The following is a 55,715-nucleotide window of genomic DNA, read 5'->3' on the forward strand; positions in this document are numbered from 1 at the left end:
GGTCATCGTGTCGACCCGCTTCAAGCCCGAAGACGAGGAGTTCGTCGGGGCCTTCAATCAGAACGCGATCGTCCGCCTGCAACTCGCGGACGAGTCCACCGAGCGGTTCCTCACCCGTGCCGCCCGCACCGCGTTGAACGCCTACCGACACTCGGAGGCCTGCCCGGTCAAGATGGAGGAGCAGCTGGAGGAGATCGCCCGCCGGCGCGGTATCACCCCCGGCGGCTACTGCTTCTTCAACGACATCCGGTTCAGCGCCGAAGAGCGCAACGCCCCGCCGCCCGAGCTCGACCCTCTGAAGCTGCCCACCCAGCTGGAAGTGGCCCTGGCCCATACCCGCCTGACCCGTCCGGACAGCGAGGGACGGCAGTCCGGCGCCAAGTTCTTCCTCTTCCTCGACGGACTGCGCGAGTCCTGCGCGCTCACTCTGTGCACCGACCCGCGTTTCCTGCCCGTCTCCGCCGGCGACTTCCTGCGGGAGCTCGAGCACTTGACGGTGCGGGCGGCCCAAGACCCCGGCGCCCCGGTGGGCGAACTCGTCGACCGGTTGCGACGCCGGCCGCAAGGAGCCCACCATGACTGAGACCACGACGCAGCCACAGGGCACGGTGCCGGGGCAGGCCCCCATGATCCGCGCGACAGGACTGCGGAAGCGCTACGAGGCGGCTCGGGGTGAAGGGTTCACCGCGGTCGCGGGCATCGACTTCGAAGTCCGTCCCGGGGAGGCCTTCGGGATCCTGGGCGCCAACGGCGCCGGGAAGTCCTCGACCATGCGCATGATCGCGTGCACCTCACCCTCCACCGGCGGAAGCCTCGAGGTACTCGGGCTCGACGCACGGACCGAGGGCGCCCGGATTCGCGCCCGGATCGGCGTCGTCCCGCAGGACGACACCGTGGACGTCGAACTGACGGTCAGGGAGAACCTGTTGATCTACGGGCGCTACTTCGGACTGCCGAAGGCCGAGATCCGTCGGCGCGCCGCAGAGCTCCTCGACTTCGCACGGCTGACCGACAAGGCGGACGAGCGGGTCGAGGCGCTCTCCGGCGGCATGCGGCGACGCCTGACGATAGCCAGGGCACTCATCAACGAGCCCGGGATCGTCCTGCTGGACGAGCCCACCACCGGCCTCGACCCGCAAGCACGCCACCTGCTCTGGGAGCGGCTGTTCCGGCTCAAGGACGACGGCGTCACGCTGATCCTCACCACCCATTACATGGACGAGGCCGAGCAGCTGTGCGACCGGCTCGTGGTGATGGACGGCGGTCTGATCGTCGCCGAGGGCTCGCCCAGCGGACTGATCGAGCGGTACTGCACCCGAGAGGTGCTCGAACTGCGCTTCGGCCCGGGCGAGCGCGAGGCCATGACCGACAAGGCGCGGGGCCTGGTGGAGCGGATCGAAGAACTGCCCGACCGCATCCTCCTCTACACCGACGAAGGGGAGGCCACCATGGCGGCCGCCCACGCGCGCGGCATCGTCCCGCTGACCGCCCTGATCCGCAGGGCGAGCCTGGAGGACGTCTTCCTCACCCTGACGGGCCGCAGCCTGGTCGACTGAAGGGTCGCCGCCCCCGCCCACCGTCAGGCGTCGCCACGGAGAGTACCGATGACCACGCATGCCTCCCGCTCCTTCGTCCCACCCTGCCGTACCCGCACAGTCCCGCCCGCCCTGCGCGAGTTCGCCTACTGGCTGCATCGCTACCGCCGCACCTGGCGCGGGACCGTGGTGCTGAACGTGGCCAACCCGCTGCTGTTCCTGACCGGCATCGGCGCGGGACTGGGCACTCTTGTCAACCACAACAACGGTGCCGCCCTGGGCGGCCTGTCGTACCTGGCTTTCCTCACTCCCGGCCTGCTTGCCGCCTCGGCCATGCAAACCGCCTATATCGATTCGGCCCACCCTGTCCACCAGTCGGTGCAGTCCAAAGGGCACTACTGGGCGGCGAGTGCCACACCGATGACTCCCGTCGACATCTACTACGGTCACGTGCTGTTCAACATCTTCAAGGTGGCGCTCTCCGCGACGGCCTTCACGGCGGTGGCGGCGGCCTTCGGCGCCGTCGACGCGCTGCGGGCCCCCCTCGTGGTGGTCGCGACACTGCTGGTCGGAGCCGCGTTCGCCGCGCCGTCCGCCGCCTGGGCAGTGACCGCGAAGCGCCAGCCCACGGTACTCGCGGTGCTCCGGTTCGGCGTGATGCCGATGTTCATGTTCTCCGGCACCTTCTTCCCTGTGACGCAACTGCCCGGCTGGCTCCAGCCGGTGGTGCAGGTGACGCCGCTCTGGCACGGGGTCGAGCTGTGCCGTACGGCAGCGCTCGGCACCGGCACCGTGGCCGGCACCGCTGTCCACGTCGGCTACTTGGCCGTGCTGGCTGCCGTCGGTCTGCTGCTCGGACGGCGCACCTATCAGCGGCACCTGCACTCCTGACCACCAGCACTCACCCCTGAAAGGCAGGGATCCCATGTCGGCCGTGCTGGGCCCGCATGTCTCCGCTCGTCCCGTTCCAGCACTGCGCTCCGGGGGCGCCCTGGCGATGGTCGAGCGAAATCTGATGATCTACCGGCATACCTGGCTGCTCCTCGTGGCCGAGATCTTCGAGCCGGTGCTCTATCTCCTCGCCTTCGGTGTCGGCATCGGCGGGCTGGTAGGCAACGTACCGGGCCTCGCCGACACCGATGTGCGCTACGCGGAGTTCGTCGCTCCCGCTCTGCTGGCGACCACGGCGATGAACGGCGCGATGAACGAGACGACGTTCAACCTGTTCAACAAGCTGAAGACGAACCACACCTACGAGTCGATCCTGACCACGCCGATGACGGTGCGCGGCGTGGCACTGGGCGAGGTCTGCTGGGCTCTGCTGCGCGGTGCTCTGGTGACGGTCGGGTTCCTTGTGGCCGTGACCGTCTTCGGTCTGGTGCACAGTCCGCTGGTGCTGCTGGTGGTACCCGGCGCGCTCCTCGTCGGGTTCACCTTCGCGGCGCTCGGCCTGGCCGTGGTGACCTACCTGCGGGACTGGCAGGACTTCCAGTACATCCAGTTGGCCATGCTGCCGATGTTCCTGTTCGCCACCACCTTCTACCCACTGGACGTCTATCCCCGTCCGGTCCAGCTGCTGGTGGAGTGCCTGCCGCTCTACCAGAGCATCGAGCTGATCCGGCAGCCCTCATTGGGAGAGTTCGGCGTCGAACTGCTGCTCCCGGCCGCCTATCTTCTGGCGCTGGGCGGCCTCGCCCTCATGCTGGCATTCCGCCGACTGGACCGGACACTGCGCAGCTGAGTCACCGACCGTTCACTCATCGGGCAGGCCCGGCATCCTGTCGGGGGCCGGGCAGATGCGGGTGCCCGCGTGGTCGAAGACGTAGAGCCGCGCCATGGACGAGGATCTCGTGCCCCTAGCGGGTCACGTAGACGGTGGTGGCGCCGAGTTCGGCGACGATGCGGGCGATCTCTGCACGCAGGTGGCCGCGGAGCTTCGCGTCGAGGCTGGAGAGCGGTTCGTCGAGCAGGAAGACCGAGGGCCTGCGGGAGATCGCACGCCCCACCGCCACGCGCCGGCGCTCCCGAGCAGCCCGGCCCGCCTTCGTCCAGCGAAGGCGGGCCGGGTTCGTCCACGGAGGTAAGGTCCTCGGCGGAGCAGTCTGCGCGGAGCGACGGATCCGGGCAGGGGGCAGGTCACCGCCCGGATGCGCGAGTCAGCCGCGGAGCCAGACCGCCGTGTCCCCCGGCAGCCGTCCGTCCGCGTCAAGTTGTTCACTGGCGAGCAATAGCTCGGTGTGTGCGGGCAGTTCGACAGCGTGGTCCCGCAGGTTCACCACACAGACCAGGCCGTCGGTGCGGGCGAAGGCGAGGACACCGTTGTCGGAGGGGAGCCAGGTCATCGGACCGTCACCGAACCCGGGGGTGCCGCGGCGGAGCCTGAGCGCCGTGCGGTACAGGGCGAGCATCGAGTCGGGGTCGCCGAGCTGGCGGTCCACCGCGTACTGCGGCCAGTACGCGGGCTGCGGCAGCCAGGGCTCCGTGGCACCGCCGAAACCACTGTGCGGTTCGCCGGCCGTCCACGGCAGTGGGACGCGGCAGCCGTCGCGGCCCGGGTCGGTGCCGCCGGAGCGGAAGTGCATCGGGTCCTGGACGCGGTCGAGGGGGATGTCCGCCTCGGGCAGGCCCAGTTCCTCGCCCTGGTAGAGGTAGACCGAGCCGGGCAGCGCCAGCGTGAGCAGTGCGGCGGCGCGGGCGCGGCGGGTGCCGAGCTCCAGGTCGGTGGGTGTGCCGAAGGTCTTCGTCTCGAAGTCGAACGCGGTGTCCTCGCGGCCGTAGCGCGTGACCGTGCGCGTCACGTCGTGGTTGCAGAGCACCCAGGTCGCGGGGGCCTTCACCGGGGCGTGTTCGGCGAGGGTGTCGTCGATGGTGCGGCGCAGGCGCTCGGGGTCCCAGGGGCAGGCGAGGAGGTTGAAGTTGAAGGCGGTGTGCAGCTCGTCGGGGCGCAGGTAGCGGGCGAAGCGTTCGGAGTCGGGGAGCCAGACCTCGCCGACGAAGACGCCGTCGTACTCGTCGGCGATCGCGCGCCAGGAGCGGTAGATGTCGTGGATCTCGTCCAGGTCGAGATAGGGGTGCGGGTCGACGCCCTCGGTGAAGTCGGGCAGGTCCGGGTGCTTGGTGAGCAGGGCGGCGGAGTCGATACGGACGCCGGCGACGCCGCGCTCGAACCAGAAGCGCAGCACGTCCTCGTGTTCGCGGCGGACGTCGGGGTGGTTCCAGTTGAGGTCGGGCTGTTCGGGGGTGAACAGGTGCAGGTACCACTCTCCGTCGGGCACCCGGGTCCAGGTGTCACCGGCGAACTGCGAGGGCCAGTTGTTCGGCGGGAGTACGCCGTTCTCGCCGCGGCCGGGGCGGAAGTGGAACAGCTTGCGCTCGGGGCTGCCGGGCCCGGCGGCGAGGGCGGCCTGGAACCAGGCGTGCTGGTCGGAGACGTGGTTGGGCACGATGTCGACGATGACCTTGATGCCGTGCTCGGCGGCCTCGGAGATCAGCTTCTCGGCGTCGTCGAGGGTGCCGAAGGCCGGGTCGATGGTGCGGTAGTCGGCCACGTCGTAACCGCCGTCGACCAGCGGCGAGAGGTACCACGGGGTGAACCACACGGCGTCCACACCCAGTTGGGCGAGGTACGGCAGGTTCGCGCGGACACCCGCGAGGTCCCCGGTGCCGTCCCCGTCGCCGTCCGCGAAGCTGCGGGGATAGACCTGGTAGATGACGGCGTCACGCCACCAGTCATGGGTGCGGGAGGGGTGCACGGCTGCCACGGGGGGTCCTTTCGGGCAGGTGGGACTCCGCCGCCGGTCGGAACGGGGCATGAAGGTGCCGACCGGCGGCGGAGTGCTTTTGGGTGGTGAAGCGAAGGGGAGGTGAGGGGGGCGGGGTGCAGGTCAGCCCTTGAGGCTGCCGGCGGTGAGGCCCGCCATGATGCTTCGCTGGAAGAAGAAGAACACGATGATCATCGGAATACTCGCCATCACCAGACCCGCCATGATCTGGTTCTGCGTCACCTGTCCCGCGGTCTGGGAAAGGCCCACGCTGATCGTCATCTTCTCGCTGTCCGGCAGCACGAGCAACGGCCAGACGAAGTCCTTGAACACCAGCACGATGGTGAAGATGGACACCACACCGAGGATGGGCCGCGAGATCGGCAGGATGATCGAGACGAGCACGCGCCACGGCGGCACCCCGTCGATCTCCGCCGCTTCGAGGATCTCGTCGGGAATCGAGTCGAAGAACCGTTTGAGCAGGAAGATGTTGAACCCGTTGGCCGCCACCGGGAACCAGATCGCCCAGGGCGTGTTGAGCAGCTGCCACCCGAAGATCGGCACGTCCGTGACGGTGATGTACGCCGGGATCATGACGACGATCGGCGGGATCATCAGGGTCGCGAGCATCGCCCCGAGGATCACGTTGCCGAACATCGGGCGCAGCTTGGACAGCGCGTACGCGGCCGTCACATCCACCGCTAGGGCGAACAGCCAGGCTCCGACCGCGTAGAAGAGGGTGTTCTTCAGGAGCAGCCCGACGTCGAAGAGCTCCCACGCGTCCGCGAACACCGAGAAGTCCGGGTCCTTCGGCCACAGCGTCGGCGGCATCTGGGCGATCTCCTCGCCCGACTTCATCGCGCCCGTGACCATCCAGTACAGCGGGAAGACGAACACGAACGTGAACACGGACAGGACGGCGGCGAGCACCGTCCAGTAGATCCGCTTTCCCCAGCGGGACTTGAGCTCGAGGGGCGAGACGATGGTGCGGGAGTGGCCGTCGGCCCAGGCGGCGCGGCGCCGCTTGCGCCGGCGGTGCGCGTCCGGCGGCCTCACCTCGCGGGTGTCCACGGCGGTTTCCGGGCGGGCTGTCATGTCAACTGTGTTGGCCACGGGACTACCTCTTCTCGTCGCGGGTCAGCCGGAGCTGGACCGCGGCGACCGCAAGGAGAACGATCATGAGCATCACGCCGAGCGCGCTGCCGGCGCCGTAGTTGCCGCCATAGACGAAGGCGTACTGGTACATCAGGAAGGCGACGGTGACCGTCGCGTTCTCCGGTCCGCCGCCGGTGAGCATGTAGGGCTCGATGAACACCTGCATGGTGGCGACGATCTGGAGCATCAGCATGAGCAGCAGGATCAGCCGGGTCTGCGGGATGGTGACGTTCCAGATCCGCTTGAAGATGCCGGCTCCGTCGAGTTCGGCCGCTTCGTAGAGGTCACCGGGGATGTTCTGCAGTGCGGCGAGATAGATCAGGACCCCGGAGCCCAGGTTCATCCAGGTGGAGACGATCACCAGGGAGATCAGCGCGGTGTCCGTGGAGTCCAGCCAGGACAGACCCGGCAGGCCGACGAAGTCGAGTATCTGGTTGAACAGGCCGGGTCCGGGATCGTAGAACCAGCGGAAGAGCAGCACCGAGACGATCGGCGGCAGCATCACCGGCAGGTATACGACGAAGCGCAGGTATCCGCGTGCGTGCCGCAGTTCGTTGAGCACGATCGCCACCGCGAACGGGATCACGTAGCCGCACAGCAGGGCGAGGAAGGTGAAGGCGAAGGTGTTCTTCCAGGCCTGGCCGAACGCCGGGTCCTCCACCACCGTACGGAAGTTGTCCAGGCCCACCCACTTGGGCTCGTCGACCAGGTTGGTTTCCTGGAAGCTGAGCACGAGCTGCCGGATGATCGGCCACCAGGCGAACAGCGCGAAGCAGAACAGGGCCGCACACAGGAATCCGTAGGCGGTGAGGTTGGTGCGAAGAGTCCTTCCACGACGTGAGGGACGTGCGGGTGGCCGGCGCCGCGGCCTCGGGGGCCGTTTCGCCTGCACGGTGGATGTGTCCATGGTGATCTCCCGTTCCGCGCCGCGGGCCGGGGTGCCGCACTCCGTCAGAACCGGATGCGGCACCCGTGGTCCGCGACGGTCAGCTCTTCGCCAGAATCGAGTTCGCCTTGCCCTCGGCATCGGCGAGCAGCTTGTCGATGTCGGCGTCCTCGCGGGTCAGGACCGCGGACATGGCCACGTCCAGCACCGCGTAGAGCTCCTGCGCGTTCGGCGGCTCCAGCTTCAGCTCGACGCTCTTCGATCCGTCGACGTAGGGCTGGTAGTACTCGACCGGCAGGACCGCGTTCTTCTCGCGGAGTTCGGCGAGCTTCTGGCCCGTCGGCGAGTCACCCATGTAGTCGTTGTTCGGAACGCCCACGGCCTCACCGTTGGCCTTGCCGCGCGCGTAGTCGTGACGGCCCTTGCCCGGGGTGTTGAACTGGAAGTCGATCCACTGCAGGCCGGCCTTGGTCTCGGCGGCGCTCGCCTTCGGGTTGATCATGTAGGCCTCGCCACCGGTGAGCGACGCCTTGCCCTCGGGGATGGGGGCGATGCCGTAGTCCTCCTTGCCGCCCTGGAACTTCTGCACCAGGTCGGTGACGACGTCCGGGGCGCCGAGCATCATGCCCGTCTTGCCGGCCGCCATCTGCTGCATCAGCGCCTCCCAGCCGATCAGCAGCTTCTTGCCGACGCTGTCGTCCTCCCAGCGCATGTCGTGCAGCGTCTGCAGAACCGCCTTGCCCTCGGCGCTGTTGAAGGCCGCCTTGCCGTCCACGACCATCTCGCCGCCGCGGCTGAAAATGGACTGCGCGAAGTGCCAGCCGCCGACGTTGCCGCCGCCGTACTCGCCGTAGCCGACGTAGCCGTCACCCAGATCCGCGATCTTCTTGGCCGCGTCGCGGACCTCGTCCCAGGTCTTCGGCGGGGAGTTGGGGTCGAGGCCGGCCTCCTCGAAGAGCTTGCGGTTGTAGACCAGCCCGACGGTGTAGCTGACGTTGGGGATGCCGTAGACCTTGCCGTCCTTGGTGAGCATGTCCCGGACGTCCTGCCGGATGTCACCGAAGTTCTTCACCAGATCCGTGGACGCGGTGATGTCCTTCGCCTGTCCCTTGGCTATGACATCGGCGTAGTTGGTGACAGGGGCCATGAAGACCGTCTCCATCTGGCCGCCGGCCAGCTTCGCGGCGAAGGTCTTCGGGTCGAAGCACGGCTGCTGGTCCGTGCTCTTGACCTTGACGCCCGGGTGTGCCTTCTCGAAGGCCTTGACGTCGTCATCCCATGCCTTGCGCTGCTCGGGTGCGGTTTTCGCCGGCTGGCACGCCACGGTGATCGTGACGTCCCCGTCGGCTCCGGCGTCCGAATCACCACCGCAAGCCGTGGCGGACAGGACAAGACCTGAAGAGATCAGAAAGATCGCGAGGTTGCGGGGCTTCATTGCGGCTCCTCCGAGGTGGCACCCAGGGCACTGCCCTGATCGGAGCGTCACATTAGGACGCAGAACAGGGCAGCGCAAGATTTTGACCCAAGATTGCAAGATTACGACTGCGTCACGAGGGTCGTGGGCTGACGAGCCCTGGGCGACTGCGCCCCAACGGGGGGCGCCGACGCGCACACAGGCGCGCCACCGTGCCCCTGCCGCAGCCTCAGTAGGTGGGCATCTCCGGGTCGATCCGCTCCGCCCAGGACAGGATGCCCCCGCCCAGGTGGACGGCGTCATGGTGACCGCTGCGCTTGACCACGGCGAGGACCTCCGCGGAGCGGATACCGGCCCGGCACAGCAGCACGGTCCTGCGGTCCGCGGGCAGCCGTGCGGCGGCGTCGCCGTGCAGGAACTCGCCCTGCGGGACGAGCACCGAGCCCGGCAGGTGGGCGAAGGCGTACTCGTCCGGCTCGCGAACGTCGACCAGGTTGACCGGCTCGTCCGCGTCGAGCAGTTCCTTCAGCTGCTCCGCGGAGATGGTGGACTCCCGCGCGGCCGCGGTCGCCTCGGGCGAGAGCAGTCCGAAGAAGGGCTCGGCGGCGACGGGCTCGGCCGGGCGCGCGGCACGTTCGTGCGGGCGCAGCGGTACGGTCGCGCACGTGCCGGCCATGGCGTCGTACTCCATCACCCGGCCGACCAGCGGCTCGCCCTGACCGGTGAGCAGCTTGACCACCTCGGTGGCCAGGGCGACCCCCAGCCAGGCGCCGACCACCTTCAGCGCGCCGGACACGCCCCGGAAGTAGGGGGCGGGAGGCTCCGGGAACAGATCCCTGAGGCCCGGGCCGTGCCGGTCCCAGAAGACCGAGACGCGCCCTCCGGTGGCTCCCATGGAGCCCCACACGAAGGGAATGCCCGCCTCGGCGCAGACGTCGTCGACGAGCCGGCAGCGGGCCGGGTCCTCCCCCGCGCACACCACGAGGTCGTAGTCCCGGACCAGTTCGCGCGCACGGGGCAGCTCGAACCAGCTCTCCGCCACGGTGCGCACGGCCGGATGGGTGCGCCCGAGCGCGCGGGCCCAGGCCGTGGCCCGGTCCGCGGGTTCCGCGTCCGGCAGCCCGAGGTAGCGGTCCCACGGGTCCGTGGGCGAGCCGTCGGCGACACCGATCACCCCCACGCCGGAGTCGGCGAGGTGAGCGATGAGCGGGGCGCCGATCTCGTCGGCGCCGACGACCAGGACCCGGCCCCCGGCGAGCCGACGCTGCCCCTCGGAGCCGTGTCCGGCGAGTATCAGCTGGTGTGCCTGGCGGCTCGTTTCTCCGGTGGGCAGGCCGGTGGCGGGTCGCGCCAAGGGGGGAAGCGACATGCGAGTCTCCTGCGAGTGTGAGGGAGCGGTCACGGCCGCTGGGCGTCTGCGTCGGCGGCCCAGTTCGGGCACGTGAGGGATCTTTGGCAGGGTGGTGTTCGTTCCGGCACTGTACGCTGAAATCGGTTCAGCTCAGCGATCCAGATGCAGTGCAACTCGTCGAAAAAGCCTGACTGTTGCCAGCGGTACAGGCGCCGTCAGCAGGTCGGCCCGGAGCCGAACCCCAGCTCCAGGGGTCCGTTGGTCTCGGCCCTGGAGACCGCTCGGGCCCGGGCGACAGCAGCGGTTCGAGCGCTGCCCGGCCCGACCGCGGTGATGTGGTACAGCCGCCGCACACGCAGCTCACGGCCGTCCTGATGACGGCGTCGGTCGGCTTGAGGATGCGAACCTGTTCGCCGACGTGGCCGTCGCCATCCTGCGCACCGAGGCGGTGTCGTCGGGATCGCGCGCTCGCCTCGGCCCGTGTCGGCGGGCCGTTACGGCCGCCGGGCGCAGGGCACCCGGCGGCCATGGCACTCACACACGGAACGCACCGTTCGGGCGGCTCCGGCCGGGGACAGGCCGCAGCCGTGGGCATCGGTGCCGCGGCGGGCGTGACGGCCGCCGTCGGCCTCCTGCTCGGCCGCAAGGCGGCGACGATCGGCAAGGTCGGCAAGGGGCACCCCCTCAAGCACCGCGCGCTGGACCTGCGGCCGGCGCGATGCAGCCGAAGTACCCGATCGACGCGATGAGCACCTACCTCAACGGCTTCCACATGTACGCCGACGACATGGGCAGGCAGGTGGAGGCCACGCACTTCTGCATACACCTCCAGCACGACCTGCACCAGTGCGTGATCTTCGACCGGAACGCGCCCGACGCCCGGCTGATAGGCATCGAGTACATCGTCAGCGAGGAGCGTTTCCGCGCCCTGCCCGAGGACGAGAAGCGGCTGTGGCACAGCCACCACTACGAGGTGAAGTCCGGCATCCTCACCTCACCCGGCATCCCCGACATGGCCGAGCACGCCTACTTCGAGGACCTCGTGACCACCTACGGGAAGACCTTCCACACCTGGCAGTACGACCGCGACGACTTCCCGTACGGCATCCCGCAGCTGATGATGGGCTTCACCGAGGACGGACAGGCCGCGGACGAGCTGGTGCGGGCGCGGGACGAGCGGCTCGGCGTCTCGACGACCCGCAAGCGGCGCGGCCGGGAGGACATCCCGATGCCGGAGGTGGCTCCCGGTGCCAACGCGTGGGAGAGCGGCCGGACGGTGCAGACACGCGTCGAGGAGACGGATCTCAAGCGCTGATCCGCTCAGCCGGACCGCACTGGCGTGTTCTGGCCGGCGTGCAGCAGCCAGGGCCCGTCGTCCTGCCTGGTCATGATGTACAGCGGCGCGCCCTCCGTGTCGCCCTCGGCCGAGTGGTAGACCTGCCGGACCTTGACGGCCGCCACGTCGGGCCGCAGGAACTGCACGTGGACGGCCTCGTAGGTGACGTCGCCGTCCCAGGTGGCGTCCGGCAGCACGGCGCGGGTGAAGTCGGCGATCGCGTCGAAGCCGAGGAGGACCTTGCCGTGGGCGGTCGTCCACAGCGCGTCCGGGTGGAAGAGGGCGAGGAAACCTTCGGCGTCCTTGGCCCGCTGGGTCCGCTCGACGGTGGCCACGACTCGCCGGACGGCCTCGATGTCCGCTGCGGTGGCGCTCTGTGCGGTGTCGGTGTTCATGCGGGCCAGCGTGCTACCTCGAGTTTGGTTGAGGTCAAGGGCCGAGAGGCAGGAGGGCGGCGGGCCGCGCGGGCCGGCCGAGGCGGACCCGGACACCCGGTGAGTACAGCACGCTGACGGGGGCGGCGGTGGGGGCGGGGACACCGGCGGCCGCCAGCAGGTTCTCGTCGCAGGTGAGGAGCTCGGCGCGGTACAGGGGCCAGCGGGGGTGGTGGTTGGGCAGGTACGCCGCGCCGCCGAGGAACGCGTTGTGCATGCCCCAGCGGGCGGTGAGGAAGTGCTCCAGGCCGGTGGGCTCGCGGATGTGCTCACCGGTGCGTACGGCGATGCGGCCGTACGCCCCGCGCGGACCGGGCCAACGGCGGGAACTGGTGTAGGTCACGGTGTCGCCGGCGGAGCGGACGCTCATGCGGGACCACAGGTAGGGCAGCCGGAAGACGAAACGGCCCATCACCACCGGGACCAGCCGCGAGGCGTCCATCGACCGGAAGACCACACCGCGCCGACCGTGGGCGTCCACCGAGTACAGGCGCACGTTGGTCTCCGGGAACGAGCCGAGGTAGGGCACCCCGGGCAGCCGGAACCAGCCGACCCGGTGCATCCGGAAGGCGACGAGCCCGACGTACGTCAGCCCGTCGTACGTGTCGGGGACGGTGCCGCGCGGCATGAGGTGCGCCACGGCGGCCGGCTCGACGGCCCAGTGGACGAAGGCCAGGTCGAGCCACTCCTGGGTGAGCAGCGGTGTCCTTATCGACTCGGGCGCGTCGGGAGTCACGGGGGTGGGCTTGTGCACGGCGCAAGAATGGCAGACGACCGGGACGGGCGTGGGGCCCTCCAGGGCCGGGATTGACCCTCGACCTGGTCAAGGGCCCAGAGTCGGGGACGTGGAGAGCGAGATGCGCAGCATTGGGGAGATGGCCCGCGACAGCGGCCTGGGCGTGAGCGCCCTGCGGTTCTACGACCGTGCCGGTGTGCTGGTCCCCGCCTGGGTGGATCCGGTCAGCGGCTACCGCTGGTACGCGCCGGGACAGCTGGACGAGGCGCGGCTGCTGGCACGGCTGCGCCGGGCCGGCATGCCCTTGGCGGACATCCGGCTGGTACTGGCCGGCTGGTCCGGTGCGGACACCGACCTGGTGCGCGGCCTCCTCCAGGCGCACCTCGGCCGGCTCGAAGGCGGGCTGGCCGCCGCCCGCACCGAGTTCTCCGCACTCCGGACCCTGCTCGACCAGAGGGAGAACCCCATGACCACCGCACCGCGCACCACCACCGCCCGCCTGTCCGTGTCCGCGCCCGAGCTGGCCGCCGCGCTGGACGCGGTCCGCTACGCGGCGAGCTCCGACCCCGGGCTGCCCATGCTCGGCGGTGTCCTGCTCGACGTGGAGGGCGACACCGTTCACCTCGTGGCCACCGACCGCTACCGGATGGCCGTGGCCCGGATCGGCGCCACCGGTCACGCGGGGCCGCGCGTGCAGGTGACCGTGCCCGTCCCGCTCGCCGACGCGATGCGCGCGCTGCTGGGCGGGGAGGAGCCCGTCGGTCTGATCGTGGACGGTGACCGTGTGGCGCTGGAGGCCGGGGACCGTCAGGCGGCCGGGCAGTGCCTCGCCCAGGACTTTCCCGACTACCGCCGGCTCGTCCACCTGCCGTCCGGACGGCGGGCCCTCGTCGAGACGGCCGCCTTCCGCGAGGAGCTGGAGACCGGTCCCGTCCGCTCGGGCGTGACGCGCGAGCAGGGTGACGCGTCCGGCGACGTCAGTGTGCTCGGAATCGCGGACGACGGCACGGTCACCGTCCGCGAGGACGGAGACGGGAGCTGTGTCGCCGTCGACCGGGGGTTCCTGCTGGACGCGATCGCCGCCGCGGGCCGGGACCGGCTGGTGCTGGAATTCGGCGCCCCCACGGCTCCCGTGGCGATCCGCCGCGTGGCCGACGAGACGACGTTCACTCTGCTCATGCCGGTCCGGCTGGACGACTGACGGCCGGGCGCCGACGGCCCGGCACCTGCCGGTGCCGTGAGTCGGTCCTCGGCCACCTCCTCCCCGATCCGTCGGCCGAGCCGGGAAAGTGACCGTAGTATCGGACGATCTCGTCGGGGGGAGGCGCGCATGGGCAGGCAGCGTCCCGGTACGCCCACGCTGGAGGAGGTGGCCGCCCTCGCCGGTGTGGGACGGGGCACCGTCTCCAGGGTCGTCAACAACGCCGCGGGCGTGAGGGACTCGACGCGCCGCGCCGTACAGCGGGCCATCGCGGAACTGGGATACGTCCCGAACCTGGCGGCCCGTTCGCTGGCCGGGCACCGGGCGGACGCCGTCGCGCTGGTCATGACGGAGCCGGACTGGCGGCTGTTCGGGGAACCGTTCTTCACCGAGATCGTGCATGCCGTCGGCGACGCCCTCACCGACACCCCGGCGCAGTTGCTGCTCACCCTGGTCCGGACGGACACCGAGCGGCAGCGCTTCGTCGAGTACGCGCGCGGCGGCCGGGTGGACGGCGTACTGCTGATGTCCGTGCGCGCCGAGGACCCGCTGCCGGACATGCTCGCCAAGGCGGGACTGCCGACGGTGATGCTGGGGCGGCGCTCCGGCGACGAGAGCGTCACGTACGTCGACGCGGACAACGCCGGCGGCGCGCGCGGCGCGGTCACCCACCTGCTGAACGGCGGCCGGGGCACGATCGGGGCCGTCACCGGCCCGCTCGACATGTATGTCGCCCAGTGCCGGCTGCGCGGTTACCGGGAAGCGCTGGAGCTGGCGGGGCGGGGGGTCACGGACTCGCTGGTCGTCGAGGGGGACGACTTCACGGAGGAGACCGGATGCCGGGCGACGACCGAGCTGGTCGCCCGGCATCCCGGCCTCGACGCGGTCTTCGCCGCCTCGGACACCCTGGCCGCGGGGGCGCTGAGGGCGCTGCGCGCGGCGGGCAGGCGGGTGCCGCAGGACGTGGCGGTGATCGGCTTCGACGACTTCCATCCCGCCCGTCCCACGGAGCCGCCCCTGACGACGGTCCGGCAGCCGCTGGAGGAGATCGGCCGGACCATGGTGCGGCTGCTGCTGGAGGAGATGGAGGACGCCCCCGTCGCCTGGCGGCACGTCATCCTCCGTACGGAGCTGGTCCTCCGGGACTCCGCCTGACGCTCGCTGCCGCGCTCACCGAGGGCCGGGAGCGCTCCCGGGCCGTTTCCCGACCGCACCGCTCTCACCTGCCCCTTCGAGATTTCTTCGACGATGCCGGTGCGCACAGTCTTGTCAGGAACATGAACGCCTCCTACAGTCCCCTGCAACCGGTAAGTGGGAGCGCTCCCATCAGTGGGGAGTTGGGAGCGCTCCCGCACCGGCCCCTCCATCCCCCACACCCTCCCGGAGAGGCCCCCCATGCGACCGTTACGCCCCCAAGTCCGCTCCCTGTGCGGTGCCGCAGGAGCACTGATCGCGACCCTCGCGCTGGTCACGTCGCTCGTGACCGCGGCGGCACCGGCACAGGCGGACACCACCCTCTGCGAGCCGTTCGGGACGACGACGGTCCAGGGACGGTACGTCGTCCAGAACAACCGCTGGGGCACCAGCGCGACCCAGTGCGTCACCGCCACCGACACGGGCTTCCGGGTCAGCCGGGCCGACGGCTCGGTGCCGACGAACGGGGCACCCAAGTCGTACCCGTCCGTCTTCAACGGCTGCCACTACACCACCTGTTCGCCGGGCACCAACCTGCCCGCCCGGCTCAGCACCGTCTCCGAGGCACCGTCGAGCATCTCCTACGGCTACGTCGGCGACGCCGTCTACAACGCCTCGTACGACATCTGGCTGGACCCGACACCCCGGACGGACGGGGTGAACCAGACCGAGATCATGATCTGGTTCAACAGGGTGGGCCCGATCCAGCCCATCGGTTCCCAGGTCGGCACGGCCACCGTGGGCGGGCGGAACTGGGAGGTGTGGACGGGCAGCAACGGGGCCAACGACGTCCTGTCCTTCGTGGCTCCTTCGGCCATCACCGACTGGAGCTTCGACGTCATGGACTTCGTCCGGGCGACCGTCGCCCGGGGACTCGCCGAGGACGACTGGTACCTGACCAGCGTTCAGGCCGGTTTCGAGCCGTGGCAGAACGGGGCCGGGCTCACCGTGAACTCCTTCTCCTCCACCGTCGAGACCGGCGGCACCCCGGGCGGCCCCGACCCCGATCCCGGAAACCCCGGCGACCCGGTGGCCTGCGAGGTGACGTACGGCACGAACGTCTGGCAGGGCGGCTTCACCGCGGACGTCACCGTCCGCAACACCGGGCCGGCCGCCGTCGACGCCTGGAGGCTCGCCTTCACGCTGCCCTCCGGCCAGCGGATCACCAACGCTTGGAACGCCTCCGTCAGCCCCGCCACGGGCACGGTCACGGCGACCGGCGTCGGCCACAACGCCCGTATCGCCTCCGGCGGCAGCGTCACGTTCGGCTTCCAGGGCACGCACGGCGGCGCCTTCGCCGAACCGGGCGGCTTCAGCCTGAACGACACCTCCTGCGCAACGGCATAGCGCCCCACCCCCCTGTACCCCCTCGCCCGTCCGGCCGACCACGCCTTCCCCGGACGGGCGGGGGTTCCAGCGCAGCTCTCGATTGTCATGCCCTGATCATTAGGAACAGGAGACCCCATGGCTCGACGCAGCAGATCCCTCACCCTCGCGGCGGTACTGGCCACCTTGCTCAGCGCGCTCGGCGTGACCTTCCTGCTCGGACAGGGCCGCGCCGAGGCGCACGGCGTGGCGATGATGCCCGGCTCGCGCACCTACCTGTGCCAACTGGACGCCAAGACCGGCACCGGCGCCCTCGACCCGACCAACCCGGCCTGTCAGGCCGCGCTCGACCAGAGCGGCGCGACGGCGCTGTACAACTGGTTCGCCGTGCTCGACTCCAACGCGGGCGGGCGCGGCGCCGGTTACGTGCCGGACGGCACCCTGTGCAGCGCCGGCGACCGTTCTCCGTACGACTTCTCCGCCTACAACGCGCCGCGCGGCGACTGGCCGCGCACGCATCTGACGTCCGGTTCGACGATCCAGGTGAACTACAGCAACTGGGCGGCCCACCCGGGCGACTTCCGGGTCTACCTGACCAAGCCCGGCTGGTCACCCACCTCCGAGCTGGGCTGGGACGACCTGGAGCTGATCCAGACGGTGACCGATCCGCCGCAGCGGGGTTCGGCCGGTGCCGACGGGGGTCACTACTACTGGGACCTGGCGCTGCCCTCGGGTCGCTCCGGTGACGCGCTGATCTTCATGCAGTGGGTGCGTTCGGACAGCCAGGAGAACTTCTTCTCCTGCTCCGACGTCGTCTTCGACGGCGGCAACGGCGAGGTGACCGGCATCCGCGGCTCGGGCGGCACGCCCGAGCCGACGCCCACTCCGACGGACCCGACGACCCCGCCGCCCACCCACTCCGGTGACTGCATGGCCGTCTACAACGTGGAGAACTCCTGGAACGGCGGATTCCAGGGCTCCGTCGAGGTGATGAACCACGGCACGGAGCCGCTGGACGGCTGGGCCGTGCGGTGGCAGCCCGGCGACGGGACCACGCTCGGCGGGGTGTGGAACGGTTCGCTCTCCGGTGGCACCGACGGCTCGGTCACGGTGCGGAACGTGGACCACAACCGCGTGATCCCGCCGGACGGCAGCGTGACCTTCGGCTTCACCGCCACGTCCTCGGGCAACGACTTCCCGGTGGGGACGATCGGCTGCGTGCTGCCGTAGGCCGGTCCCAGGGATGCGCCTCGCCCGCCGACGGGGCGCATCCCTGGGGCTTCTGGCGTGCCGCCCACCTCACGTGCCGGTTACAAATCGCTCAACCTCTGGTTGCGGCGCGGTGATCGGGCCACGATGGGGGCATGACTCTGGCCCAGCGCGCCCTCGATCGGCTGCAGGCCTGGCCCGACCTCGCCACGGGTCCGGCCAGTTGCGGAACCGGACGGGCCGTGCGCTCCGTTCGTGACGAGATCGTCCACTTCCACTCGGACCGGGACGTGGACCTCCACCTGACCCGCCGGGCCATCCAGCGTTTCCAGTACGACCTCGGTGGTTCCAGCGCCATCCGTCTGGTCCCCGGCTCGCGTTGGGTGACGGTGCACCTGGACTGCGACGCGGACGTCGACCTGCTGCTGAGCCTGGTGAGCATCGCGCTGAAGGCGCATCAGGCCCGGACCGGGGCGGAGCCGGCCTCGGAATGTAACTTCCGCCGTGTCACGGTGCTGCCCCGCGCCGTGGCCGGGGAGGCCTGAGACGGACCGGCGGCGGCGCCCCGCGTCGCGGCGGGCGCCGCCGTTCCCGGTCTCAGTGGTCCGCCGGCCGCTCCGCCCTGCGCCCGATCCCGGCCGCGGCGAGGGCCGCGCCGAGCAGGCACAGCACGCCGGTGACGACCACCGCCACGTGGACGCCGTTCATGAAGGCCTGCCCGCTGCCCTCGACCACGGCGGCCCGCAGGCCGGCCGGCATGTCGCCGGAGACGGGCGCGACGCCCATCGCCACGGCGTCCTTGGCCTCCCGCATGCCGTGGGCCACCGCCGAGGGCACCCCGGCCTCGGTCAGCTCGCCGGTGAGCGTGGCGCCGACCTTGCCGCTGATCAGGGAGACCAGCACGGACGTGCCGAGCGCACCGCCGATCTGCAGCGTGGTGGCCTGCAGGCCGCCGGCGACTCCGCCGTCCCGGACGGGGGCGTTGCCGACGATGGCGTCGGAAGAGGCGGACATCACCATGCCGACGCCGAGGCCGAGCGCGATGAAGGGCGGCCACATCGTGGCGTAGGAGGAGTCGGTCTGCCAGGTGAGCATGCCGAAGCAGGAGGCCGCCTGGAGCAGCATGCCCAGCGGCATGGTCAGCCGGGGTCCGAAGCGCTGGGTGAGGGCGGCGCCGAGCGGCGAGGCGACCAGCGAGGCGAGGCTGAGCGGGAGGGTCCGCACGCCCGCCTCGACCGGCGTGAAGCCGCGCACGTTCTGCAGGTAGAGCATGACGAAGAAGATCACGCCGAGCATGACGAAGAAGTTCAGCGCGGTGATGATCGCGCCGACGGTCAGCGCGCGGCTGCGGAACAGCCGCATCGGCAGCAGGGGGTGCGCCACGCGTGTCTCGTGCCGGCCGAAGACGAGCAGGAGGACGAGGCCGGCCGCGACGGAGCCGAGGGTGCCGGCGGAGGTCCAGCCCCAGGTCTCGCCCTTGACCACGCCGAAGACGACGGCGAGCAGGCCGAGGGCGAGCAGGACCAGGCCGGGGATGTCGAAGCGCTCCTTTCCGGTGGCGCTGCGGCTCTCCGGCAGGACGAGGAGGCCGAAGGCGATGGCGGCGACGCCGATGGGGGCGTTGATGTAGAAGACGGACTCCCAGTCGACGTGCTCCACGAGGAGTCCGCCGACGATGGGGCCGAGGGCGGTCGCGACGGCGGAGACCATGGCCCAGATGCCCACGGCCATGCCGAACTTCTTCGGCGGGAACACGGAGCGGAGCAGACCGAGGGTGTTGGGCATGAGCAGCCCGCCGAAGGCGCCCTGGAGGGCGCGGAAGGCGACGACGCCCTCGATGGAACCCGACAGGCCGATGGCTATCGACGCGAGGGTGAAGCCGGCGACGCCCACCAGGTAGTAGGTGCGGCGGCCGAACCGGTCGCCGAGCTTGCCGCCGAGGATCAGGGTGGCGGCCAGCGCGAGCAGGTAGGAGTTGGTCACCCACTGCAGTTCGGCGGTCGACGCGTGCAGGTCGCTGCCGATCTCGGGGTTGGCGATGGCGACGACGGAGCCGTCGAGCTGGACCATGAACAGTCCGAAGGCGACGGCGAGCAGGGTCAGCCAGGGGTTGGACCGCAGGCGGCCGGGGACCGGTGGGGCGGTCTCGGCCGCGGGCGTGGTGGGGCGATCCACGGACGTGGACGACATGGGTGAGCCTTCTCTTCCAGGGAGTTCAGGAGGTGTTGGGGTTCAGGGGGTGTTCGGGAGACGCGCGGGGCGGCACCCGGGAGCGCGGCGGCCGGCCGCGGGCACGACGGTGTGCCCGCGGCCGGCGGAAATGCCTGGACCGGGTCCGCTCAGCGGGCGGTGGGGTGGAGGTGCCGCGTCAGCGCGTCGAGGGCGTCCAGGGCGGAGCCGAGCGCGCCCTGCTGGCCCTCGGTGAGGGAGGTCAGGGCCTGGCGGACGAACGCGGTCTCCAGTGCCCGCACCTCGGTCACGCGCTCTCGGGCGGTGGCCGTGAGGTGAAGGTGGGCGACCCGCTTGTCGGCGCTGTCCTGCCGGCGCTCCAGGTCGCCCTGCTCGGTGAGCTGGGAGACCAGGGCGCTGACGTTGTTCGGCTTCATCAGCAGGGCCTCGGCGGCTTCGCGCACCGTAGCGCCCTCACGATGGGCGACGAACCGCAGCAGGGCGAGCTGCCCCTCCGGGGGCTTGGGGTGCGGGTACCGGGCGGTGACCTGTCGGTCCAGCGCCCGGTGCAGCGCGGGAAGGCATGCCGCGAGGCCGGAGGCCACACGGTCGATGTCCCGGCGGGGGGTGCTGGAGTCGGTCACCCGGACACATTAGATATGTGCAGATAGGTATGTCAAAAGAGGTAAAGAGGGTCGGCCCGCATCCGCCGGGGAGGCGTGCAACCCTGTCGCAACCCTCCCTGTGCTGGCATGCGGGGCATGCGCGACACATACGAGGAGACTCCCCGCGTCGAGCTCACCCCTGAGGCGGTCGCACTGCTGCGCCGCCTCCGGGAGGCGCACGGCCCGCTGATGTTCCACCAGTCCGGCGGGTGCTGCGACGGCAGCGCCCCCATGTGCTACCCGGCCGGCGAGTTCCGCACCGGCGCGGCGGACGTCCTGCTGGCCGAGCTGGATGTCGAGGGCGTCGGGGAACCGGTGGGGTTCTGGATGTCACGGAGTCAGTACGAGGTGTGGAGCCACACCAGGCTGATCGTGGACGTCGTCGCGGGCCGGGGCAGCGGCTTCTCGCTGGAGGCGCCCGAGGGGGTGCGTTTCCTCATCCGGTCGCGCCTCGTCGATGCTTAGCCGTCCCCGGTCCGCCCGTCACGGTCTGAGGCTGCCCACGATGTCGGCGGTGGCGGTCAGACCGCTGCTGATGGTCGGGGCGATGCTGGTGCCGGCCAGGTAGAAGCCGAGCAACAGGCACACCAGGGCGTGCGAGACCTTCAGCCCGCCGTTGCGCAGGAAGATCACCGCCAGGACGGACAGCAACAGCACCACAGAGATGGAAACGGCCATCGTCAACCTCCTCCGCCACGTCCACTTCGCGGCGTTCGGCCGCAAGTGTGGCGTAGCGGAGGGTTCGTCCGGGCGGCTGACCTGTCCTCCGAACGAGTGGTGTCAGAGGGCCTCGGCGTCGCGGTGGGCGTCGAGGAACGCTTCGAGACCCGCGAGGTCGTCGGTGTTGAGGTGGTCGACGCCCGCGGCGAGGAGTTCGCTCCACACGGCGTCCCGCGCGGGGCCCGCCAGGTCGGGTGTGGCCCAGAACCGTACCCGCTGCCCGCGAGAGTGCGCCGCGCCGACGATGTCCCGCAGCTTGCGCCGCTCGGCCGCCGGGAAGGCGCCGACGCCCCGCCAGGTGAAGTTGAGCGTCCAGTTGTCGCTGATCAGCGGTACGAAGGAGGCCGGTGCCGAGGTGCCGAGGTCGGTGAGCCGGCCGTCGTAGAAGGCACGGCGGGTGCGCTGGGCCGCCATGGGGGCGCGGGCCGCCCGGTCGCCGGAGATCACCGCGGTGACGGCGCCCGGGAACACCCTTCCGTGGGCGTAGGTGGTGAACAGGTGCCGGTGGCGGCGCAGGTGGCGGTCGAGTTCGAGGTAGGCGGACGCCCCCTCGGTCTTGATGTCGATCAGCAGTTGCAGGGCGCGGCGGTCCCGTCGGTAGACCCGGCCGTGGTTCGCGCGGACGCGGGCGGCGAGCGGGTCGAGGTAGAGGGACTCCAGAGTGCGGGACGGGTCGAGGTCCTCGGGGTCGTGGGCGACGAGGAGTTGGTCGCCGACCAGGTAGACGTCGGCTTCGACGCTGCCGAATCGGTGGTCGAGGGCGTCGAGGAGGGGCCGGGGGTGCTCGTAGTCGTTGTGGGCGTGGGCGCGCCACAACGGGCGCGGTCCGTGCCTGCCTTCGCTCGCCAGCGCGGCGCCGGCGGGCAGGGCGACCGCGCCCGCGAGGGCGGCGCCGAGGGTGGTGAGGGCTCTGCGTCGGGTGGTGAGGGCCATGCTCTGCCTCCCTGGAGATGCCGTACGGGACGCCAGTGAGTATGGGGTCTCGATGCCGGTGAGGAGCAGAGCCGTGCGGGGAGTTGGCCGGACCGCCGCCGGTCGTTCACCCGGCCCGCCAGGGTGGGCACGGAAATGCCCGCCCCGGGCGGGACGGGCAAGACCTGAGGAGAGCGGCGGGACGTCAGGGGGCTCGCAGGTCCACCGACTCGGCCAGCGCCTCCCGGTGGGTGCCCGCGGTGCCGTAGGCGATCGAGTCGGCCTTGGCCCGCTTCAGGTGGAGGTGGACCGGGTGTTCCCACGTCATGCCGAGGCCGCCGTGCAGTTGCAGCGCCTCCTCGGCGGTGTGGACGGCGACCTGGGCCGCGTACGCCTGGGCCACGGCCACCGCCACGTCGGTGTCCGCGCCGGTCGCCAGGGCGTCGGCGGCGTTCCGGGCGGCGGCGCGCAGGCCCGCGACCTCCAGCCACAGCCGGGCGAGCCGGTGCTTGAGGGCCTGGAATCCACCGACCTGCCGGTTGAACTGCTTGCGTTCCTTGAGGTAGCGGACCGTCTCGGTCAGCAGCCAGTCGGCCAGGCCCAGTTGCTCCGAGGCGAGCAGGCCGGCACCGGCCCGCAGGGCGCGGCGCACGGCCGCTCCGGTCTCGCCCAGCCGCTGCCCGGTCGCCCCGTCGAGGGACACGGCGGCCACGGGCCGGGTCAGGTCCAGGGAGACCTGCGGGGTGACGGTCACCCCTGCGTCGGCCGTACGAACCGCGTACAGGGCCCCGTCGTCGGCGGGCACCAGCAGCACGTCGGCGACGGCCGCGCCGGCGATGCCGGTCAACTCGCCGTGCAGGGCTCCGTCTTCGAGCCGCGCATGCGGGACGGCGCCACCAGGGCCGACGTGCAGCCCGACGGCCAGTGCGGCGACGGTCGTGGCGGAGGCGAGTTCGGTGAGCAGGTCGTCGGCCCCGCAGGCCAGCAGCGCCTCGGTGGCGACGACCGCGCTGGTCAGGTACGGCACCGGAGCGACCGCCCGGCCCAGCTCCTCCAGCACCACGGCCGCTTCCCGGTGCGTGGCACCCTGGCCACCCAGCGCCTCGGGGACCAGCAGGCCCGCGAGGCCCATCGAGTCGGCGAGCGTCTTCCACAGCGGCAGGTCGTGGGGGGTGTCCGACTCGGTGCGGGCGACGACGTCCGCCGGGGCGCAGTGGTCGGTGAGCAGGTCCCGGACGGCGGCGCGCAGCGCCTCTTCCTCCTCCGAGTAGAGCAGATCCGGCTGTGCGCTCATCGGGCGAGGTCCTTCCATGCGACGTCCTTGTCGGTGCGCGGCTCGGCGGGCAGGCCCAGCACGCGCTCGGCGACGATGTTCAGCAGGACCTCGCTGGTCCCGCCCTCGATGCTGTTGCCCTTGGAGCGGAGGTAGCGGTAGCCCGCGTCGCGGCCGGTGAAGTCCACCAGTTCGGGGCGGCGCATGGTCCAGTCGTCGTACAGCAGGCCCTCCTCACCGAGGAGTTCGACCTCCAGGCCGCTGATCTCCTGGTTGAGGCGGGCGAAGTTCAGCTTCATGCCGGCACCCTCGGGGCCCGGCTGCCCCGCCACCAGCTGCTGGCGCAGCCGCACTCCGGTGAGCCGGGCGACCTCGGCCTCGACCCACAGGCCGAGCAGGCGCTGGTGCAGGTCGTGGGTGCGCAGTCCGGGGCGTTCGCGCCAGGTCGCGGCGACCTTGCCGATCATGCCGCCCTCGCGGGGGATCGCGGAGCCGCCGATGGCGACGCGCTCGTTGTTGAGCGTGGTCTGCGCGACCCGCCAGCCATCGCCCCGCTCGCCGAGGCGCATGGCGTCGGGGACGCGTACGTCGGTGAGGAAGACCTCGTTGAACTCGGCCTCGCCGGTGATCTGGCGCAGCGGCCGGACCTCGACGCCGGGGTCGGTCATGTCGCACAGGAAGTAGGTGATGCCCTTGTGCTTGGGCAGCTCCGGCTCGGTGCGGGCGATGAGGATGGCCCAGCGGGCGAGGTGGGCGCTGGACGTCCACACCTTCTGGCCGTTGACGACCCAGTCCTCGCCGTCGGGCACGGCCCGCGTGCCGAGCGCCGCGAGGTCGGACCCGGCGCCCGGCTCGCTGAACAGCTGGCACCAGACCTCCTCGCCGGTCCACAGCGGGCGCAGCAGGCGGCGCTTCTGCTCCTCGGTGCCGTACTGGAGGATGGTCGGGGCGGCCATGCCGAGGCCGATGCCGATACGCCGGGGGTCGTTGTCGGGGGCGCCCGCGGCCGCCAGCTCGGCGTCGACGACGGCCTGGAGGGAGCGGGGGGCGCAGAGTCCGCCGAGGCCCTCCGGGTAGTGCACCCAGGCGAGTCCCGCGTCGAAGCGGGCCCGCAGGAATTCCAGGCGCTCGGTGGTCGCCGGCGGGTGAGCGGCCAGCAACTCCTGGGTACGGCGGCGCAGTTCCGCTGCGTCGGTCATGCGGCGGCTCCCTTCTCCTGCTGCTCCGGTACGACGGCCACGCGGCCGGTCGTCCTGCCGTCGGCGACGCGCTGCACGGCGTCCGCCGCGCCGGCGAGCGGCACCCGCTCGCTGACCAGCGGCTTGATCGCGCCCCGCGCGGCGAGTTCGGTGAGCTGCTCGTGGCAGTGCCGGACCAGCTCCGGGTTCTTGGTGTTGTACAGGCCCCAGTGCAGGCCGAGAATGGCGTAGTTCTTCACCAGGGCGTGGTTCAGCGCGGGGCTGGGGATCGTGCCGCTCGCGAAGCCGACGACGACGATCCGGCCCTCGAAGGCGACGGTCTTGGCGGACTGGGCGTAGGCCTGCCCGCCCACCGGGTCGTAGATCACGTCGGCACCCCGGCCGCCGGTGGCCTCCTTGACGGCCCCGACGACGTCCTCGGCGCGCCGGTCGACAACCACGTCGCAGCCCAGCTCGCGGGCGACGGCCGCCTTCTCGGGGCCGCCGACGACACCGATGACGGTGGCGCCGGCGGCCTTGCCGAGCTGCACGGCCGCGCTGCCGACCCCTCCGGCGGCGGCGTGGACGAGCAGCGTCTCGCCGGCCTCCAGCCGGGCCCTGCGGTGCAGGCCGAACCAGCCGGTCTGGTAGCCGATGTGCAGGGCGGCGGCCTCGGCGTCGTCCAGGGCGTCCGGCGCGGGCAGCAGGGCGCGGGCGTCGGCGAGGGCGTACTCGGCGAAGCCGCCGTGCGGCAGCGCCGGGTTGGCGAGGACGCGGCGCCCGTCCTCGGTCTCGCCGCAGATCTCCACGCCGGGCGTGAAGGGCAGGGGCGGCTTGACCTGGTACTGGCCCCGGCACATCAGCGCGTCCGGGAAGTTGATGTTCGCGGCGCGGACCCTCAGCAGGACCTGGCCCTCGCCGGGGGTCGGTGGCGTCACGTCCGCGAGGCGCATCACCTCGCCCGGCTCGCCGTTCTCGTGCACCTGCCATGCCTGCATGCGGGGCCTCCACCGACTGCGTCGTCCGACCGGTCTCCCGCATACTAAGCGGTCGCTTGCCGATCAGGGAACAGGTCGCGGACAGCCGTGCGTCACGACCCCGCCCTCACCCCCGCGCCGGGCGCGCACGTACGTGCATCCGCTCCCCCTGCGGGCCGAACAGGCTCAGGAACTCGACCGGCCCCTCCCCCGTCGACCCGAACCAGTGCGGGACCCGGGTGTCGAACTCGGCGGCCTCCCCCGCCGACAGCACCACGTCGTGGTCGCCCAGCACGAGCCGCAGCCGGCCGGAGAGGACGTACAGCCACTCGTAGCCCTCGTGGGTCCGCGGGTCCGGCTCCTCCTTGCGCTGGGGCTCCAGCACCTTGAACGCCTGGAGCCCGCCCGGCTGGCGGGTGAGGGGCCAGTGGGTGCGGCCGTGCCGCACGATCGGCTTGGCGCGCACCCTCGGGTCACCGACCGGTGGGGCACCGACCAACTCGTCCAGCGGCACCTGGTGGGCCTGGGCGATCGGCAGCAGCAGCTCGAGGCTCGGCTTGCGCAGTCCCGACTCCAGCCGCGACAGGGTGCTCACCGAGATGCCGGTGGTCTCGGACAGCGCCGCCAGGGTCACCTCCCGCTCCTTGCGCACCTGCCGGAGCCTGGGGCCGACACCGGCGAGAACGTCGTCTGCAGTCATGCACTTATTGCAGAACCGGCAAGTTCATTTGTCAATCCCGCGCTGTCGAGCGACCTTGTCCGTGGAGGTGGTCACCGTGACCCGCAACAAGAACCTGAACGACAGCCCGGACAACAACGACCGGTACGACGTCGTCGTCGTGGGCGGCGGCGCGGCCGGACTGTCCGCCGCCCTGGTCCTCGGCCGCTCGCGACTGCGCACCCTGGTCGTCGACGCCGGTGAGCCGCGCAACGCGCCCTCGGCGCACATGCAGGGCTTCCTGACCCGGGACGGGATGGCGCCGGCGGAGTTCCTGGAGCTCGGCAGGGAGGAGATCGCGCGCTACGGCGTGGAGCTCGTCCGCGACCGGGCGGTGGACGTGACGCGGGGCGACGGCTTCGCGGTGTCGCTGGCCGGCGGGCGGACCGTGCGGGCGCGCCGGCTGATCGTCACCACCGGGCTCCAGGACGAGCTGCCCGAGGTGCCCGGCGTCGCCGAGCGGTTCGGCCGGGACGTGCTGCACTGCCCGTTCTGCCACGGCTGGGAGGTGCGCGACGAGCACTTCGGCGTGCTGGCCACGAGCCCGATGAGCGTGCACCAGGCGCTGATGGTGTCCGGCTGGTCCGACGACGTGACGCTCTTCCTGCACACGGTCGCCGAGGCGGACCTGTCCGACGACGACCTGCGCCGGCTCGCCGCGGCCGGGGTCAAGGTGGTGCCCGGCGAGGTCGCCGGCCTGCGGATCGAGGACGACCGGCTCACCGGCGTACGGCTGGCGGACGGCACGGTGCACGACCGCTCGGTGGTGTTCGTCGCCCCGAGGGCCGTGCCGCAGACCGGCCTGATGGAGCGGCTCGGCGCCGAGCTGCAGGAGACCCCGGTCGGGGCGTATCCCGTGGTGGACCCGACGGGCCGGACCTCGGTGCCCGGCGTGTGGACCGCGGGCAACGCGATGGGCTTCGCCGAGCAGGTCGTCCACGCGGCGAGCGGCGGCTACCGGGCGGCGACGGCGATCGTCGGCGACCTGATCATGTCGGACCTGGACGCGGCGATCGCGGGGTGAGGCGTGGGCGGGCGGCCCGGGCCGCCCGGGGTCTTCGCGGAGGGGCCGCCGGGGCCGTCTGCGGAGCAGGAAGCCCGGTCTTACGGGCCTGACCGCACGAATCCCGTCTGCACGGACCTCGTCTGCACGGGCCGGACCGCACGGACCCCCTCCGCACGGACCTCGTCTGCACGGACCGGACCGCACGGACCCCCTCCGCACGGACCCGGTCTTCACGAGCCGGACCGCACGGACCCCCTCCGCACGGACCCGGGCCCGCACGGAGAGATCGCCCGAGGTCCCGTCCCGGACACGGCGTCCCGCATGTACGGCGCACCCGCGCATGCGGGCAGCGGCGCGGGGCGGGTTGGGGTGGGGCGGACCCGGGGGTCCGGGGCAGGGCCGGGAGCGCCCCGCGTAGGTGTGGTCCCGTGCTTTCCGGTGCACCATGGCTGCATGCTGCTCGCCCGGCTGGCCCGAGTGTCCCGGGAGGTCGCCGCCACCTCGGCGCGGTCCCGGAAGACCGCCCTGCTCGCGGAGCTGTTCCGGGAGGCCGAGGCGGAGGACGTGCCCGTCGTGATCCCCTACCTCGCGGGACGGCTCCCGCAGGGCCGGATCGGCGTGGGCTGGAAGGTGCTGAGCCGCCCGGTCGCCCCGGCCGCCGAACCGTCCCTGACCGTGCGCGACGTGGACGCCCGGCTCACCCGGCTCGGCGCGGTGTCCGGCGCCGGCTCGCAGGCCGAGCGGTCGCGGCTGGTCGGCGAGCTGATGGGCGCGGCCACCGAGGACGAGCAGCGCTTCCTGATCGGCCTGCTCACCGGCGAGGTCCGGCAGGGCGCCTTGGACGCGGCGGCCGTCGAGGGCCTGGCGGCGGCGACCGACACGCCCCCCGCGGACGTACGGCGGGCCGTGATGCTCGCGGGTTCGCTCCAGACGGTCGCCGAGGCCCTGCTCGCCGACGGCCCCGGCGCCCTGGGCCGGTTCTCCCTCACCGTGGGCCGCCCGGTGCTGCCGATGCTGGCGCACAGCGCCTCCTCGGTCGCCGAGGCCGTCGGCAAGCTGGGCGCCTGCGCGGTCGAGGAGAAGCTGGACGGCATCCGCGTCCAGGTGCACCGCGACGGCGGCTCGGTGCGGCTGTACACCCGCACCCTCGACGACATCACCGACCGGCTCCCCGAGGTGAGGGCGGCGGCCCTCGAACTGCCCGGCGAGCGGTTCATCCTCGACGGCGAGGTGATCTCCTTCGACGCGGACGGACGCCCCAGGTCCTTCCAGGAGACCGCCGGACGGGTCGGTTCCCGCACGGACGTCGCCACGGCGGCGCGGGCGGTGCCCGTCTCCGTCGTGTTCTTCGACGCGCTCCTGGCCGACGGCCGCGACCTGCTCGACCTGCCGCTGACCGAGCGGCACGCGGAACTGGCCCGGCTGGTGCCCGAGCCGGCACGGGTGCGGCACACGGTGGTGGAGGGGCCGCAGGGAGTGCCGGCCGCCGAGGAGTTCCTCGCCCAGACGCTGGAGCGCGGCCACGAGGGCGTCGTGGTCAAAGGACTCGACGCCGCCTACAGCGCGGGCCGGCGCGGCGCGTCCTGGCTGAAGGTGAAGCCCGTCCACACGCTCGACCTGGTGGTCCTGGCCGCCGAGTGGGGCCACGGCCGCCGCACCGGCAAGCTCTCCAACCTGCACCTGGGCGCCCGCACCGCCGACGGCACCTTCGCCATGCTCGGCAAGACCTTCAAGGGCATGACCGACGCGCTGCTGGCCTGGCAGACCGGACGGCTCCAGGAACTGGCCGTCCGGGAGCACCCCTGGGGCGTGACCGTACGCCCCGAACTCGTCGTCGAGATCGCCTACGACGGCCTCCAGCGCTCCACCCGCTACCCGGCCGGCGTCACCCTCCGCTTCGCCCGCGTGGTCCGCTACCGCGAGGACAAGCGCCCCGAGGACGCGGCCACGGTGGACGCCCTGCTCGCCGCCCACCCCGGGGTGGCCCCGTGAGGCGCAGCGCGGGCCTGCTGCTGCACCGGCCCGGCGCCGGCGGCACGGAAGTGCTGCTCGGTCACATGGGCGGCCCCTTCTACGCCCGCCGCGACGCCGGGGCGTGGACGATCCCGAAGGGCGAGTACGACCCTGCCGAGCCCGCCTGGGACGCGGCCCGGCGCGAGTTCGAGGAGGAGCTGGGGCTGCCGCCGCCGGAGGGCGGGGCCGTTCCGCTCGGCGAGGTGCGGCAGGCGGGCGGGAAGGTCGTCACGGCGTGGGCCGTCGAGGCCGACCTCGACCCGGCGACGATCGTTCCCGGCACCTTCCGCATGGAGTGGCCGCCGCGGTCGGGGCGGACCGAGGAGTTCCCGGAGCTGGACCGGGTGGCGTGGTTCGCGGTGGACCGTGCGCGCGAGGTGATCGTCAAGGCGCAGGCCGCGTTTCTCGACCGGCTGGCTGAGCACTCGCACTGAGGAGAGTCGACCGGCGCCGGGCCCCGTCCGCGTTGCGGCACGCCCCGCCGCGCGCCAAGGTCGAGGCACGAACGCGCACCCCAGGAGGTCGGCCATGCCCATCGCGACGGTGAATCCGGCGAACGGCGAGACGCTCAGGACGTACGAGGCCATGGGCGAGGAGGAGATCGAGCGTCGGCTCCAGCTCGCGGAGGCCACCTTCCGCACGTACCGGACGACGGGCTTCGACGAGCGGGCCCGGCTGATGCACCGCGCCGCCGATCTGCTGGAGGCGGACCAGGACGAGATCGGCAAGGTGATCACCACCGAGATGGGCAAGCCGGTCAAGCAGGCCCGCGCGGAGGCCGCCAAGTGCGCCAAGGCGATGCGCTGGTACGCCGACCACGCGGCGGAGCTGCTCGCCGACGAGGAGCCCGCCGAGTCCGACGTCAAGGACTCCGGCGCCTCCCGGGCCCTGGTCCGCTACCGGCCGCTCGGCCCGGTGCTCGCGGTGATGCCGTGGAACTTCCCGCTCTGGCAGGTGGTCCGGTTCGCCGCCCCCGCGCTGATGGCGGGCAACGTCGGCCTGCTCAAGCACGCCTCGAACGTGCCGCAGACGGCCCTGTACCTGGAGGACCTGTTCCACCGCGCGGGCTTCCCCGAGGGCTGCTTCCAGACCCTGCTGATCGGCTCGGCGGCCGTGGACGACGTCCTGCGCGACGAGCGCGTGCGGGCCGCGACCCTGACCGGCAGCGAGCCGGCCGGCCGCGCGGTCGCCTCCACCGCCGGGGAGATGATCAAGAAGACGGTGCTGGAGCTGGGCGGCAGCGACCCGTTCGTGGTGATGCCGTCCGCCGACGTCGACCGGGCCGCCGAGGTCGCGGTGACCGCGCGCACCCAGAACGCCGGTCAGTCCTGCATCGCCGCCAAGCGGTTCATCGTGCACACGGACGTGTACGACGCCTTCGTCGCCCGCTTCACCGAGGGCATGAAGGCGCTGCGGGTGGGCGACCCCATGGACGAGGGGACCGAGGTGGGCCCGCTCTCCAGCGAGCGGGGCGTCGAGGACCTCGTGGAGTTGGTGGACGACGCGGTGCGCGGCGGCGCCGAGGTGCTGTGCGGAGGCGAACGCCCGGGCGGACCCGGCTGGTACTACCCGCCGACCGTACTGGCCGGCGTGACCCGCGAGATGCGCATCCACCGCGAGGAGGCCTTCGGCCCGGTCGCCACGCTGTACCGCGCGGCCGACCTGGACGAGGCGGTGCTGATCGCCAACGACACCGACTTCGGCCTCAGTTCCAACGTCTGGACCCGCGACGACGCCGACGTCGACCGCTTCGTACGGGACCTGGAGGCGGGCGGCGTGTACGTCAACGGGATGACGGCGTCCCATCCGGCGTTCCCGTTCGGCGGGGTCAAGCGGTCGGGCTACGGGCGTGAGCTGTCCGGGCACGGAATCCGGGAGTTCTGCAACATCACCACCGTATGGCACGGAGCGTGAGCCTTCCGCGACTACGATCCCCTTTGTGAACCGCGAAGTGACCCTGCCTCTGATCGTCGACGACCGCGGCACGCTCCAGGTCGCCGCGTCCGACGTGAGCAAGCTGCTGCGCACGGTGGGCGGGCGCTGGCTGCACCTGGTGGAGGCCGGCGAGGAGAGTCTGGACGAGGACACGGTCGCGGCCCTGACCATCGAGCTCGCCAAGCTGGCCGACCGGATCGACGTGGCTTGCATCGCCCACAGCAGCGGCCAGTCCACCTGACGCCACGCCCGCCCGTCCCCGCCCGTCCCCGCCCGTTCCCCGAGACGGAGTAGCCCGGCGAGAGATCGCCGCTCCCGTGAGTGATCGTGGGTGAGCGCCCCGAAAAGGGCGCGGCACTTCCCGGCCGGGGGGCGCGAGCCTTCCGCGAGGCGAAAGCAGGCACGGTACATGGCGACTTTGTGCAGACCCTCGGTGTCCGTTCCGGAGCACGTGATCACGATGGAGGAGACGCTGCAGCTGGCGCGCGAGCGCCACGCCGACCATCCCCAACTGCCGCTGGCCCTCCGGTTGATAGAGAACACCGGGGTGCGCACCCGGCACATCGTGCAGCCCATCGAGGAGACCCTGAAGCACCCCGGTTTCGAGGACCGCAACCGGCTCTACGAGCGGGAGGCGAAGGCCCGGGTCCCGGCGGTGGTCCAGCGGGCCCTGGACGACGCGGAACTGCTCACCACCGACATCGACGTGATCATCTACGTGTCGTGCACGGGCTTCATGATGCCGTCGCTGACGGCGTGGCTGATCAACGAGATGGGCTTCGAGAGCACCACGCGGCAGATACCCATCGCCCAGCTCGGCTGCGCGGCCGGCGGTGCCGCCATCAACCGGGCGCACGACTTCTGCACGGCCTACCCCGAGGCCAACGCGCTGATCGTGGCCTGCGAGTTCTGCTCGCTGTGCTACCAGCCCACCGACATCGGCGTGGGCTCCCTGCTCTCCAACGGCCTGTTCGGCGACGGCATCGCCGCCGCGGTGGTCCGCGGCCGGGGCGGCACCGGCGTCCGGCTGGAGCGCAACGGTTCGTACCTGATCCCCAAGACCGAAGAGTGGATCATGTACGACGTGAAGGCGACCGGCTTCCACTTCCTGCTGGACAAGCGGGTGCCGGCCACCATGGAGCCGCTCGCGCCGGCCCTGACGGATCTCGCGGGCACCCACGGGTGGGACGCCTCCGACCTGGACTTCTACGTGGTGCACGCGGGCGGGCCGCGGATCCTGGACGACCTCAGCAAGTTCCTCAAGGTCGATCCGCACGCGTTCCGGTTCAGCCGGGCCACGCTCACCGAGTACGGGAACATCGCCAGCGCCGTCGTCCTGGACGCGCTGCGCAGGCTCTTCGACGAAGGCGGCGTCCACGACCGGGCGCGCGGGCTGCTGGCCGGTTTCGGTCCGGGCATCACCGCGGAGATGTCCCTGGGTCGCTGGCAGACCTCCGACGAGCAGACCTCCGACGAGTTGCGAGGCGTGAGGCAAGCGTGACTGAAGAAGCGATCGACCGGGCCGCTCCGCCGGTCCGGGACTGGCCGACCGTCGACCTGCCGGGCACCGACTTCGACCCCGTCCTGACCGAGCTGATGCGCGAGGGGCCCGTCACCCGGATCTCGCTGCCCAACGGCGAGGGCTGGGCGTGGCTGGTGACCCGGCACGACGACGTCCGCCTGGTCACCAACGACCCCCGGTTCGGCCGCGAGGCGGTCATGGACCGGCAGGTCACCCGGCTCGCCCCGCACTTCATCCCGGCGCGCGGCGCGGTCGGTTTCCTGGACCCGCCGGACCACACCCGGCTGCGCCGCTCGGTCGCCGCCGCGTTCACGGCGCGGGGCGTCGAGCGGGTGCGCTCCCGGTCCCGTTCCATGCTCGACGAACTCGTCGACGCCATGCTGAAGGCCGGCCCGCCGGCCGACCTGACCGAGGCGGTCCTCAGCCCCTTCCCCATCGCGGTGATCTGCGAGCTGATGGGCGTCCCGGCCGCCGACCGGCACAGCATGCACACCTGGACCCAGCTGATCCTGTCCTCGTCGCACGGCGCGGAGGTCAGCGAGCGGGCCAAGCAGGAGATGAACGACTACTTCGCCGACCTCATCGGAGTGCGGTCCGACGGCACCGGCGAGGACGTCACCTCACTCCTCGGTGCCGCCGTCGCCCGGGACGAGGTCACGTTGGCGGAGGCGGTCGGGCTCGCGGTCCTGCTCCAGATCGGCGGCGAGGCGGTCACCAACAACAGCGGGCAGATGTTCTACCTGCTGCTGACCCGCCGGGAACTGGCCGAACGCCTGCGTTCCGAGCCGGAGATCCGTCCACGGGCCATCGACGAGCTGCTGCGCTGGATTCCCCATCGCAACGCGGTCGGGCTGTCCCGGATCGCCCTGGAGGACGTGGAGCTGCGAGGGGTGCGGATCCGGGCGGGCGACGCGGTCTACGTGTCGTACCTGGCCGCCAACCGGGACCCGGAGGTCTTCCCGGACCCGGACGCGATCGACTTCTCCCGCAACCCCAACCCGCACGTGTCCTTCGGCTTCGGCCCGCACTACTGCCCCGGCGGCATGCTGGCCCGGCTGGAGTCGGAGCTGCTGGTCGACACCCTGCTGGACCGCGTGCCCGGCATGAAGCTCGCGGTGCCGCCCGAGGACGTGCCCTTCAAGAAGGGGGCGTTGATCCGCGGGCCCGAGGCCCTGCCGGTGACCTGGTGAGCGCGCTCGCGGCGGCGACCGAGGGGCTGCTGGTGCCGCCGGGTCACGGGCGGGTCGTCCAGGCGCCGGCCCAGCACGTCACCTTCAAGGTGACCGGTTCGCACTCGCGCATGGCCTCGACCTTCGAGGTGATCGTGCCGCCGGGCTTCGACGTCGGCGCCCACGTGCACACCCGCAGCGAGGAGCTGTTCTACGTGCTGGAGGGCGAGCTGGACGTGCTCGCCTTCGAGCCGCGCGTCCGTACGCCGGACAACTGGCAGAGGTGGGAGTCCAGTTCCGGCAACCGGGTGGTCCGTGCCACGCCGGGCACGGTCATCGTCGTACCGCCCGGTTGCCCGCACGCCTTCGCGAACCCGACGGGCGAGCCGGCCAAGATGTTCTTCCAGGCCAGCCCACCCCCGGACCACGAGCGCTACTTCGAGGAACTGCTGGAGATCCTCGGCGACGGGGGTCCCCCGGACCATGAGGCAATCGAGGCACTCAGGGCCAAGTACGACATCCAGCAACTAACGCCACTCAGGCACAGGTGAGACACCCAGGGGCGCGGGGCAGTATCGATGTGCGGCTCCGCCGCGTGGGCGCGACCAGCCACAACGAACCCGCACCCCGCACCACACAGAACCCCCAACGGCGCTCAACGAATCGGTATCCCGGCGAGCGTCCGCGCGATCACCAGCCGCTGGATCTCACTCGTCCCCTCGAAGATCGTGTAGATCGCCGAGTCCCGGTGCATCCGCTCCACCGGGTACTCCCGCGTGTAGCCGTTGCCGCCCAGGATCTGCACCGCCTGGGCGGTGACCTTCTTCGCCGTCTCGCTCGCGAAGAGCTTGGACATCGAGCCCTCGGCCGCCGTGAACTGCTTGCCGTTGATCGCCATCCAGGAGGCCCGCCACACCAGCAGCCGCGCCGCGTCGATCGACGTGCGCATGTCGGCGAGCTGGAAGGCGACGCCCTGGTTGTCGATGATCGGGCGGCCGAACTGCTCGCGCGTCTGGGCGTACTCCAGCGCCACCTCGTACGCGGCACGCGCCGTGCCCACCGCCATCGCGCCGACCGCCGGACGGGATGCCTCGAAGGTGGCCATCGCGGCGTTCTTCACGCGCTCCCCACCCTTCTTGGCCTTCTCCCGGGCGCGGGCCAGGCGCGCGTCCAGCTTCTCCTTGCCGCCGAGCAGGCAGGACCCGGGCACGCGCACGTTGTCGAGGACGACCTCGGCGGTGTGCGAGGCGCGGATGCCGTGCTTCTTGAACTTCTGGCCCTGGGACAGTCCCGGGGTGTTCGGCGGGACGATGAAGGACGCGTGGCCCTTGGAGCCCAGCTCGGCGTCGACCACCGCGACGACGACGTGGACGTTGGCGATGCCGCCGTTTGTCGCCCAGGTCTTCGTTCCGTTGAGCACCCACTCGTCCTTGGCCTCGTCGTACACCGCGCGGGTGCGCATCGAGGCGACGTCGGAGCCGGCGTCGGGCTCGGAGGAGCAGAAGGCGGCGACCTTCACGTCGTTCGCGTCGCCGTACATCTGGGGGATCCAGGTGCCGATCTGCTCCTCGGTACCGTTGGCGAGGACGCCGACGGCGGCGAGGCCGGTGCCGACGATGGACAGGGCGATGCCGGCGTCACCCCAGAACAGCTCCTCCATCGCCATGGGGATGCCGAGGCCGGTGGGGTCGAAGTACTGCTGGGCGTAGAAGTCGAGGGAGTAGATGCCGACCTTGGCGGCCTCCTGGATGACCGGCCAGGGAGTCTCCTCACGCTCGTCCCATTCGGCGGCCGCGGGACGGATGACGTCGGCCGCGAAGCCGTGCAGCCAGTCCCGGACCTCCTTCTGTTCGTCGTTGAGCTCCATGGTGAACTCGGCCATGTCCCCTCCAGTGACGCACGTGCATGTTACTTGCGGTAACCCGAGTCTGTTACCGACGGGTAAGAAAAGTCAACCTCCGAGAACCCGTCGCCCTCCCGTTCGATGTCCCACGTCCTGTGGGTGTTAGTTTGCGCAGGCGTCACCGAACGAGCACGGGTGGGGAGAGCACATGGACACCACACAGCGGACCGATCAGCAGCGGTCCGCCGACCGCAGACGGCGCGAACTTCTGGAGGCCGCCGACCGGGTGGTGCTGCGCGACGGCCCGCAGGCCTCGATGAACGCCATCGCCGCCGAGGCCGGCATCACCAAGCCCATCCTCTACCGCCACTTCGGCGACAAGAGCGGACTCTACGCCGCCCTCGCGCAGCGGCACACCGACGCGCTCCTCTCCTCGCTGCGGGCCGCCCTGGACGCCCCGGCGGAGCGGCGCAGGCGCGTCGAGGCCACCCTGGACACCTATCTGGCGGCCATCGAGGCACGCCCGCAGGTGTACCGCTTCCTGATGCATCCGGCCGAGGGCAGCACCGCGCCGGGCGACCAGGCCGAGTCCGGCTTCGACGTCGGCAAGCACTCGGCACCGCTGCTGCGCCGCATGGGCGAGGAGCTGGCGCAGGTCATCGAGGAGCGCCTGGACGTCGGGCCGGGCACCCAGCAGTTGGCCCGGGTCTGGGGCCACGGGATCGTCGGCATGATGCACGCCGCCGGGGACTGGTGGCTGGGCGAACGCCCGTGCTCCCGGGCGGAACTGGTGCGCAGCCTGGCCGACCTGCTGTGGGGCCGGCTCGCCGAGGCCGGGGACAAGGCGGGCGGCCCCGGGTTCTAGACCGGGCCCCTGGCCTCGTCGCCCGCCCGCTCCGGCGCCCCCGCACGCCCCCACGACGCCCTGGCCGCCCGCCGCAGCACACGGCGCCTGCGCCATCCCGTGAGGCGGTCGACGTAGATGCCGCCCTCCAGGTGGTCGCACTCGTGCTGGAGGCACCGCGCGAAGAACCCCGTGCCGCGCACGGTGACCGGCTCCCCGGTCACCGTGAAACCCGCCACCACCGCCTCGTCGTGCCGCTCGGTCCCCGCCTCCAGCCCCGGCAGCGACAGGCAGCCCTCCGGCCCGCGCACCACCATCCCGCCGGTCTCCACCAGCCGCGGGTTCACCACGTGGCCGAGGTGGCGCTCGTCCTCGTCGTCCGGGCAGTCGTAGACGAAGACCCGGGCCGCCTCCCCGATCTGGTTGGCCGCGAGACCCACACCGCGGGCGGCGTACATCGTGGCGAACAAGTCCTCCACGAGCGCCGCGAGTTCCGGACCGAAGTCCCTCACCTCCGCGCAGGGAGCGTGCAGGACGGGGTCGCCGAGGAGACTGAGGGGCCGGACGCGCCCGTGGGCGCCCGGGATGGAGCCGTGTCGCATGGCGGCAAGAGTAAGGTCCTTGTGTCCCCCGGCGGCGCGCGCCCACCGCCGGAGCCCCGTGGCCGGTGCCGCGATTCGGGAGTGCGAATGGATCTCGATAGGCTGAGGTCCCACCACGTGGCCGTCAGGCTTCACAGGCTTCAGGCGCGGCGCGTACGCAAGGAGGATCGAGAACTGATGGCAGGCACCTCGGACCCGCTCACGCCGCGGGCCAAGATCGCCGTGACCGCGGGCAAGGCGGTCGCGGCGGCATCTCGCGCCGCCGGGCGCGGCAGCGGTTCGGTGATCGGCGGCCGGGTCGCGCTGAAACTCGACCCCGACCTCCTTCACCGGCTCGCCCAGCACCTGGACGTGACCCTGGTCTCGGCGACCAACGGCAAGACCACCACGACCCGGCTCATCGCCGAGGCGCTCAAGGCGGCCGGCCCGGTCGTCTCCAACGCGCTCGGCGCCAACATGCCGGCCGGCATCACCTCGGCCCTCGCGGCCGGTTCGGAGGCGCGGTTCGGCGTCATCGAGGTCGACGAGAAGTACCTCGTCGGCGTCGCCCAGGCCACCGAGCCGAAGTGCATCGCCCTGCTCAACCTCTCCCGCGACCAGCTCGACCGCGCCGCCGAGACCCGGATGCTCGCCGAGAACTGGCGCGAGGGCCTGGCCGGTTCCAAGGCCGTGATCGTCGCCAACGCCGACGACCCGCTGGTGGTGTGGGCCGCGTCCTCCTCCCCCAACGTGATCTGGGTCGCCGCCGGGCAGATGTGGAAGGACGACGCCTGGTCCTGCCCGTCCTGCGGCGGTGTGATGCAGCGTCCGGGCGACGACTGGTTCTGCGGCGAGTGCGGCTTCCGCCGCCCGACGCCGAGCTGGGCGCTCTCCGGCGACCACGTCCTGGACCCGCACGGTTCCGCCTGGCCGATCCACCTCCAGCTGCCGGGCCGCGCCAACAAGGCCAACGCCGCCTCCTCGGCCGCCGTCGCCGCCGTCTTCGGGGTGCCGCCGCAGGTCGCGCTGGAGCGCATGTACCAGGTGCAGGCGGTCGCCGGACGCTATGACGTCGTCCAGTTCCAGGGCCGCGACCTGCGGCTGCTGCTCGCCAAGAACCCGGCGGGCTGGCTGGAGACCTTCTCCCTGATCGACCCGCCGCCCGCCCCGGTGATCCTCTCGGTGAACGCGCGCGGCGCCGACGGCACCGACACCTCCTGGCTGTGGGACGTCGACTACACCCGGCTGTCCGGCCACCCGATCTGCGTGGTCGGCGACCGCAAGCTGGACCTCGCGGTGCGCCTGGAGGTCGCGAACCAGCAGTTCCAGGTGTGCGAGGACCTCGACCAGGCGGTGTCGCTGTGCCCGCCCGGCCGGATCGAGGTCATCGCGAACTACACCGCCTTCCAGGACCTGCGCCGCCGCGTCGGCAACTGACCGCGTAACTTCAGGGGACTCTCGTGAGCGACAACCAACTGCGGATCGTCTGGATCTACCCGGACCTGCTCAGCACGTACGGCGACCAGGGCAACGCCCTCGTCGTGGAGCGCCGGGCGCGGCAGCGCGGCCTCGACGTGGCCCGGCTCGACGTGCGCAGCGACCAGCCGATCCCGACCTCCGGCGACATCTACCTCATCGGCGGCGGCGAGGACCGCCCGCAGCGGCTCGCGGCCGAGCGGCTGCGCCGCGACGGCGGTCTGCACCGGGCGGTGGAGAACGGCGCGATCGTCTTCTCCGTCTGCGCCGGCTACCAGATCCTCGGCCACGAGTTCATCAACGACCTGGGCCAGCGCGAGCCGGGCCTCGGCCTGCTCGACGTGGTCTCCACGCGCGGCGAGGGCGCCCGGTGCGTCGGCGACGTCCTCGGCGACATCGACCCGCGCCTGGGCCTGCCCCCGCTGACCGGCTTCGAGAACCACCAGGGCGTCACCCACCTCGGCCCCAGCGCCCGCCCGCTCGCCCAGGTCCGCTTCGGCAACGGCAACGGCACCGGGGACGGCACGGAGGGCGCGTACAACGACACGGTCTTCGGCACGTACATGCACGGCCCGGTGCTGGCGCGCAACCCGCAGATCGCGGACCTGCTGCTGAAGCTGGCCCTCGACGTGAACGCGCTGCCGCCGACCGACGACCGGTGGTACGAGGCGCTGCGGGGCGAGCGGATCGCGGCGGCGCAGCAGCCCGCCTGACGGCTGCCGGAAGCCTGCCGGGACGGCCCGTCTGATGACTCATCCGCACAGGTGAGCGGGCACGTCCAGTAGGCGGACGCACGGTTCGGTCCCGCCCCCCGATGCCGCTAGGGTGGCGGGGATCGAGCCGGACAGCGCGGTCCGGACCCGTGCCACTTGAGAAGGTATTTCGGGCTATGCGCATTGGTGTCCTCACGTCCGGCGGCGACTGCCCCGGCCTGAACGCCGTCATCCGGTCCGTCGTGCACCGTGCCGTCGTCGACCACGGCGACGAGGTCATCGGTTTCCGGGACGGCTGGAAGGGCCTCCTGGAGTGCGACTACCTCAAGCTCGACCTTGACGCCGTGGGCGGCATACTCGCCCGCGGCGGCACCATCCTCGGCTCCTCCCGGGTCCGTCCCGAGCACCTGCGGGACGGCGTGGAGCGCGCCCGCGGCCACGTCGAGGAACTCGGCCTGGACGCGATCATCCCGATCGGCGGCGAGGGCACGCTCAAGGCGGCCCGACTGCTGTCCGACAACGGCCTGCCGATCGTGGGCGTGCCGAAGACCATCGACAACGACATAGCGGTCACCGACGTGACCTTCGGCTTCGACACGGCGGTCACCGTCGCCACCGAGGCCCTGGACCGGCTGAAGACCACCGCCGAGTCCCACCAGCGGGTGCTGATCGTCGAGGTCATGGGCCGTCACACCGGCTGGATCGCGCTGCACTCGGGCATGGCGGCCGGCGCGCACGCCGTCGTCGTTCCGGAGCGGCCCTTCGACATCGACGAGCTGACCGCGAAGGTCGGCGAGCGGTTCTCGGCGGGCAAGCGGTTCGCGATCGTGGTCGCCGCGGAGGGCGCCAAGCCGAAGCCCGGCACGATGGACTTCGACGAGGGCGGCAAGGACGTCTACGGCCACGAGCGCTTCGCCGGTATCGCCCGTCAGCTCTCGATCGAGCTGGAGGAGCGGCTCGGCAAGGAGGCCCGGCCGGTGATCCTCGGGCACGTGCAGCGGGGCGGGACGCCCACGGCGTACGACCGGGTGCTGGCGACTCGGTTCGGGTGGCATGCGGTGGAGGCGGTGCACCGGGGGGAGTTCGGGATGATGACGGCGCTGCGCGGGACGGACATCAGGATGGTTCCCTTGGCCGAGGCGGTGGAGTCTCTCAAGACGGTGCCGGATGCGCGGTACGCGGAGGCGGAGTGCGTTCTTTGAGGTTGCTGTAGTACGCCGTCCGCGGCGCGTACGTGGTTGCTCGCGCCCACGCGGCGGAGCCGCACATCGATACAGCCCCGCGCCCCTCAGGGGCGCGCTACACCGCCCCGGTCACAAGTGTGGCCGGGGGCGGTTCTACGCTTGGCTTCGGACAAGCGGCGTTCAACCGCGCTCAACCCCCACGAAACAGGAGCCGGCGGATGGATCACAGCGGGCACGGCATGATGATGGATCTGCCGCCGTTCACGCTGGGGCGAGGTCTCGCGTGGTCGGCGGACCCCTTCTTCCTCATCGCCTGTCTGCTGGGACTGGCACTCTACGGCTGGGGTGTCGTCCGGCTGACCCGGCGCGGGGACAAGTGGCCGGTCGGCCGGACCGTGTCGTTCGTCGTCGGTGTGCTGAGCGTGCTGCTGATGATGTGCACCAAGCTCAACGACTACGGCATGGTCATGTTCAGCGTGCACATGGTGCAGCACATGATCATCAGCATGGTTTCGCCGATCCTGCTGCTGCTCGGCGCGCCGATCACGCTGGCCCTGCGCGCGCTGCCCACGGCTGGCCGTGGCCGCAAGGGCCCCCGCGAGCTGCTGCTGATGCTGCTGCACAGCCGCTACATGCGGATCATCACGCACCCCGCGTTCACCATCCCGCTGTTCATCGCGAGCCTGTACGGGCTGTACTTCACCCCGCTCTTCGACTTCCTGATGGGCTCCAAGGTCGGGCACATCGGGATGATGGTGCACTTCCTCGCCGTCGGGCTGGTGTTCTTCTGGCCGATCATGGGCGTGGACCCGGGCCCGCACCGGCCGGGCTACGTGATGCGGATGCTGGAGCTGTTCGCGGGCATGCCGTTCCACGCGTTTTTCGGCATCGCGCTGATGATGGCGTCCGGGCCCATGGTCGAGACGTTCCAGAACCCGCCCGCCTCGCTCGGCATCGACGCCCTGTCCGACCAGAACGCGGCCGGCGGCATCGCCTGGGCCTTCAGCGAGGTCCCGTCCGTGCTGGTGCTGCTCGCCCTGCTGTTCCAGTGGTACGCCTCCGAGGAGCGGCAGGCCCGGCGCACCGACCGGGCCGCCGACCGTGACGGTGACAAGGAACTCGAGGCGTACAACGCCTATCTGGCCTCACTGAACACACGCGGCGGCTGAGCGGCGTCTTCGTTCAGTAGCATGTGGCGCGTCGGGGGAACCGCCCGGGGGGAGCGGTATGGCGCGTCATGCTTTTTCGGGCCAGGTGATCGCCGGTCGCTTCGTGCTGTTGCGTCCGCTCGGAGACTGCCGTCCGGCGCGCGTGTGGCTGGCCCACGACCAGAGGCTGGGCAACGAGGTCGCGCTGCGGGCCGCCGGCACCGACGTCCGGGACCTGCCGCCTCCGCGCGTCCATCCGCACGTGGTCACCGTCCATGACGTCGTGCGGCACGAGGGCGCCTCGTGGATCGTCATGGAGTACGTCCCCGGTGCCGTCAGCCTGAGGGAGCTGGTGGCCCGGCGCGGGCCGCTGGCGCCTGCCGAGTGCGCCCGGATCGGGCTCGCGGTGCTCGACGCGTGGGCCGCCGGGCACGGGCGGGGCGTGGAGCCGGCGGGCGTCCTGCTGGCGCCGGACCGCGCTGGGACGCCGTACGGCCGGGTTCTGCTGACGGGCCGCGGCACGGCCGCCCCGCTGGACGGTGACGGTCTCCGCTCGCTGGGCCGCACGCTCCACCACGCCGTCGAGGGCCGCGATCCCTCCGGCCGGGGCCTGCCCGTGCCTCCCGTGCGGGCCGGTGCGCTCGGACCGCTGCTGGAGAGGTTGCTCGCCGGTCCGCCGCCCCGCGTCACGGTGGCCGAGGCGGAGGCGGAACTGGCGTGGATCGTCACCCCGCAGACCGACACGTACGTCCGGCCGCGGACCGACCCCGGATCACAGCCGCCCTGGTCCGCGGCGCCCACGCCTGTCTCCGGGTCGGCCCCGCCGCACGGCGGGCACCGACGGCCGCGTCCGCGCGCGCTGCGTGCCGCCCTGGCCGGCGGGCTCGGTGTACTGCTCGCCCTGGGCGGCGTCTGGTATGCCCTGGCCGACCGCGGGGCCGACGGGACCGGGGCGCCGTACGGCGGCGCCGTGGGGCTGGTGGCGCCGTTGGAGGACGGGGACTGCGTGCGCGCCCGCTGGCCGGGCGGCACCCGGTTCGCGGGGACCCCGCGCCTCACCGTGGACGCGGACTGCCGGGGTGGGGCGCCCGACGGGCAGGTGATGGCGTTCGTGCCCGCCTCCTCCGCCGGGGAGGCCCGCGAGCTGGGGCCCGCGCGCTGTGAGGAGCGGACCCGGGAGCTGCGGGCCCGGCTGGCCGGGGTGCGGAGTGTGGCGGTCGTACCCGTCGAGGACGGGTTCGAGACCGCCCGGCGGCGCACCGCCTGCCTGGTACTGGGGGCGCACGGGCCGCTGTACGGGCCGCTGGGGCGGCACCGGGAGCCCGGTTCGGTGTTCGCGGACACCGCGACCATGCAGCGCCGGGACTGTCTGGACGTACGTTCCGCACGAGAGGTCCGGCTGGTGTCCTGCGGCGGGCGGTACGACGCCCAGGTGCTGGGATTCACCCGGTTGGGCGAAGACGTCACGCTCTCCGAGGCGCCCTCGGCGGCGGACGAGACGTGCGCGCGGGAGGTGCCGCCGCGCGACTACGGGTTCGACCCCTCCCTGCACGAGGCCGGGTCCCGGACGGCCGCGGGTCCGTGGAAATCCGGGTCACATCTTGTCGTCTGCACCGTACGGAGGCAGAACGGGGGCACCATGGAGGGGAACGGACCATGAGGAGGGTGTTGCGATGCCCGGTTCCACGGACAGTTCGACGAAGACGATGGGGGCGCTCACCATCGGAGGCTTGGTCGCGGTGACGGCCTACACGGTGGCGCTCGGGAGCAACGGCTGGCTGTGGTTCGGCTGGGTCGTGCTGGGGCTGATCACCGTGGGGATGGTCGCCACGCGCAGCGCCTGAGCCCCGCGCAGGGGTGCCTGAGCCCCGCGCAGGGGTGCCTGAGCCCCGCGCAGGGGCGCCCCGCACCGTCTCACTCGCGGCCGACGCGGCCCGCCGAGTGCACGCCCGGCTGGTATTTCGGCAGCCGGACGGTGATCTTCATGCCCGCGCCGACGGCCGTCTCGAGGACGAGGCCGTGGTCGTCCCCGTAGACCTGGCGGAGACGGTCGTCGACGTTGGACAGCCCGATGCCGCCCGAGGGACTGACCTCGCGCGCCAGGATGCGGCGCAGCAGGCCGGGGTCCATGCCGGCGCCGTCGTCCTCGATGACGACCAGGGCCTCGGCACCCGCGTCCTGCGCGGTGATCTGGATGCGGCAGCGGTCGGACTTGCCCTCCAGCCCGTGTTTGACGGCGTTCTCGACGAGCGGCTGGAGGCAGAGGAAGGGCAGGGCGACCGGCAGCACCTCGGGGGCGACCTGGAGGGTGACGGAGAGGCGGTCGCCGAAGCGGGCCCGCACCAGCGCCAGGTAGTGGTCGATGGCGTGCAGCTCGTCGGCGAGGGTCGTGAAGTCGCCGTGCCGGCGGAACGAGTAGCGGGTGAAGTCGGCGAACTCCAGCAGCAGCTCGCGGGCGCGCTCGGGGTCGGTGCGGACGAAGGAGGCGATCACCGCGAGCGAGTTGAAGATGAAATGCGGGGAGATCTGGGCGCGCAGGGCCTTGATCTCGGCCTCGATGAGCCGGGTGCGGGACTGGTCGAGGTCGGCCAGCTCCAGCTGGACGGAGACCCAGCGGGCGACCTCGCCGGCCGCCCTGACCAGGACCGCGGACTCGCGGGGCGCGCAGGCGACCAGGGCACCGTGGACCCGGTCGTCGACGGTGAGCGGGGCGACGACCGCCCAGCGGACGGCGCAGTCGGGGGTGTCGCAGGTGAGCGGGAAGGCTTCGCCGCGGCCGGTCTCCAGCGGACCGGCGAGGCGTTCCATGATCTCGGTGCGGTGGTGGGCGCCCGCGCCGTCCCAGACCAGGACCTCCTTGAGGTCGGTCAGGCACAGCGCGTCCGTGCCGAGCAGCGAGCGCAGCTTGCGGGCGGACTTGCCGGCCGTCTCCTCGGTCAGACCGGCCCTGAGCGGGGGCGTGGCCAGGGAGGCGGTGTGCAGGGTCTGGAAGGTGGCGTGCTCGACCGGGGTGCCGAGCCCGCCCAGGTGCTGCGGGCGGGCCGTGCGGCGCCCCAGCCAGAAGCCCGCGGCCAGCAGGGGCAGTACAGCGACGGCCAGACCGGCCAGGAATCCGCTCACGGAGCCGCTCACGGGGACACCTCCTTGCGCAGTTCGTCCGCGCGCAGCTCCTCCGGCAGGTGGAAGCGGGCCAGGATCGCCGCCGTCCCGGCCGGCACCCGCGCCGGGGTGGCCAGCGAGACCAGCACCATGGTGAGGAAGCCGAGCGGCACCGACCACAGCGCTGGCCAGGCCAGCAGCGCGTGCAGCGCACCGCCGCCGCCCGGGAAGCCGCCCATGGTGGCCGCGACGGCGAGCAGCGCCGAGCCGCCGCCCACCAGCATCCCGGCCGCCGCGCCGGGCGGGGTCAGGCGCCGCCACCAGATGCCGAGGACCAGCAGCGGGCAGAAGGACGAGGCGGACACCGCGAAGGCGAGGCCGACCGCGTCGGCGATCGGCAGTCCGCCGACCAGGGCGCTCGCCGCCAGCGGCACCGCCATGGCGAGGACCGTGCCGAGCCGGAAGTGGGGCACGCCCCGGGACGGCAGCACGTCCTGGGTGAGGACGCCCGCGATCGCCATGGTCAGCCCGGACGCGGTGGACAGGAACGCGGCGAAGGCGCCGCCCGCCACCAGCGCGCCCAGCAGGTCGCCGCCCACTCCCCCGATCACCCGTTCGGGCAGCAGCAGGACGGCGGCGTCCGCGTCGCCGGTGAGGGTCAGCTCGGGGGCGTACATGCGGCCGAGGGCGCCGTAGACGGGCGGCAGCAGGTAGAAGGCGCCGATCAGGCCGAGGACGGCGACGGTGGTGCGGCGGGCGGCGACGCCGTGCGGGCTGGTGTAGAAGCGGACCACCACGTGGGGCAGGCCCATGGTGCCCAGGAAGGTGGCGAGGATCAGACCGTACGTGGCGTACAGCGGGCGTTCGGTGCGGCTCTCGGCCCGCGACGGCGACAGGGCGTCGTCGGCGCCGCGTCCGGCGGCCGGGACGGCGGCGTTCTTGGCGAAGGTGAGGCGGGTGCCGGCCTCGATGCGGTGGGTGCCGGTGGGCAGGTCGACCCGGGTGCCGTCGTGGGCGCGGCCGTCCACGGTGCCGTCGACGGTGACGGTGAGCGGCCGCTCCAGCTTGAGGGTGAGGGTGTCGTCGACCCGTACCGAGCGCTGCTCGCGGAAGGTGGCGGGTTCCTCGAAGGGGCGGCCGGGGGCGCCGTCGCCCTGCCAGGCCAGCACCAGGAAGAGGGCGGGGACGAGCAGGGCGGTGAGCTTGAGCCAGTACTGGAAGGCCTGGACGAAGGTGATGCTGCGCATGCCGCCGGCCGCGACGATGGCGGTGACGACGACGGCGACGATCACCCCGCCGAGCCAGTCGGGCGCGCCGCTGAGGACGGTGAGGGTCAGTCCGGCGCCCTGGAGCTGGGGCAGCAGGTAGAGCCAGCCGACGCCGACGACGAAGGCCCCCGCCAGCCGCCGTACCCCCTGGGAGGCGAGCCGGGCCTCGGCGAAGTCGGGCAGCGTGTAGGCGCCGGAGCGGCGCAGCGGGGCGGCGACGAACAGGAGCAGGACGAGGTAGCCGGCGGTGTAGCCGACCGGGTACCAGAGCATGTCGGGTCCCTGGACGAGGACCAGGCCGGCGATGCCGAGGAAGGACGCGGCGGAGAGGTACTCGCCGCTGATGGCGGCGGCGTTCAGGCGGGGGCCGACGGTGCGGGAGGCGACGTAGAAGTCGGAGGTGGTGCGGGAGATGCGCAGGCCGAAGGCGCCGACGAGGACGGTGGCCACGACGACGAGGGCGACGGCGGGTATGGCGTACCTGGAGTTCACGGTGCCTTCATTGCCTTCGGTGCCTTCAGGGCCTGGTCCGGCGGGGTCATCGGTCCTCGACCAGGCGCACGAAGTCGCGTTCGTTGCGCTCGGCGCGGCGCACGTACCAGCGGGCGAGGAGGACGAGCGGGGCGTACAGGCCGAAGCCGAGGACGGCCCACTCCAGGCGGCGGGCGTCGGGCATCGCCGCGAACAGCAGCGGCAGCGGCCCGACGAGGAGGCCGAGGACCGCGAGGGCGGCGAGGCCGGCGCGCAGCTGGCTGCGCATCAGGGAGCGGACGTAAGTGTGGCCGAGGGTGGTCTGCTCGTCGATCTCGGTGCGCGGCCGGTAGTAGCCCGAGGCGCGTCGGGTGCGCCTGGGCGGGCCGGTGACGGTGACGCGGCGCTCGGCGGGGTCCTGGGGCACGGTTCACGGCCTCCGCATGAGCAGGTCCCGCAGTTCGCGGGCGTGGCGGCGGCTGACCTGGAGTTCCTCGGTGCCGACCAGGACGCTGACGCTGCCGGCGTCCAGGCGGAGTTCCCCGATGTGGCGCAGGGCGACGAGGTGGCGGCGGTGGATGCGGACGAAGCCGCGGGCGCGCCAGCGTTCCTCCAGGGTGGACAGGGGGATGCGCACGAGGTGGCTGCCCTTGTCGGTGTGCAGGCGGGCGTAGTCGCCCTGGGCCTCGACGTGGGTGATGTCGTCGACGGGGACGAAGCGGGTGACGCCGCCGAGCTCCACGGTGACGTGGTCGGGGTCGGGTTCGTGCACGGGGACGCGGGGGGCCGGGGACGCTTCGGTGCCACGCCGTTCGGCGGCCCTGCGCACCGCTTCCGCCAGCCGCTCCCTGCGCACCGGTTTGAGTACGTAGTCGACGGCCTTGAGGTCGAAGGCCTGGACCGCGAAGTCCTCGTGCGCGGTGACGAACACGACCAGCGGGGGCCGGGCGAACCCGGTCAGCAGCCGGGCGAGGTCCAGTCCGTCGAGGCCGGGCATCTGGATGTCGAGGAAGACGACGTCGATGGCGTCCGGCCCGTCGGGACCCGACTCCAGGGCCCGGTTGATGCGGCGCAGCGCCTCGGTCGCGTCGCCCGCGCCCTCCGCCGTGCCGATGCGGGGATCGGCGTTCAGCAGGTACACGAGTTCCTCGAGCGTGGGGCGTTCGTCGTCGACAGCCAGGGCGCGCAGCATGAAGGTGGAGTGTAGGAGTAATCCGTACGCCTGAACACGCCCCCGACGTGGACGTATCCGCTGGATACAGTGCCCGCATGAACAGCAGGCCCAGCCCGTTCGACGAACTCGACCGGAAGATCGTCACCGCCCTGATGGCCAACGCCAGGACGTCCTTCGCCGAGATCGGCGCGGAGGTCGGGCTGTCCTCGACGGCGGTCAAGCGCCGGGTGGACCGGCTGCGCGAGACCGGCGTCATCACCGGGTTCACGGCCACGGTGCGGCCCTCGGCGCTGGGCTGGCGCACCGAGGCGTACGTCGAGGTGTACTGCGAGGGGGCGGCACCGCCGCGGCGGCTGGCGGAGGTGGTGCGCGGTTATCCGGAGATCACGGCGGCGATGACGGTGACCGGCGGCGCGGACGCGCTGCTGCACGTGCGGGCGCGGGACGTGGAGCACTTCGAGGAGGTGCTGGAGCGCATCCGTGCGGAGCCGTTCATCCGCAAGACGATCAGTGTGATGGTGCTGTCCCACCTGATCCCGGACAGTCCGGAGGCGGGAGCCGGCCTCCTCGCCCCGGAAGGCGCAGCAGACGTGCGCTGACCTGCTGGACAACGCAGCGATGGTGCGTGCACACGCAGCCTTTGTCGCTTGTCGGGCGCGGTCGCCGCTTCCTACCGTGGTGTCAACCCCCAGTCACACACCGTGAGGAAGCGGAGGTACCCCTCTGTGCCCGAGAACCGTGTGCCGCGCCGGCGGCGCTTCGTGGTCTGCGAACCCAGACACTTCGCCGTGCAGTACGCGATCAACCCGTGGATGAGCACCGGCCGGCCGGTCGACGTCATCCGCGCCCTGGACCAGTGGCAGGCGCTGGTCGACGCCTACCGGGCCCACGGCCACACCGTCGACACCGTCGCGCCGGTGCCGGGCCTGCCTGACATGGTCTTCGCCGCGAACTGCGCGGTCGTGGTCGAGGGCCGGGTCTTCGGCTCCCGCTTCCACGCGCCCGAGCGGCGGGGCGAGTCCGTGGCCTACGAGGCGTGGTTCAAGACGGAGGGCTTCGAGGTCCAGCATCCCGAAGCGGTCTGCGAGGGCGAGGGGGACCTGGTCCCGGCCGGGCGGTGGATCCTGGCCGGCACGGGCTTCCGCACGACCCCCGAGGCGCACCGCGAGGCGCAGGAGTTCTTCGGTGTGCCGGTGGTCTCGCTGACGCTGGTGGACCCGTACTTCTACCACCTGGACACGGCGCTGTTCGTCCTCGACGACGAGAACGTGGCGTACTACCCGGGGGCCTTCTCGCCCGGCAGCCGCGAGGTGCTGGAGCGGCTCTACCCGGACGCGGTGACCGCCACCCGGGAGGACGCCATGGCGTTCGGGTTGAACTCCGTCTGTGACGGACGCAACGTGTTCATCGCCCCCGGGGCCGGGGAACTCGCCGACCGGCTCAGCGGCCGCGGCTACGTCCCCGTCCCCGTCGACCTGTCCGAGTTCCACAAGGCCGGTGGCGGCATCAAGTGCTGCACCCAGGAGATCCGGGAGACCCGCTCATGACCGCACCCGCCCGCACCGCCCGCGGCTCCGAGGAGCTGATCCGCGCCGAGGAGCCCGTCCTCGCGCACAACTACCACCCGCTGCCCGTCGTCGTGGCCCGCGCGGAGGGCGCCTGGGTCGAGGACGTGGAGGGCCGCCGTTACCTGGACATGCTGGCCGGCTACTCGGCGCTCAACTTCGGCCACCGCCACCCGGCGCTGATCGACGCCGCCCACCGCCAGCTGGACCGGCTCACCCTCACTTCCCGCGCCTTCCACAACGACCGGCTGGCGGGCTTCGCCGAGCGGCTGTCCGCGCTGACCGGCACGGACATGGTGCTGCCGATGAACACCGGCGCGGAGGCCGTGGAGAGCGGCATCAAGGTGGCCCGCAAGTGGGCCTACGACGTCAAGGGCGTCCCGGCCGACCGGGCGACGATCGTGGTCGCGGCGGACAACTTCCACGGCCGTACGACGACGATCGTGAGCTTCTCGACGGACGAGACGGCCCGTGCCGGCTTCGGCCCCTTCACCCCCGGTTTCAAGGTCGTCCCGTACAACGACCTGGCGGCGCTGGAGGCGGCGGTCGACGAGACGACGGCGGCGGTGCTGATCGAGCCGATCCAGGGCGAGGCGGGGGTCAACATCCCGGACGACGGCTACCTGGCGGGCGTGCGGGAGCTGACCCGCCGGGCCGGGTGCCTGTTCGTCGCGGACGAGATCCAGTCGGGGCTGGGCCGGACGGGGCACACTCTCGCCGTCGAGCACGAGTCGGTGGTGCCGGACGTGGTGCTGCTCGGCAAGGCGCTGGGCGGCGGCATCGTGCCGGTGTCGGCGGTGGTCGGCAGCCGGGAGGTGCTGGGTGTGCTGCGTCCGGGCGAGCACGGCTCGACGTTCGGCGGCAATCCGCTGGCGGCCGCGGTGGGCACGGCGGTGGTGGAGCTGCTGGAGACCGGCGAGTTCCAGCGCCGGGCGACGGAGCTGGGCGCGGTGCTGCGCGAGGGCCTGGCGGCCCTGGTCGGCAGGGGCGTGGTCGGCTTCCGGGCGCGCGGGCTGTGGGCGGGCGTCGACGTCGACCCGGCGCTCGGCACCGGCCGCGAGGTCAGCGAACGGCTGATGCGCGAGGGCGTCCTCGTCAAGGACACCCACGGCTCGACGATCCGGCTGGCCCCGCCGCTGACGGTCACGGGTGCGGAGCTGGAGGGCGCGCTCGGGACCCTGGAGAAGGTCCTGACGTCCTGAGGGCGCTGAGGGCGCGCACAGGAGTCACGGAGCGGTTCGGCCCCGGTCGAGCCGCTCCACGTGCGTCACGTTGCCCCGGTCCTCGGCGTCCTCGCTGGGCGCGCCCGCGAACCAGGCGTCGAGGATCTCCCCCAGCAGCGGCGCCGAGGTCAGGCGCAGGCTGAGGGCGAGCACGTTGGCGTCGTTCCAGCGGCGGGCGCCGTCCGCCGTGTAGGCGTCGGTGCACAGGGCCGCCCGTACGCCCGGCACCTTGTTCGCGGCGATCGACGCGCCCGTGCCGGTCCAGCAGCACACCACGGCCTGGTCGGCGACGCCGTCGGCGACCTCGCGCGCGGCCCGCTCCGAGCACACCGCCCACTGGGGGTCCGCCCCGGGGTCCAGGGCGCCGTGGGCCAGCACCTCGTGTCCGCGTCCGCGCAGCTCCTCGACGAGGAGGCGGGCCACGGGTTCGTCCATGTCGGAGGAGACGGAGATCCGCATGTGCGAAGCCTAACGGGCCGCCCCTCACCTCATCGGCTCAACCACATGACTGACGTCACGGCCATACCCAGGATGATCGGGGGAACGGGTACGAGCTGAGAATCGTACGACCGAGCAGTGCCCCGCCAGGGGCGTCTGCACGTGGAAAGGGAGGCCGCCACGTCCCCCAACGAGAACGGCCAGGAATCCGACGCCGCGGCGATCCGCCGCCACCCGGCCCTGTTCCGGGCCATCAGGCGCCGGCAGAACCCCCGACTGCGCCGGTCGGACATCACGGTCACGGACGAGGCCGCGGTCAAGAGAGCCGTGAAGGCGGCCTCGCTCGGCAATGCCATGGAATGGTTCGACTTCGGCATCTACGCCTACCTGGCGGGCACCATCGGCCGCGTCTTCTTCCCGTCCGGGAGTGACACGGTGGAGTTGCTGTCCTCGTTCGCCACGTTCGCCGTGGCGTTCCTGGTGCGCCCACTCGGCGGCATGGTCTTCGGGCCCATGGGCGACAAGATCGGCCGCAAGAAGGTGCTGGCGCTGACGATGATCCTCATGGCGATCGGCACGGCCGCCATCGGGCTCATCCCGAGCTACGACTCCATCGGCTTCTGGGCCCCCGTCCTGCTGATCCTGTTCCGCCTGCTCCAGGGCTTCTCCACGGGCGGCGAGTACGGCGGCGCCTCCACTTTCATCGCCGAGTACGCGCCGGACAAGCGGCGCGGGTTCTTCGGCAGCTTCCTGGAGCTGGGCACGCTGGCCGGGTACACCGGCGCAGCCAGCCTCGTCACCGGCCTCACCGCCTGGCTGGGCAGCGACACCATGGACGCCTGGGGCTGGCGCATCCCGTTCCTGGTCGCGGCACCGCTCGGCATCGTCGGTATCTACCTGCGGCTGAAGCTGGACGACACGCCCGCCTTCCTGAAGCTGGAGGACTCCAACGTCCACATCTCGGAGGCGGCGACCGCGGTGGAGACCACCGCGCGGGGCGACCTCGCGAAGATCTTCCGCACTCACTGGCGCATGCTGATCCTGTGCATCTCGCTCGTCGGCGCGTACAACGTCACCGACTACATGCTGCTGTCGTACATGCCGACGTACCTGTCGGACGAGCTGCACTACAGCGAGAGCCACGGTCTGATGATCCTGGTCGCGACCATGGTGCTGCTGATGCTGATCATCAACCAGGTGGGCCGGCTGTCCGACCGCTTCGGCCGCAGGCCGCTGCTCATGACCGGCATGATCGGCTTCTTCGTGCTGTCCGCCCCGGCCTTCGTGCTGGTGCAGCAGGGCAGTCTGCTCGCCGTCTCGGCCGGCATGCTGATGCTCGGCCTGTCCCTGGTCTGCCTGCTCGGCACCATGTCGGCGGCGCTTCCGGCGATGTTCCCGACCAACGTCAGGTACGGGTCCCTGTCGGTCGGCTACAACCTGTCGGCCTCCCTGTTCGGCGGCACCACGCCGCTGGTCATCACCGCCCTGATCAGTGTGACCGGTTCCGACATGATGCCCGCGTACTACGCCATGGCCGCGGCCCTGGTCGGCATCGTGGCGGTGGCCTGCATGAAGGAGACGGCGCAGCAGCCCCTGGAGGGGTCCCCGCCCTCGGTGCAGACCGACGAGGAGGCGGCGGAGATGGTCGAGGCGCAGGCGCCGACGCCGAAGTTCTGAACGGACGTGGTGAGGCGGTGGGGGTGCGTGGTCCCCCACCGCCTCGTCGGTGCGTCAGTGCGTCACAGGCGCTGCCACAGGGCGGGGACGTTGGGCGGCTCCCAGCCCGGGTAGGCGGTGTGGCCCTGGATGCACCGGTAGCGGACGCCGTCGTAGGTGACCGTGTCACCGGCCGCGTAGGTGGCTCCCAGCCGCCAGGTGGTCTCGCCGCCGCCGTCGCCGGACACGGTGAGGGTGTACGTGGTGGTGTGGGTGACCGTGCCGGTGCCGGTGAGGGTCAGGGTGTAGGTGCCGGCGGCCGTACCCGCGGCGACCTCGACGGTGGCGGTCGAGGACTGGCCGGAGGTGACCGAGTCGGGCGTGAAGGTCACGCTCACCCCGGTCGGCGCGCCGGACGCCGACAGGCGCACGTTCTGGGCGTCTCCGCTGGTGGTGGCGGTGCGGACGGTGACCGTGGCGGAGGAGCCCGGGTCGACCGTGCCCGAGGACGGGTCGGCGGAGATCGAGAAGTCGTCCGCGGGGGCGGGTGTGTCGCCCACGGAGGTCTTCCAGATGGTGTAGGCGATGCCGTCCGCGCTGCGGTTCAGGGCGGTGGCGTCGATGTTGGCGGTGGTGTCGCAGGCGGAGTGGTAGCACGGGTCGTAGGACCGGCCCGCGGTGCCGCCCCACTTGGCGGCCTCGGCGGCCGTCTTGCGGGCCGAGGCGCCGGTGGCGTAGCCGGAGGTGGGGATGCCGACCCGCTGGAAGGAGTAGTCGTCGGAGCGGCCCTGTCCCTCGACGTTCTCCTGCGGGGCGAGGCCGAGGGAGGCCCAGTACTCCCGCATCGGGGCGGAGGCCGCCGAGTTGATGTTGTTGATGAAGTAGCCGCCGTTGACGGAGCCGACCATGTCGAAGTTGTAGTAGGCCTTGATCCGTGAGCGCTCGGTGGCGGAGAGGGTCCTGGTGTAGAAGTCGGAGCCGTTCAGGCCCTGCTCCTCGTCGGTCCACCAGGCGAAGCGGACGCGGTTGGCCATGTCCGGGTTCTCGCGGGCCAGGGTGAGCGCGGCCTCCAGGAGTGCGGCGGAGCCGGAGCCGTTGTCGTTGATGCCGGGGCCGGCCGAGACGCCGTCGAGGTGGGCGCCGAACATGTGGACGCTGTTCGCGTCGCCGCCCGGCCACTCGGCGATCAGGTTGTCGCCGGCGCCGGCGGAGCAGCCGGAGGTGCAGGTCTGCTCGGTGACGGTGTAGCCGGCCGCCTGGAGCCTGCCCTTGACGTAGGCGAGCGAGGCGTCGTATCCGGGTCCGGTGGCGCGGCGGTTGCCGCCGTTCTGCGCGGCGATGGTGCCGAACCGCGCCAGGTGCGCCTGGACGTTGGCGACGTCGACGTCGGGCGGGGTGCCGGGGTTGGTGCCGCCGCCGACGGTGAGGGTGTACTGGGCGGTGTGGGACTTGGTGCCCGCCGTGCCCTTGACGGTGATGGAGTGGGTTCCGGCGGCCGTCCCGGCCGAGGCGCTGATCCGCATGGTGGAGCTGTCGCCCGAGGTGACCGTGGACGGACTGAAGCCGACGCTCACGCCCTGTGGGGCGCCGGAGGCGGTCAGCGTCACCTGCTGGGCGCTGCCGGAGACCGTGGTGGTGTGGACGGTGGCCTCGACCGAGGAGCCGGCGTCGACGTCGCCCGTGGCGGGGCTGAGCGCCAGCGAGAAGTCCGTCTGCTGTGCGGTGCAGGTCGGGTCGCCGCTCTGCGCGGGGACGTCGATGGCGTTCCAGGCGGCCTTGGTGGCGTTGAACAGGCCGCAGGAGGTGTCGAGGTTCTTCGCCGCGGTGAGGGTGGCGGTGCGGTACCGCTTGTAGGTCATGCCGCTGGTCTTGAGCAGCATGCCGCCGTAGAAGATCCTGCCGGCGTTCTGGATGCCGACGCCGGTCACCTCACTGCCGTCACAGGTGGGGCTGGAGGGCTTGCCGCCGCCGGGACTGGAGCCCTCGGCCAGGAGGTAGAACCAGTGGTTCATGGGTCCGGCGGCCGCGTGCTCCTCGGTGTTCGGGATGGACGCGGAGTAGCAGTTGGGGTGGTTGCCGACCTGCCGGGGGTCGTACATGTTGCGGATCGGGCCGCGGCCCTGGAGGTCGACCTCCTCGCCGACGGTGTAGTCGGGGGTGTCGAAGGGGGCGGGCTGGTCGGTGTACGCCTCGGTCAGGGCGCCCATGATGTCGCCGGTGGCCTCGCCGAGGCCGCTCTCGTGCCGGGCGCCGCCGGGGGTGTACGAGTCGAGGCCGTGGCCGAACTCGTGGGCCACCACGTCCATGCCGGCGATCCACTCGCGGGCGGTGTTGTGGCCGATGGTGACCGTGGAGCCGTCCCAGTAGGCGTTGAGCTGGTTGAGGCCCACGCGCACGGGCCAGCTGCCGCCGTTGCCGTTGTGGCCGTTGCGGCCGAGCCAGTCGCGGAGCATGTCGGACTGCTGCTGCGCGGCGAACATGACGTCGACGCAGCCGGTCTCCCTGCTGGAGGCGTCGCCGTTGCCCCAGTCGTCGTCCGGGCCGGTGAACAGGCCGCCGTTGTAGTCGGAGCACTGGAGGCCGGGGCGGGTGGTGTCGCGCAGCGCGTAGCCGCCGCTGGTGCGGGAGGTGTCGATGGTCAGCGGGCCGGGGCCGTTCCACTCGCTGTGGCCGGTGCCCGCGCGCACGTCGTCGTAGCTGTCGACGACCTTGCCCGTGCGCGCGTCCACGAAGACGTGCAGCCGGCTGGGCCTCTCGTCCTCGGTGGTGCCGGTGAGCACGGTCTCCCAGGCGAGCGTCTGGACGTCGTCCTTGACGTGGACCACGAGCCGCTCGGATTCGACCTCGTCGACCGAGGCGAGCCGCTCGCGGCTGGTGGCGACCGCGTCCTCGGCCTTCACCTCGACCTCGGTGGGCACCGCGATAGCGGCCCCGGTCGCGGACTGGACGGCACGTACCCTGCCCTTGCCGTCGGCGAGGACCACGGCGTCGCCGCCGACCACGGGCAGACCGTGGTAGGTGCGTTCGTAGGCGACGGAGTAGAGGTCCTTGCCCCAGGGGGTGACCTGATGGCGGTCGTACTGTTCGTCGGGTCCGCCCGCGACGAGGGCGTCCAGGCCGCTGCGGACGGCCCGGTCGGCGGCGGCGACGGCTCTCGCGGCGGGGGTGGGCTCGGCGGCGGTCTCGGCGGCGGGGGGTGCGGACCCCTCCGAGGCCGAGGCGAGGGAGGCCGGTACC

At 71.8% G+C, this 55,715-nt stretch carries 54 protein-coding genes and 1 pseudogene (2 of these 55 cut by a window edge); 31 read left to right on the forward strand and 24 right to left on the reverse strand.

What is annotated here, in order from left to right; genetic code table 11:
* The 4 genes in view from KUM03_RS18860 to KUM03_RS18875 are tightly spaced (at most 48 nt apart) and all read left to right on the forward strand, a layout consistent with a single transcriptional unit that may run on beyond the window.
* Nucleotides 1–583, forward strand: the final stretch of a protein-coding gene (locus tag KUM03_RS18860) for a condensation domain-containing protein (protein ID WP_217250338.1). 839 nt of this gene lie to the left of the window's left edge; the window shows 583 of its 1,422 coding nt (coding positions 840–1,422); the start codon falls outside the window, past its left edge; it ends in the stop codon at nt 581–583.
* Nucleotides 576–1,556 (forward strand): ABC transporter ATP-binding protein, encoded by a 981-nt coding sequence (locus KUM03_RS18865; RefSeq protein ID WP_254399494.1) that lies wholly within the window; start codon nt 576–578, stop codon nt 1,554–1,556. Before KUM03_RS18860 ends, KUM03_RS18865 begins: the two co-directional genes overlap by 8 nt.
* A 48-nt stretch (nt 1,557–1,604) precedes the next feature.
* On the forward strand, nt 1,605–2,426 hold the full coding sequence (locus KUM03_RS18870; protein ID WP_217250340.1) for an ABC transporter permease: 822 nt from the start codon (nt 1,605–1,607) through the stop codon (nt 2,424–2,426).
* Nucleotides 2,427–2,469: 43 nt separating this feature from the next.
* Nucleotides 2,470–3,276 carry an ABC transporter permease gene (locus KUM03_RS18875; protein WP_308406354.1) on the forward strand — a complete coding sequence of 269 codons (807 nt, stop codon included), beginning with the start codon at nt 2,470–2,472 and terminating at the stop codon, nt 3,274–3,276.
* A 121-nt stretch (nt 3,277–3,397) separates the two neighbouring features.
* Here the strand turns inward: KUM03_RS18875 and KUM03_RS18880 are convergent.
* The 6 genes and pseudogenes from KUM03_RS18880 to KUM03_RS18905 all read right to left on the reverse strand — a co-directional run.
* Nucleotides 3,398–3,559 (reverse strand): annotated as a pseudogene (locus KUM03_RS18880) (sugar ABC transporter ATP-binding protein); the annotation flags it as partial.
* 132 nt (nt 3,560–3,691) lie between these two features.
* Entirely contained in the window at nt 3,692–5,296 is a 1,605-nt protein-coding gene (locus KUM03_RS18885; protein ID WP_217250342.1) for a glycoside hydrolase family 13 protein, read from the reverse strand.
* A gap of 123 nt (nt 5,297–5,419) precedes the next feature.
* Nucleotides 5,420–6,391 (reverse strand): carbohydrate ABC transporter permease, encoded by a 972-nt coding sequence (locus KUM03_RS18890; RefSeq protein WP_254399572.1) that lies wholly within the window; start codon nt 6,389–6,391, stop codon nt 5,420–5,422.
* Nucleotides 6,392–6,413: 22 nt separating this feature from the next.
* Nucleotides 6,414–7,358: a carbohydrate ABC transporter permease gene (locus KUM03_RS18895; protein WP_217250344.1), complete on the reverse strand. Its 945-nt coding sequence runs from the start codon at nt 7,356–7,358 to the stop codon at nt 6,414–6,416.
* Between the two features lie 79 nt (nt 7,359–7,437).
* Nucleotides 7,438–8,772: an ABC transporter substrate-binding protein gene (locus tag KUM03_RS18900; protein WP_217250345.1), complete on the reverse strand. Its 1,335-nt coding sequence runs from the start codon at nt 8,770–8,772 to the stop codon at nt 7,438–7,440.
* Between the two features lie 208 nt (nt 8,773–8,980).
* Complete coding sequence (locus KUM03_RS18905) at nt 8,981–10,120, reverse strand: ThiF family adenylyltransferase (protein WP_217250347.1); 1,140 nt, start codon at nt 10,118–10,120, stop codon at nt 8,981–8,983.
* A 509-nt stretch (nt 10,121–10,629) separates the two neighbouring features.
* Here KUM03_RS18905 and KUM03_RS38405 point away from each other — a divergent pair.
* Nucleotides 10,630–10,851 (forward strand): hypothetical protein, encoded by a 222-nt coding sequence (locus tag KUM03_RS38405; protein WP_254399496.1) that lies wholly within the window; start codon nt 10,630–10,632, stop codon nt 10,849–10,851.
* Nucleotides 10,848–11,417 carry an OBAP family protein gene (locus tag KUM03_RS18910; protein ID WP_254399497.1) on the forward strand — a complete coding sequence of 190 codons (570 nt, stop codon included), beginning with the start codon at nt 10,848–10,850 and terminating at the stop codon, nt 11,415–11,417. The genes KUM03_RS38405 and KUM03_RS18910 overlap by 4 nt, the downstream gene beginning before the upstream one ends.
* A gap of 5 nt (nt 11,418–11,422) precedes the next feature.
* Here the strand turns inward: KUM03_RS18910 and KUM03_RS18915 are convergent, their stop codons facing one another.
* Nucleotides 11,423–11,833, reverse strand: coding sequence for an SgcJ/EcaC family oxidoreductase (locus KUM03_RS18915; RefSeq protein ID WP_217250348.1), 411 nt, complete (start codon nt 11,831–11,833; stop codon nt 11,423–11,425).
* 34 nt (nt 11,834–11,867) lie between these two features.
* Entirely contained in the window at nt 11,868–12,626 is a 759-nt protein-coding gene (locus KUM03_RS18920) for a YqjF family protein (protein ID WP_217250350.1), read from the reverse strand.
* A gap of 103 nt (nt 12,627–12,729) precedes the next feature.
* Between KUM03_RS18920 and KUM03_RS18925 the strand changes: the two genes are divergently transcribed.
* From KUM03_RS18925 to KUM03_RS18945, 5 genes are all read left to right on the forward strand, one after another.
* Complete coding sequence (locus tag KUM03_RS18925; RefSeq protein WP_217250352.1) at nt 12,730–13,809, forward strand: MerR family transcriptional regulator; 1,080 nt, start codon at nt 12,730–12,732, stop codon at nt 13,807–13,809.
* Nucleotides 13,810–13,938: 129 nt separating this feature from the next.
* Nucleotides 13,939–14,964, forward strand: coding sequence for a LacI family DNA-binding transcriptional regulator (locus tag KUM03_RS18930; protein WP_217250354.1), 1,026 nt, complete (start codon nt 13,939–13,941; stop codon nt 14,962–14,964).
* 240 nt (nt 14,965–15,204) lie between these two features.
* Nucleotides 15,205–16,350 (forward strand): cellulose binding domain-containing protein, encoded by a 1,146-nt coding sequence (locus KUM03_RS18935; protein ID WP_217250356.1) that lies wholly within the window; start codon nt 15,205–15,207, stop codon nt 16,348–16,350.
* Nucleotides 16,351–16,467: 117 nt separating this feature from the next.
* Nucleotides 16,468–17,559 carry a lytic polysaccharide monooxygenase gene (locus tag KUM03_RS18940; RefSeq protein WP_217250358.1) on the forward strand — a complete coding sequence of 364 codons (1,092 nt, stop codon included), beginning with the start codon at nt 16,468–16,470 and terminating at the stop codon, nt 17,557–17,559.
* Nucleotides 17,560–17,693: 134 nt separating this feature from the next.
* On the forward strand, nt 17,694–18,083 hold the full coding sequence (locus KUM03_RS18945) for a luciferase family protein (protein WP_217250360.1): 390 nt from the start codon (nt 17,694–17,696) through the stop codon (nt 18,081–18,083).
* A 52-nt stretch (nt 18,084–18,135) separates the two neighbouring features.
* Here KUM03_RS18945 and KUM03_RS18950 read toward each other — a convergent pair whose 3' ends face one another.
* Complete coding sequence (locus tag KUM03_RS18950; RefSeq protein ID WP_217250362.1) at nt 18,136–19,728, reverse strand: MFS transporter; 1,593 nt, start codon at nt 19,726–19,728, stop codon at nt 18,136–18,138.
* A gap of 149 nt (nt 19,729–19,877) precedes the next feature.
* Nucleotides 19,878–20,351, reverse strand: coding sequence for a MarR family winged helix-turn-helix transcriptional regulator (locus KUM03_RS18955; protein WP_217250365.1), 474 nt, complete (start codon nt 20,349–20,351; stop codon nt 19,878–19,880).
* A gap of 117 nt (nt 20,352–20,468) precedes the next feature.
* Between KUM03_RS18955 and KUM03_RS18960 the strand changes: the two genes are divergently transcribed.
* Nucleotides 20,469–20,837 (forward strand): DUF779 domain-containing protein, encoded by a 369-nt coding sequence (locus KUM03_RS18960; protein ID WP_217250368.1) that lies wholly within the window; start codon nt 20,469–20,471, stop codon nt 20,835–20,837.
* Nucleotides 20,838–20,855: 18 nt separating this feature from the next.
* Here KUM03_RS18960 and KUM03_RS18965 read toward each other — a convergent pair whose 3' ends face one another.
* The 6 genes from KUM03_RS18965 to KUM03_RS18990 all read right to left on the reverse strand — a co-directional run bounded on the left by KUM03_RS18965 (nt 20,856) and on the right by KUM03_RS18990 (nt 26,132).
* Nucleotides 20,856–21,050: a hypothetical protein gene (locus tag KUM03_RS18965; protein ID WP_029393786.1), complete on the reverse strand. Its 195-nt coding sequence runs from the start codon at nt 21,048–21,050 to the stop codon at nt 20,856–20,858.
* A 102-nt stretch (nt 21,051–21,152) separates the two neighbouring features.
* The gene (locus tag KUM03_RS18970) at nt 21,153–22,025 is read right to left on the reverse strand and encodes a phosphatidylinositol-specific phospholipase C/glycerophosphodiester phosphodiesterase family protein (RefSeq protein WP_217250370.1); all 873 of its coding nucleotides are present in this window, start codon (nt 22,023–22,025) and stop codon (nt 21,153–21,155) included.
* Between the two features lie 184 nt (nt 22,026–22,209).
* Nucleotides 22,210–23,298 carry an acyl-CoA dehydrogenase family protein gene (locus KUM03_RS18975; RefSeq protein ID WP_217250373.1) on the reverse strand — a complete coding sequence of 363 codons (1,089 nt, stop codon included), beginning with the start codon at nt 23,296–23,298 and terminating at the stop codon, nt 22,210–22,212.
* Entirely contained in the window at nt 23,295–24,476 is a 1,182-nt protein-coding gene (locus tag KUM03_RS18980; RefSeq protein ID WP_217250375.1) for an acyl-CoA dehydrogenase family protein, read from the reverse strand. The genes KUM03_RS18975 and KUM03_RS18980 overlap by 4 nt, the downstream gene beginning before the upstream one ends.
* Nucleotides 24,473–25,453 carry an NADPH:quinone oxidoreductase family protein gene (locus tag KUM03_RS18985; RefSeq protein ID WP_217250378.1) on the reverse strand — a complete coding sequence of 327 codons (981 nt, stop codon included), beginning with the start codon at nt 25,451–25,453 and terminating at the stop codon, nt 24,473–24,475. The genes KUM03_RS18980 and KUM03_RS18985 overlap by 4 nt, the downstream gene beginning before the upstream one ends.
* Before the next feature lie 106 nt (nt 25,454–25,559).
* The gene (locus KUM03_RS18990; protein ID WP_217250380.1) at nt 25,560–26,132 is read right to left on the reverse strand and encodes a helix-turn-helix domain-containing protein; all 573 of its coding nucleotides are present in this window, start codon (nt 26,130–26,132) and stop codon (nt 25,560–25,562) included.
* Nucleotides 26,133–26,208: 76 nt separating this feature from the next.
* Here KUM03_RS18990 and KUM03_RS18995 point away from each other — a divergent pair, with 76 nt between their 5' ends.
* The 8 genes from KUM03_RS18995 to KUM03_RS19030 all read left to right on the forward strand — a co-directional run bounded on the left by KUM03_RS18995 (nt 26,209) and on the right by KUM03_RS19030 (nt 34,346).
* Complete coding sequence (locus KUM03_RS18995; protein ID WP_217250382.1) at nt 26,209–27,174, forward strand: NAD(P)/FAD-dependent oxidoreductase; 966 nt, start codon at nt 26,209–26,211, stop codon at nt 27,172–27,174.
* 435 nt (nt 27,175–27,609) lie between these two features.
* The gene (locus KUM03_RS19000) at nt 27,610–29,148 is read left to right on the forward strand and encodes an ATP-dependent DNA ligase (protein ID WP_217250384.1); all 1,539 of its coding nucleotides are present in this window, start codon (nt 27,610–27,612) and stop codon (nt 29,146–29,148) included.
* A complete protein-coding gene (locus tag KUM03_RS19005; protein ID WP_217250386.1) occupies nt 29,145–29,603 on the forward strand; it encodes an NUDIX domain-containing protein in 459 nt (152 codons plus the stop codon). The genes KUM03_RS19000 and KUM03_RS19005 overlap by 4 nt, the downstream gene beginning before the upstream one ends.
* A 94-nt stretch (nt 29,604–29,697) precedes the next feature.
* On the forward strand, nt 29,698–31,083 hold the full coding sequence (locus KUM03_RS19010) for an NADP-dependent succinic semialdehyde dehydrogenase (RefSeq protein ID WP_217250388.1): 1,386 nt from the start codon (nt 29,698–29,700) through the stop codon (nt 31,081–31,083).
* A gap of 25 nt (nt 31,084–31,108) precedes the next feature.
* The gene (locus KUM03_RS19015) at nt 31,109–31,345 is read left to right on the forward strand and encodes a DUF6213 family protein (protein ID WP_073731305.1); all 237 of its coding nucleotides are present in this window, start codon (nt 31,109–31,111) and stop codon (nt 31,343–31,345) included.
* 90 nt (nt 31,346–31,435) lie between these two features.
* Entirely contained in the window at nt 31,436–32,605 is a 1,170-nt protein-coding gene (locus KUM03_RS19020) for a type III polyketide synthase (protein WP_308406356.1), read from the forward strand.
* Nucleotides 32,602–33,816 carry a cytochrome P450 gene (locus KUM03_RS19025; protein ID WP_217250391.1) on the forward strand — a complete coding sequence of 405 codons (1,215 nt, stop codon included), beginning with the start codon at nt 32,602–32,604 and terminating at the stop codon, nt 33,814–33,816. The genes KUM03_RS19020 and KUM03_RS19025 overlap by 4 nt, the downstream gene beginning before the upstream one ends.
* Nucleotides 33,813–34,346: a cupin domain-containing protein gene (locus tag KUM03_RS19030; protein WP_217250393.1), complete on the forward strand. Its 534-nt coding sequence runs from the start codon at nt 33,813–33,815 to the stop codon at nt 34,344–34,346. The genes KUM03_RS19025 and KUM03_RS19030 overlap by 4 nt, the downstream gene beginning before the upstream one ends.
* A 104-nt stretch (nt 34,347–34,450) precedes the next feature.
* Here the strand turns inward: KUM03_RS19030 and KUM03_RS19035 are convergent, their stop codons facing one another.
* A complete protein-coding gene (locus KUM03_RS19035) occupies nt 34,451–35,677 on the reverse strand; it encodes an acyl-CoA dehydrogenase family protein (RefSeq protein WP_217250400.1) in 1,227 nt (408 codons plus the stop codon).
* A gap of 169 nt (nt 35,678–35,846) precedes the next feature.
* On the opposite strand from KUM03_RS19035, the gene KUM03_RS19040 reads away from it, so the two are divergent.
* Nucleotides 35,847–36,503, forward strand: a complete 657-nt coding sequence (locus tag KUM03_RS19040; RefSeq protein WP_217250402.1) for a TetR family transcriptional regulator — start codon at nt 35,847–35,849, stop codon at nt 36,501–36,503.
* Here the strand turns inward: KUM03_RS19040 and def are convergent.
* Nucleotides 36,500–37,084 carry a peptide deformylase gene (def, locus tag KUM03_RS19045; RefSeq protein ID WP_217250404.1) on the reverse strand — a complete coding sequence of 195 codons (585 nt, stop codon included), beginning with the start codon at nt 37,082–37,084 and terminating at the stop codon, nt 36,500–36,502. The genes KUM03_RS19040 and def overlap by 4 nt on opposite strands.
* Nucleotides 37,085–37,261: 177 nt before the next feature.
* Here def and KUM03_RS19050 point away from each other — a divergent pair, with 177 nt between their 5' ends.
* From KUM03_RS19050 to KUM03_RS19075, 6 genes are all read left to right on the forward strand, one after another.
* Nucleotides 37,262–38,500, forward strand: coding sequence for a MurT ligase domain-containing protein (locus tag KUM03_RS19050; protein ID WP_217250406.1), 1,239 nt, complete (start codon nt 37,262–37,264; stop codon nt 38,498–38,500).
* A gap of 23 nt (nt 38,501–38,523) precedes the next feature.
* Entirely contained in the window at nt 38,524–39,252 is a 729-nt protein-coding gene (locus KUM03_RS19055) for a type 1 glutamine amidotransferase (protein WP_217250408.1), read from the forward strand.
* A 176-nt stretch (nt 39,253–39,428) separates the two neighbouring features.
* Nucleotides 39,429–40,454 carry a 6-phosphofructokinase gene (locus KUM03_RS19060; protein WP_073731314.1) on the forward strand — a complete coding sequence of 342 codons (1,026 nt, stop codon included), beginning with the start codon at nt 39,429–39,431 and terminating at the stop codon, nt 40,452–40,454.
* Nucleotides 40,455–40,654: 200 nt separating this feature from the next.
* Nucleotides 40,655–41,605 (forward strand): cytochrome c oxidase assembly protein, encoded by a 951-nt coding sequence (locus KUM03_RS19065; RefSeq protein ID WP_217250409.1) that lies wholly within the window; start codon nt 40,655–40,657, stop codon nt 41,603–41,605.
* A gap of 58 nt (nt 41,606–41,663) precedes the next feature.
* Entirely contained in the window at nt 41,664–43,244 is a 1,581-nt protein-coding gene (locus KUM03_RS19070; protein ID WP_217250412.1) for a septum formation family protein, read from the forward strand.
* Between the two features lie 13 nt (nt 43,245–43,257).
* Nucleotides 43,258–43,428: a membrane protein gene (locus KUM03_RS19075; protein WP_019327487.1), complete on the forward strand. Its 171-nt coding sequence runs from the start codon at nt 43,258–43,260 to the stop codon at nt 43,426–43,428.
* Between the two features lie 70 nt (nt 43,429–43,498).
* On the opposite strand, the gene KUM03_RS19080 is transcribed toward KUM03_RS19075, so the two are convergent.
* The 4 genes from KUM03_RS19080 to KUM03_RS19095 are packed head-to-tail and all read right to left on the reverse strand — an operon-like array spanning nt 43,499 to nt 47,614.
* Nucleotides 43,499–44,704, reverse strand: a complete 1,206-nt coding sequence (locus KUM03_RS19080; RefSeq protein WP_217250610.1) for a sensor histidine kinase — start codon at nt 44,702–44,704, stop codon at nt 43,499–43,501.
* 8 nt (nt 44,705–44,712) lie between these two features.
* Nucleotides 44,713–46,443 (reverse strand): cation acetate symporter, encoded by a 1,731-nt coding sequence (locus tag KUM03_RS19085; protein WP_217250414.1) that lies wholly within the window; start codon nt 46,441–46,443, stop codon nt 44,713–44,715.
* Nucleotides 46,444–46,489: 46 nt separating this feature from the next.
* A complete protein-coding gene (locus KUM03_RS19090) occupies nt 46,490–46,849 on the reverse strand; it encodes a hypothetical protein (protein WP_217250416.1) in 360 nt (119 codons plus the stop codon).
* 3 nt (nt 46,850–46,852) lie between these two features.
* Nucleotides 46,853–47,614, reverse strand: coding sequence for a LytTR family DNA-binding domain-containing protein (locus KUM03_RS19095; RefSeq protein ID WP_217250418.1), 762 nt, complete (start codon nt 47,612–47,614; stop codon nt 46,853–46,855).
* Between the two features lie 77 nt (nt 47,615–47,691).
* Here KUM03_RS19095 and KUM03_RS19100 point away from each other — a divergent pair, with 77 nt between their 5' ends.
* The 3 genes from KUM03_RS19100 (at nt 47,692) to rocD (ending at nt 50,363) form a co-directional block, all read left to right on the forward strand.
* Entirely contained in the window at nt 47,692–48,195 is a 504-nt protein-coding gene (locus KUM03_RS19100; RefSeq protein WP_073731320.1) for an Lrp/AsnC family transcriptional regulator, read from the forward strand.
* Nucleotides 48,196–48,321: 126 nt separating this feature from the next.
* Nucleotides 48,322–49,143, forward strand: a complete 822-nt coding sequence (ddaH, locus tag KUM03_RS19105) for a dimethylargininase (protein ID WP_217250419.1) — start codon at nt 48,322–48,324, stop codon at nt 49,141–49,143.
* The gene (gene rocD, locus KUM03_RS19110) at nt 49,140–50,363 is read left to right on the forward strand and encodes an ornithine--oxo-acid transaminase (protein WP_217250421.1); all 1,224 of its coding nucleotides are present in this window, start codon (nt 49,140–49,142) and stop codon (nt 50,361–50,363) included. The genes ddaH and rocD overlap by 4 nt, the downstream gene beginning before the upstream one ends.
* 24 nt (nt 50,364–50,387) lie before the next feature.
* Here rocD and KUM03_RS19115 read toward each other — a convergent pair whose 3' ends face one another.
* Nucleotides 50,388–50,843 carry an RpiB/LacA/LacB family sugar-phosphate isomerase gene (locus tag KUM03_RS19115; RefSeq protein ID WP_217250423.1) on the reverse strand — a complete coding sequence of 152 codons (456 nt, stop codon included), beginning with the start codon at nt 50,841–50,843 and terminating at the stop codon, nt 50,388–50,390.
* Nucleotides 50,844–50,984: 141 nt separating this feature from the next.
* Between KUM03_RS19115 and proP the strand changes: the two genes are divergently transcribed.
* The gene (proP, locus tag KUM03_RS19120; RefSeq protein WP_217250425.1) at nt 50,985–52,499 is read left to right on the forward strand and encodes a glycine betaine/L-proline transporter ProP; all 1,515 of its coding nucleotides are present in this window, start codon (nt 50,985–50,987) and stop codon (nt 52,497–52,499) included.
* A gap of 62 nt (nt 52,500–52,561) precedes the next feature.
* Here proP and KUM03_RS19125 read toward each other — a convergent pair whose 3' ends face one another.
* Nucleotides 52,562–55,715 carry the 3' portion of a M20/M25/M40 family metallo-hydrolase gene (locus KUM03_RS19125; RefSeq protein WP_217250611.1) on the reverse strand. The gene runs 59 nt beyond the window's last position, so the window shows 3,154 of its 3,213 coding nt (coding positions 60–3,213); the start codon falls outside the window, past its right edge — the gene reads right to left on this strand; the stop codon is at nt 52,562–52,564.

It is taken from the genome of Streptomyces sp. AC602_WCS936 (assembly GCF_019049125.1).
Lineage (GTDB): Bacteria > Actinomycetota > Actinomycetes > Streptomycetales > Streptomycetaceae > Streptomyces.

Bases quoted from the DNA above. Each gene is read 5' to 3' on its own strand.
- KUM03_RS18865 (WP_254399494.1), top strand. From the start codon at position 576: ATGACTGAGACCACGACGCAGCCACAGGGCACGGTGCCGGGGCAGGCC.
- KUM03_RS18870 (WP_217250340.1), top strand. From the start codon at position 1,605: ATGACCACGCATGCCTCCCGCTCCTTCGTCCCACCCTGCCGTACCCGC.
- KUM03_RS18890 (WP_254399572.1), bottom strand. From the start codon at position 6,391: ATGACAGCCCGCCCGGAAACCGCCGTGGACACCCGCGAGGTGAGGCCG.
- KUM03_RS18895 (WP_217250344.1), bottom strand. From the start codon at position 7,358: ATGGACACATCCACCGTGCAGGCGAAACGGCCCCCGAGGCCGCGGCGC.
- KUM03_RS18900 (WP_217250345.1), bottom strand. From the start codon at position 8,772: ATGAAGCCCCGCAACCTCGCGATCTTTCTGATCTCTTCAGGTCTTGTC.
- KUM03_RS18905 (WP_217250347.1), bottom strand. From the start codon at position 10,120: ATGTCGCTTCCCCCCTTGGCGCGACCCGCCACCGGCCTGCCCACCGGA.
- KUM03_RS38405 (WP_254399496.1), top strand. From the start codon at position 10,630: ATGGCACTCACACACGGAACGCACCGTTCGGGCGGCTCCGGCCGGGGA.
- KUM03_RS18910 (WP_254399497.1), top strand. From the start codon at position 10,848: ATGAGCACCTACCTCAACGGCTTCCACATGTACGCCGACGACATGGGC.
- KUM03_RS18915 (WP_217250348.1), bottom strand. From the start codon at position 11,833: ATGAACACCGACACCGCACAGAGCGCCACCGCAGCGGACATCGAGGCC.
- KUM03_RS18925 (WP_217250352.1), top strand. From the start codon at position 12,730: ATGCGCAGCATTGGGGAGATGGCCCGCGACAGCGGCCTGGGCGTGAGC.
- KUM03_RS18930 (WP_217250354.1), top strand. From the start codon at position 13,939: ATGGGCAGGCAGCGTCCCGGTACGCCCACGCTGGAGGAGGTGGCCGCC.
- KUM03_RS18935 (WP_217250356.1), top strand. From the start codon at position 15,205: ATGCGACCGTTACGCCCCCAAGTCCGCTCCCTGTGCGGTGCCGCAGGA.
- KUM03_RS18940 (WP_217250358.1), top strand. From the start codon at position 16,468: ATGGCTCGACGCAGCAGATCCCTCACCCTCGCGGCGGTACTGGCCACC.
- KUM03_RS18945 (WP_217250360.1), top strand. From the start codon at position 17,694: ATGACTCTGGCCCAGCGCGCCCTCGATCGGCTGCAGGCCTGGCCCGAC.
- KUM03_RS18950 (WP_217250362.1), bottom strand. From the start codon at position 19,728: ATGTCGTCCACGTCCGTGGATCGCCCCACCACGCCCGCGGCCGAGACC.
- KUM03_RS18960 (WP_217250368.1), top strand. From the start codon at position 20,469: ATGCGCGACACATACGAGGAGACTCCCCGCGTCGAGCTCACCCCTGAG.
- KUM03_RS18965 (WP_029393786.1), bottom strand. From the start codon at position 21,050: ATGGCCGTTTCCATCTCTGTGGTGCTGTTGCTGTCCGTCCTGGCGGTG.
- KUM03_RS18970 (WP_217250370.1), bottom strand. From the start codon at position 22,025: ATGGCCCTCACCACCCGACGCAGAGCCCTCACCACCCTCGGCGCCGCC.
- KUM03_RS18975 (WP_217250373.1), bottom strand. From the start codon at position 23,298: ATGAGCGCACAGCCGGATCTGCTCTACTCGGAGGAGGAAGAGGCGCTG.
- KUM03_RS18980 (WP_217250375.1), bottom strand. From the start codon at position 24,476: ATGACCGACGCAGCGGAACTGCGCCGCCGTACCCAGGAGTTGCTGGCC.
- KUM03_RS18985 (WP_217250378.1), bottom strand. From the start codon at position 25,453: ATGCAGGCATGGCAGGTGCACGAGAACGGCGAGCCGGGCGAGGTGATG.
- KUM03_RS18990 (WP_217250380.1), bottom strand. From the start codon at position 26,132: ATGACTGCAGACGACGTTCTCGCCGGTGTCGGCCCCAGGCTCCGGCAG.
- KUM03_RS19000 (WP_217250384.1), top strand. From the start codon at position 27,610: ATGCTGCTCGCCCGGCTGGCCCGAGTGTCCCGGGAGGTCGCCGCCACC.
- KUM03_RS19010 (WP_217250388.1), top strand. From the start codon at position 29,698: ATGCCCATCGCGACGGTGAATCCGGCGAACGGCGAGACGCTCAGGACG.
- KUM03_RS19035 (WP_217250400.1), bottom strand. From the start codon at position 35,677: ATGGCCGAGTTCACCATGGAGCTCAACGACGAACAGAAGGAGGTCCGG.
- KUM03_RS19040 (WP_217250402.1), top strand. From the start codon at position 35,847: ATGGACACCACACAGCGGACCGATCAGCAGCGGTCCGCCGACCGCAGA.
- def (WP_217250404.1), bottom strand. From the start codon at position 37,084: ATGCGACACGGCTCCATCCCGGGCGCCCACGGGCGCGTCCGGCCCCTC.
- KUM03_RS19050 (WP_217250406.1), top strand. From the start codon at position 37,262: ATGGCAGGCACCTCGGACCCGCTCACGCCGCGGGCCAAGATCGCCGTG.
- KUM03_RS19060 (WP_073731314.1), top strand. From the start codon at position 39,429: ATGCGCATTGGTGTCCTCACGTCCGGCGGCGACTGCCCCGGCCTGAAC.
- KUM03_RS19065 (WP_217250409.1), top strand. From the start codon at position 40,655: ATGGATCACAGCGGGCACGGCATGATGATGGATCTGCCGCCGTTCACG.
- KUM03_RS19070 (WP_217250412.1), top strand. From the start codon at position 41,664: ATGGCGCGTCATGCTTTTTCGGGCCAGGTGATCGCCGGTCGCTTCGTG.
- KUM03_RS19075 (WP_019327487.1), top strand. From the start codon at position 43,258: ATGCCCGGTTCCACGGACAGTTCGACGAAGACGATGGGGGCGCTCACC.
- KUM03_RS19095 (WP_217250418.1), bottom strand. From the start codon at position 47,614: ATGCTGCGCGCCCTGGCTGTCGACGACGAACGCCCCACGCTCGAGGAA.
- KUM03_RS19100 (WP_073731320.1), top strand. From the start codon at position 47,692: ATGAACAGCAGGCCCAGCCCGTTCGACGAACTCGACCGGAAGATCGTC.
- rocD (WP_217250421.1), top strand. From the start codon at position 49,140: ATGACCGCACCCGCCCGCACCGCCCGCGGCTCCGAGGAGCTGATCCGC.
- KUM03_RS19115 (WP_217250423.1), bottom strand. From the start codon at position 50,843: ATGCGGATCTCCGTCTCCTCCGACATGGACGAACCCGTGGCCCGCCTC.